The following is a 57,671-nucleotide window of genomic DNA, read 5'->3' on the forward strand; positions in this document are numbered from 1 at the left end:
GATCGTGTGTAATAATTTCAGCGGCACTTCGACGCGCTGCGCGATCCAGGCCGCGTAATCGCAAACCGCTTCGGTCAACGCCGATCCGTCGATACAAGCCAGCACTCTATTTTCGTTATTATTCATTAGTGTCCTCCCATGATTTTTTCGATTTCTTCCGGCTTGTCGTGTACGCCGAACCGGTCGACAATCGTCGTGGTCGCTTCGTTCATGCCGATAATTTCGACTTCAGCACCTTCGCGCCGAAACTTGATCACGACCTTGTCCAATGCCGTGACCGAGGTTATATCCCAGAAATGCGCGCGATGTAAATCGATGACGACTTTTTCGGCTGCTTCTTTGAAATCGAACGATTGGATGAATTTTTCGGCTGAATTGAAAAACACCTGCCCGACCACACGATAGATTCTGACGCTTTGATCTTCGTCGATTTCAGATTCGACATATAGAAAATGACTGATCTTGTTCGCAAAAAACAGCGCCGCCAACAACACGCCGACAAACACGCCGATGGCGAGATTGTGCGTAAATACCACTACGATCACGGTCATGATCATAACGACACTGCTCGATAAGGGGTGTTTCTTCAAATCGAGTACCGAACGCCAACTGAAGGTACCGATCGACACCATGATCATTACGGCTACGAGCGCGGCCATCGGGATTTTCGAAATCCATTCGTCGAGAAAGACAACCATGATCAGCAGCAGTGTACCGGCCACCAACGTCGACAGACGTCCGCGACCGCCCGATTTGATGTTGATCACCGATTGTCCTATCATCGCGCAGCCTGCCATGCCGCCGAGCAGACCCGAACCGATATTGGCCAAACCTTGGCCTTTACATTCGCGGTTCTTGTCGCTCCCGGAATCGGTCAAATCGTCGACGATCGTCGCTGTCATCAACGATTCGAGCAATCCCACCACCGCCAAAGATGCAGAATAAGGAAAAATAATTTTCAGGGTTTCAAGCGTCAATGGAACTTCCGGCCACAAAAATATCGGCAAATCGTCGGGCAGCTCACCCATGTCGCCGACCGTGCGGATGTCCAATCCCAAATAGATCGATAAAGCGGTCAATGCGGCGATGCAGAGCAACGGCGACGGCACCGATTTGCCGATCGCCGGAATCAACGGAAACAGATAAATAATCCCTAATCCGCCCACAGTCATGGCGTAGACATGCCAGGTCACGTTGGTCAATTCCGGCAATTGCGCCATGAAGATCAAAATCGCCAAGGCGTTGACGAAACCGGTTACGACCGAGCGCGACACGAAACTCATCAGACTGCCGAACTTGATGTAGCCGGCGACGATCTGCAGCATGCCGGTCAATAGCGTTGCCGCTAACAAATATTGCAGTCCGTGATCCTTGACCAAGGTCACCATCAACAGCGCCATCGCCCCGGTTGCGGCCGATATCATGCCGGGACGGCCGCCTACGAACGCGGTCACGACCGCAATACAAAACGAGGCATAGAGTCCGACTTTCGGATCGACGCCGGCGATGATCGAGAATGCGATCGCCTCGGGAATCAGTGCGAGTGCAACAACGATGCCGGCCAATAAATCCCCCCGGATATTGCCGAGCCAATCTTGTTTTTTCGATAAAAAGAGCATGGTATTCCTGTCAATACAAAACCGTCGACGGCCGGTCCGACCGCCGAATGAAAATTAGGAGAACAAATATGCTCACTCCAATCCCGTATCCTGCCCTGTTTACGAGACGAAAAGAGCCTTCGAAGGCTGTGAGCAAATGTGGAGTGGTTAAGAAAATCAGGGAAAACGCTAAGGTGGCGTATGTGTATGAGTCATCGAGAATAAATTTAATAGTGTAGGAATCCGGTTTAACTTCATAGCGTCAACCAAAACAGCAGTATCGCCAGGCCGACCAGGTAAGCAGCCGTCAGTTTAATTTTCTGTTCCGGCAATAACGCCTGCCAATAAGCTAATTTATTTCTTTTGTATTTGAGCCAGGCTGCGTAACAGCTTCTTTTCAAGCGCCGGACAATACGCGGAAATGCGCGGACGAAACGATAAAATCCATACATTCCGATCAACAAAACCGCATTGACGATAATTGTCTCGCTCTGATGGTGATCGGTATGCAACAGATGTTCGAGTATTTCTTCGATATAGCCTTCGATAAACTCGATTAGCAGATGAAGAATTTCAAAAACCGAATGCACGATTTCGACTGCAAAATCCAGCAGGTCTTCGAAAAAAAACAAAATGATAAACAACCAAAAAAACTGCCGAGCGACTCTTGCGAGCATTTGCCGATCGCTTTCGTCGGGCGATGCCGGAGCGGGCTTTTTAAATAAACCGACTATCCATCCGTTAGTTTGCGATTTCTTCAGTTTTTTAATGAAATCAAACACAATTTGCCTTTGATGTTATTGCCGCGCGTTACGGCACCGAAGAGAATTTTAGGACATATCGGGTTCTTTGCCGCAAATAGCCCCTTTAACCCGGCACAATAGCCGAATGACCAATGCTTGCTCATCCGGAGTCAATGCGCCTAACACCTCGGCTTCAACCCGGTCGGCAATGTCCCACAATTTTTGCATGACCGGCAATGCATTTGCGGTCAACTCGAGCCGATAGACGCGCCGATCATCGCTGTCTTTGATGCGACGCACCAAATTCCGCGCTTCGAGTTGATCGAGCTGCTTGACCAGTGTGATCGGTTTGATATCGAGAATATCGGCCAAATCGACTTGTCGGCAGTTAGGGTTTTCGGACAAATGCACCAAGACCCGCCATTGCGAATGAGTAATACCGATAATTTCGGCATTTTTATTAAACCGCTGACGAATGACGTGACTGATTTCGTAGCTGAGAAAGCCGAAACGAAAATGCATATAGATTGGCTTTAATATAGTAAGCGAGGGGTATTATATTTGATTGGCTCAAACGCAACAAGTGCAAATTCGGTTAAAAACAATCCCGGCGGTGAAGCAGAACACTCAATATCCTTAAATGATCAAGCAATATCAATCGCTGAGGAGCACTAAAATCCTGACAACAACCATGCTTATAGATTATCAAAAAACATGCCGTCACATTTTTACCCATACTTGTATCATTTAGCCTAAATACAACAATATTTTGCATAATGCCAACAGCGTTACTATAATCAATGCCTAACTTTGGTTTCATGGGCCATTAAGTTAAGTCGTCATGTAACAAAAGATTGCCGAAATTCAGACCATAAAGGTGCACTTAATACAGCCATCCGTGGCAACTGGTTCCGGCAATCCATGACGGAATGACGGGTTTCCGATACTTCTGCGGGACGGGTTATTTAACCCGTCCCCAATGTTTCGGTTTACCCTAAACATTTCGGCTTACCTCGGCCAAAGTCTAAACGTTTAGGACGGGGTTGCAAACCCCGTCCCGCTAGATCAAATGCCTAACTTTGGTTTCATGCCGATAAGCGCGTCCTGTTACTCGAATGAATGACGCAAGGGGGCTTGACGGTCGAGTTCCAGATACCACATGAATAATGCCTTTTCCGCACCTTTATGGCTCCATTTTCGACACGAAGCAAGATACGGTATTGACTTAATAAAGCCGCCTGACACGAAAGCATTACAAAACACATTGTAAACCTGCACTCTTAAACCGACATTCAACAAACTATCCACCTTTAAAACCATGGCAAAACATACCGCAACGATACAAACCCGCTTGCTCGAATCCATAGCAAAACTTCCTTTGCGTTTTCCTTGGACTCTGTTGTCGTTGTTTGTTTTGTTATGCGCTCTGAGCCTGAATTACACGATCAAAAATCTCGGCATCAACAACAACACCGCCGAGTTATTGTCACAAGAACTGCCATTTCAAAAAGTCAGACTCAAACTAGAGCAAGCATTTCCGCTCGATGCCGCCGCGATTATTGCCATTGTCGAATCGGACACGCCCGAAGAAACTTCTCTCGCCGCCACATACCTAGAACAGGATTTGCAAACGAGGCAAAACCTATTCGAATCGGTTTATATTCCTGACGACAATCCGTTTTTCCGGCAACAAGGTTTTTTATTTTTGGAATTGGACGAACTCGAAGCCTTATCGGAAAAACTGGTCGATGCACAGCCGTTTATCGGCCATCTATCCAAGAATTATCATTTCGCGGGCTTTCTGGACATTCTTTCGCGGGCACTAACAGAAAGCGATCGCGATGTAACGATGCCGATCGACCCGTTATTGAACGCTTTCAATCAAACGATATCCGCAACCCAAGAAAACCGCCATCATTATTTATCTTGGCAAAAAATGCTGACCGAAGACAGCTTCGGAAAAGACCAAACCCGTCGTCTCGTCATTGCAAAACCGCATCTCGATTTCAGCGATTTGATGCCGGCAGAAAAACCGATGGACTACCTCAGAGCGCTTTCCGAACAAATGCAATCGCGATTTCCGGGCGTGCGCCTGAGCTTCACCGGCGAAGTGGCGTTAGAGCACGAAGAAATGGAAAGCGTGAACGAAAGCATGGTCATATCCGGAATTATTTCGTTAATATTAGTTTGCTCCGCGCTTTGGCTAGGGCTTCGCTCGGTAAGATTGGTTTTCTCGACCTTCATCGCATTGATCGCCGGACTCGTCCTAACCGCAGGTTTTGCTGCTGTCGCCATTGGCCACTTGAATCTGATTTCGGTCGCATTCGCGGTTTTGTATATTGGATTGGGCGTCGATTTCGCGACCCACCTATGCTTGCGTTATCAAGAGTGCCGTCTGCATGCCATGCCCACCGATGCAGCCATTTCGGATAGCATTCATACAGTAGGCCCGTCATTGTTTTTATGCGCCTTGACGACCGCGATCGGCTTTTTCGCATTCGTACCCACCGACTTCAAGGGCGTTTCGGAACTCGGTATCATTTCCGGCGCCGGCATGTTTATCGGCTTGGCGATTTCACTGCTTCTGCTGCCCGCCTTGTTGAAATTAATGCGTTTCAAACCGATAAGCGCGAAGCCGACCGCAACACTGCCCGATTGGCTCTATCGGTTTCCGTTCCGCCATTCCAGGTCTATCCGCAAGATCGCATTGTTATTGGCGGTCGCTAGCGGCTTTATTTTGACGCAATTGACTTTCGATTCGAACCCGATTCATTTACGCGATCCGAAAACGCCGTCGGTTGTGGCTTTTAAGAAACTGCTGCAAAGCAAAACCGACTCGCCATTCATCATTTCCGCACTCACCGACAGCCTAGAAGACGCCGACAACCTAGCCGCAAAATTCAGCACCTTATCGAGCGTTCATCAAGCAATCACACTGAGCAACCTAGTCCCCGAACAGCAAGACGAAAAACTCGACATCCTCGATACGCTCAATTTGATCATGCCCGCGCAACTCGATCGATTCGACCGCGCTTACGAAAAATCGGATATCAGAAGCGCTTTGATCCATTTCGACCAATCGCTGCAACAAGCCTTGTCGCAAAAAGCCACTCCGGTTTCGGCCGAATTGCTTGAACGACTTCGCCGCAACATTCAAGCTTTCATCGACCATGCCGACAAGGCCGAACGCCCCGATTCGGTCTATTCGCAACTGGAAACCAATGTGATGATTTTATTGCCGGAAACGATGCGTATGTTGCGGGATGGCCTGACCGCTACCGAATTCGCAATCGACGACATTCCCGAAACTGTCAAAAGCCATTGGATCAGCCCCGACGGCATCGTCCGACTACTGGTTTTACCCGAACAAGACCTTAACGACCCGAATCATCTAAAAGTATTCGTCAATCAAGTACTCGATACCTATCCGCAAGTATTCGGCTTGCCGATTGGCGACGTCACTTCCGGACAAGCCGTCGTCGACGCGTTCATCCAAGCCTTTTCGAGCGCACTGATATTCATTGTAGCGCTGCTACTGATTATCACGCGCAGCATAAAATCGACGTTATTGGTAATCGTGCCGCTACTGCTTGCCGCGCTACTCACCGGCGCATTCAACGTCCTACTGAACAATCCCTTTAATTTCGCAAACATCATCGTCTTGCCTTTGCTGTTGGGGATGGGCGTCGACAGCGCGATTCATATCGTGCATCGACTACAACACAAACACAGCAATCAAACCGACTTGCTGCAATCGAGCTCGGCGCGCGGCGTGTTTTTCAGCGCATTGACCACGCTGTGCAGCTTTACAAGCCTGGCGTTTACGTCGCACTTGGGAATCGCCAGCATGGGGTTATTGTTGTCGATCGGCATTACGATGACCTTAGCCAGTAGCTTGATTGTTCTACCGGCGTTAATTGACACAAACAAACAGAAACGATCCTAATCATTTTTTATTTCTAAAAACTTTTTAAAGCTAATGTTTAAACACTTTTTTCAACTCGTTTTCTTATTGTTTACCCTAAGCTTAGGCGATGCTTTCGCCCATGCCGTGGTCACCGAAACTTCTTTAAAAATAGATCCGGTTCAGACCGGCAAGAGCAGCAAAGTGTCTCTGATCTTTAACTCCAGAGTCGAACTGGCTTTATCACATTTCGACCTGGTCAAAAAAGGCGATATCCACGAAAGGCTAAAGGTTGATCGAGGTCAAAAACGGGGAGAAGTCATCGTCGAGCTTCCTGCACTGGATCCCGGAGAGCATGCGATTCGGCTCAAAGTATTCGCCGCCGACGGTCATTTGACCGAAGACATCATTCATTTCTTTGTTGTCGAATAAGGATTTTGCAATGGGTGGATTAGCTGATTTTTTGGACTCTCTGGTCGGCGGTGTCGACCGCGTCTTCTTTAGCGCGGTGATCGGCGGATTGGTATGGGGCTTGTTTATATTGAAACCCTGGAATACCAACGAGCGTTATTCCGACCCACAACTCAATTCGACCGTTTCACTGATCTATTACGGCGCGCTCGGTCTTGCCTTATCTCAAGCCCTATCGCTGATATTGAAGGTATGGTTGATAAGCGCCACCTTAGGCGTATGGCCCTTTCCGGCATTCGCCGAAACCATTCAGTTTAAAGCCGGCATGGCCCGTTTGCTGTTGGCTGGAGGCTTGGCATTCTATATCGGCCATAAACTAACCACTCAACCTGCCTCGAAAGACAGGTGGTTAATTGCCGGCGCAATCGCCACCTTGGTATTGATTGCCGGTGCCTGGCTAGCGCACGGCGCGGGCCGCTACGAGGCGCGTATTCAATTGATGACGCTAACCGTGATGCATCAAATCGGCGCCGCCATTTGGGTCGGGGGCATATTTCAGCTGCTTAACATCTGGCGATTAACTCGGCGCAAGGCCATAGCCATCGATATTTGGCCGGCGTTTCTAAAAAAATTCACCTCCCTCGGAATCGCCGCGCTTGCCATATTATTGCTGACCGGGCTGCCGATGACCTTCGAATACATCGATAGTTGGAACGGTTTTTTCGGCACAGGCTATGGCAATTTATTACTGGTCAAGTTATTCATGCTAGGCATTGCCTTGTTTTTAGCCTATTTGAATAACCGTGGGACCCGGGAATATTTTGCGCAACATCGGGAGAGCAATCTCTACCGAGAAATACCCTATTACATCCAGGCTGAAACCTTTATCTTGATCAGTATATTGTTTACCGCCGTCAGCCTGGCCACCCAACCGCCATCGGTTGATATTCCGGAAACCACCGCGACCTGGCAGGAAACTCTCGCCACTTTCAAACCGCGAATGCCAATGCTGACTTCGCCGTCTCATGAGGAACTGATGGCGGGCGAAGAGGGAAGAACCGCGATTGTCGGTCAAGTCCCGTCGCGCGCGATGGCCGATTGGTCCGATCATAATCACAATGTCGCCGGCGTCTTCGTCGCAACCATTGCGTTACTGTCGATCTATGCCAATCTACGTCCGCCACCGCCGCATCGCGGTCCCTTATGGCCGCTCGGCTTCGCGGTTCTCGGCATGTTCCTGTTCATTCGTAGCGATCCTGAAGTCTGGCCGCTCGGACCGGTCGGCTTTTGGGAAAGCACATTGAATAGCGGCGAGATTCTGCAACACCGTATCGCGACTTTCTTGGCCTTCATCATGGGCGTACTGGAATATAAAGCGCGGCATCCTAATAACGTGCATAAACAGCTAGTGTATATGTTTCCGATATTGGGAGCTTTTGGCGGATTGATGTTGCTGACGCATTCGCATGTCGGCTTTCAAGCCAAAACAGCCTTCTTGATTCAAGCCGGACACACCCTAATGGGAGTTTTTTCAATCATCGTCGCCAGTGCACGCTGGCTCGAAATACAACTGCACGATCCGAAACAAAAACAAATCGCAGGCCTAATCTCGGCGTTCGCGATGTTACAAGTCGGCATGATCTTGATGTTCTATCAAGAGCCGCTTTATTAAGCCTTTTGGCCCGCTTCGTTTGATGGTTAATGAAGCATCCATTGAGAAAATACTATGAACCTAGCTAACGAGTATCCATTACTGAGCCTGATCGATAAACCGGCGGATTTACGAAAACTGACCAAAGCCAATCTGATTCCGCTTGCCAAAGAACTTCGCGAGTTTCTGACCCACACGGTCAGTATTTCCGGCGGGCATTTTTCGGCAGGACTCGGTACCGTGGAGTTGACCGTGGCACTGCATTACGTATTCGATACGCCGCGCGATCAATTGGTTTGGGATGTCGGCCATCAGGCTTATCCGCATAAGATCCTGACCGGACGCAAGGAGCGCATGACGACGATTCGCACGCGCGACGGCATTTGCGCGTTTCCGAATCGTTCCGAGAGCGAATACGATGCCTTCGGCGTCGGCCATTCGAGCACGTCGATCAGCGCGGCCTTAGGCATGGCGATCGCATCCGGTTTGCGCGGCGAGGACAAGCATTGCGTCGCGATTATCGGCGATGGCAGCATCACCGGCGGCATGGCCTTCGAAGCGATGAATCATGCCGGTGCGATCGACGCGAATTTGTTGGTGATCTTGAACGATAACGATATGTCGATTTCGCCGAATGTCGGCGCGTTGAATAATTATCTGACTAAGATTCTGTCGAGTAAGATTTATTCTTCGGTACGCGAAGAAAGCAAGAAGGCTCTCAGCAGCATGCCGAGCGTCTGGGAGCTGGCGCGCAAGACCGAGGAGCACATGAAAGGCATGATCGTGCCGGGCACCTTGTTCGAGGAAATGGGTTTCAATTATATCGGTCCGATCGACGGCCACGATCTGGACATGCTGGTGTCGACGCTGGAGAATCTGAAACACATTTCCGGCCCGCGTTTCTTGCATATCGTCACCAAGAAAGGCAAGGGCTATGCGCCGGCCGAGAAAGACCCGCTCGCCTATCACGGCGTACCGGCCTTCGACCCGAGCCGCGATTGCCTGCCGAAATCGGCCCCTTCTCCGCACCCGACGTATACGCAGGTATTCGGAGAATGGCTCTGCGACATGGCCGAGCAGGACGAGCGCTTATTGGGCATTACCCCGGCGATGCGCGAAGGCTCGGGCCTGGTCGCGTTTTCCGAACGCTTTCCGAAGCGCTATTTCGATGTCGCTATCGCCGAGCAGCATGCCGTAACCTTAGCGGCGGGCCTGGCCTGCGAGGGCGGCAAACCGGTCGTCGCGATCTATTCAACCTTCTTACAACGCGGCTACGATCAATTGATACACGATGTGGTCTTGCAGGACCTGGACGTATTGTTTGCGCTCGACCGCGCAGGNTTAGTCGGCCCGGACGGCCCGACCCATGCAGGCAGTTTCGATTACACCTACATGCGCTGCCTGCCGAACATGCTGATCATGGCGCCTGCCGATGAAAACGAATGCCGGCAGATGCTCTATACCGGTTACATGCATAAGGGNCCAGCCTCGGTACGCTATCCGCGCGGCAAAGGCCCGGGCGTGCCGGTCGATTGCACCATGACCGCGCTACCGATCGGCAAGGCCGAATTGCGCCATCAAGGCGGTCGCATCGCGATTCTGGCGTTCGGCAGCCTGGTGGCTCCGTCGGTCGAGGCCGGCAAGCAACTCGGCGCGACCGTAGTCAACATGCGTTTCGTCAAGCCGATCGATGAAGCATTGATTCTGGAACTGGCCAAGAGTCACGAAGTCATCGTCACGGTCGAGGAAAACGTCGTCGCCGGCGGCGCCGGCAGCGCAGTCAACGAATTTCTGCAGGCGCAAAGAATCGTGATGCCGGTGCTCAACATCGGCCTGCCCGACGCCTTCATCGAACAAGGCACGCGCGAGGAATTGCTGAGTCTGTGCGGCTTGGACTCACAAGGGATTCTGCAAGGCATCGAGCAGTTTTGCGGATAATGCCGCAGTATCATGCCGGGGTTCGTGCCCATACGCATCAAGCTAAGGATGTCGCTAAAACTAACTTCCTGGCTTGCTCATGTTTCTTATAGGAACAAGTTCTCATTCGCCTAGGGCGATTAAAATCGCCCTTGTATTGAATTTAGGTCGCTTCGAGGACTTCGATATAAGCCGTGGGTGTCGAGCGTCAGTGACTTCGAAAGTCGCGACGAAGGCGTCGCTCCCACAGAGGGTGACTAATGCACTGTGGGAGCGATCCCCAGATCGCGATTTCGAGGCCGAGAATGTCAAGTTACAATAAATGGCTTCGAGGTCACATTGTCTAAGATTGCAAAAGGGTAATACATGACTTATGTATAGCGATGAGTACGGAAATTGGGAAAGCGTACGGGTTGACCGTTTTAGCTTGATGCGCATGGGTTAGTGCCTCACCCCAGCCTATACTCCACTGTTTTGACAGTGTAGGTCGGGATGAAGCAACGCGGAATCCCAGAATAGAAAGCTCACGTTTTGGGTGAATCCATATCCTATGATTCGCAGAATAGTCTATTGAATTGACTTCCTATTTTTCATGATCTTCATGGTGAAATGCTATTTCTAGGTTATACCCATCGCACTTCAAATTTCGGCATTGACGGATGGAGGCACCGAGGTGTTCGGCAAAGGCTTTGACAGCAGGGATGCTGTCACAGAGCCTACATGGACCTATTCACGGCGTCCTTTAACGGACACCCCGGCGCCGAAATTTGACCAGCAAAGGGTATAAAGAAAACGATACGCCCGATCACCCCATCAGTTTTATATCATTATCCTCGCACCACTCGCGAATAGCCGCTTCGGCAGACTCATTCTCGAATCGGTACCAATCGTCCAGGAGATTTTTGCTTTCCGCCCAATTCTTGAATCGCGAATAGGCTCCGCGCTTTCTGAACATATCCCGGACTTTTTCGCTTTCGGCTGGACAAAACTCAGCAACAAACGAACGAACCAATGAGTTGCCGAGATCAAGATCGTGCTTATGCGGCAAGCCGATATAGCGATCGGGGTCGTCCAGATCCTCGGGTAAATCCTCCGCATCATCAAAATCAAAATCACCTGGGCGGATATGAATTTTACCGGTTTCGCGCGACAAAAATGCTTCGCTATCCAGGCTGGGATCTGCGCTGATAAATTCAATCGCCTCGATGATTTCAACAATTTTGACAGTCATTGCTTGCTCCGTTTCAGTATTGTGGTCGCATATCAAATTTCGGTTTTCCGGGCGCTCACCCGACGCCCTGTCAGACACTCATCATTATCCATGACGAGCCGGGCGCCCCAACCTGCACAAACTCAAAGCGCGCCCTGCCGCGATTCTTCGACGAGCGACTTCAGTCCTTGTAAAGCATCTTCGTCGCTGACCGCCGCAGACATTCGATGGTGCAGTTTTTCGGCATAACGCGCCGATGCCAGACCCGATTTAACCAAGCCGTATTCATGAACGAAAGCGTCGATTTCATACCAGTCCGCGTCGCTCATGACCGACTTTTCATTGCTTACGGCCGTGCGCGCCCAGCCATCGATATCGCCGCCGTATTTTTTATATAATTCGACCATTTCCAGAGTAATCATATTTTGCCTTTATCGGATAGAATAGCCCTATTCGACTTTATTTTAACGAAATCATGTCCAATTCTCGAAGAACATTTTTGATACAATCGGTGATCGCCTGTAGCGGTGTAATCGCACCTCGGCTTGCGTTCGCGGATTGGGCCGAGGACCACTTCGCTCCCGGCAAGCTCGATCGAACGCTGGATCGATTGTACGCCGACGCGACCATCGTCGAATCGGATGCGATCGCGCTCAAATTGCCGCTAATCGCAGAAGACGGCGCTGTCGTACCCATCACGGTATCGAGCACGCTGGGCAATGTCGAAAGCATCGCGATTCTGGTCGAAAAGAACCCGGTGCCTCTGGCCGCTATTTTCAATATCGCGCCGGAAACCGAGCCGTTCGTCTCGGCTCATCTAAAAATGGCCGAAACCTGCGATGTGATCGCGGTCGTCAAATCGGGCGAAACGCTTTACAGCGCGCGCCAACAAGTCAAAGTTACGATCGGCGGATGCGGTGGCTAAGATGGCAAACACGAAAATTCGCATCAAGCGCAAAGACGACACGACCGAACTCAAAATCCTGATCGCACACCCGATGGAACACGGCCGCAACCGGGACCCCGAAACGCAGGAATTGATTCCAGCGCATTTCATCAAAACGTTGACCGTTCGCCATAACGACAAAACGGTAATCACCGCCCGGATGGCCGGCAGCATCTCAAAGAATCCATATTTCGCTTTTGTGTTGAACGACATCGAAATAGGCGACCTGATTCGAGTCGATTGGACCGATAACCGGGGACTCACCGGCAGCGCCGAGCAAATCTTGACCGATCCGTCATGACCAAAACCGTACTGTTTGCCGGCGCCCTGCTCATCTGCGGTTTTGCCGATTCGACACATGCAAGTCCTGAACAGGACCGAAGCGCCTTCGTCGAACATTATCGAAAGCTTTTTCCGACGTTGTCGCTTCAAGATTACGCCGACGGCGTTTACGCGATCGATCCGAATGCGCGCGAATCCTGGCGAGCGATCGAGGAGTTTCCGCCTTACGAATGGGCGATCGAAGAAGGCAAAACCCTATTCAACACCCCTTTCGGCAACGGCGCACATTATGCCGATTGCCTGCCGGAACGAGGAGTCGGAATCGCGCAGCTTTATCCGGTTTGGAACGGTGAAAGCGGCGAAGTCGTCACGCTTGCGAAAGCCCTGAACGACTGCCGGCAACGAAACGATGAAGCCCCTCTTCCTTATCAGAAAGGCGAAATCGCCTCACTGCTCGCCTATCTGGCCTACACCAGCCGAGGAAAAACCATCGCGATCGAAATCCCCGCTTCCGACCCGCGCGCATTGGCCGCTTATGAAGCCGGCAAGGACTATTATTACCGGCGGCAAGGTCAATTGAATTTCGCCTGCGCGACCTGTCATGTGCAAAACGCCGGCAAACTGCTGCGTTCCGAATTGTTGAGCCCGTCGTTGGGCCATACCAGCCATTGGCCGGTGTATCGTCTCAAATGGGGCGAAACCGGCACATTGCACCGGCGTTTTTCAGAATGCCTCAAACAAATTAGAGCAGAATCTCCCGGCGCGCAGAGCGAAGAATTTCGTAATCTCGAATACTTTTTAAGCACAATGAGCAACGGCATTCCGATTAACGGCCCGAGTATCCGCAAATGATTCACACCCAACCGAGTTGCACCGACATTTTCGAATCGGGGCTGATGCCTTGCGAAGAGGCGCTGTCCCGTATTTTAAACAATCTACCTGCAATCGAAGGCTACCAAAGGTTACCGATCGAAAAAGCGCGCGGTCGAGTCTTGCATGAAACCGTCGTATCGGCGTCGAATGTTCCGCCGCACACCAATTCGGCGGTCGACGGTTACGCGCTGCACAGTTCCGATCTTCCTGATCAAGGCATCGCTCGTCTAGCCGTTAAAGGCATTGCCTTGGCCGGAGAACCCTTTCGCGGCAGCATCGAAAAAGGAACTTGTCTGCGCATCATGACCGGCGCCGCGATGCCGGAAGCGCTCGATACCGTGATCATGCAAGAGCATGCCGAAATTAAGGACGGTTTCATCACAATAGACTCCCGGCATAAGGCCGGCCAAAACGTTCGCCGCGCCGGGGAGGACATCAAACAAGGCGAAACCGTATTGGCTTCCGGTAAACTGCTGACTCCGCCCGATATCGGCTTGCTTGCTTCCCTGGGCATTTGCGAAATCAACGTCAAACGCAAATTGACCGTCGCGATCGCATCGACCGGCAACGAAATCGTCGCGCCGCATCAAATTCCGACCGAAGCAGGCATTTTCGACAGTAACCGCTACAGCTTGTTCGCGGCATTGGACAGATCCGACATCGAGATCATCGATCTCGGCATCATCGAAGACGATGCCGAAGTGCTTTTGCAGCGCTTTAATGAGGCGGGCCGCCATGCCGACGTGATTATTTCGACCGGCGGCGTCTCGGTCGGCGAAGCCGATTTTACGAAGACGGCTTTGAAAAATTCCGGACAAGTCGATTTTTGGAAAGTCGCGATCAAACCGGGCCGGCCGCTTGCATTCGGGCGCATAGACAATGCCGCCTTCTTCGGGCTGCCGGGGAATCCGGTTGCCGTGCTGGTGACTTTTTATTTTTTTGTGCTGCCGGCTTTGGAAAAAATGCTCGGCATCGTCGACAAGCCGATAGCCCCGACCTTAACGGCAAGAACGACCGAAAATTTACGCAAAAAACCGGGCCGAACCGAAATCCAACGCGGTATTGTCAGCCGCGACGAAAACGGCGACTGGATCGTCAAGACGACCGGCAAACAAGGCTCGGGCATTTTGATGTCGATGAGCAAAGCCAATGCGTTTATTATTTTGAATCATCAAGATACATCAAAATCCGCCGGCGATTGGGTTACCGTAATGCCCTTTTGCGGCATGTTTTAACCCCTCTCAATAAATTATTAGATATTTAATGTCAATTCTGTTAGATTTGCATTTGACTTTCATCTGAACGCATGCTATGTCACAGGATCTCATGACAACTCAGCTTTTCTGTTGTCACGGCAAATGGACACAACCAAAAATTATTACAATAAAGGGGGTAGCTATGATTACCGACGAAATCATGATCACCATGGCCGCTACACTGTCGACCACATTGGTTATTATGCTTCTGGCTATAAGAAACACCGTACATAAAAAACGACTCAGAAGAAGCCTTGATTGGCTCGAAACCGCCAAACATTCGAAATACGATACCGCTCATTTTCAAGCACTAAAAAACGATATCGACCCTACTTACATCTATAGCGGCAATTCAAGTACATCAACTTTTAAGTTATCGCTGAAAATTTCCTTCGGCATTGCCGTGTTATTGGGATTTTCTTGGTGGACTTTTCAGTTATTCACGAAAGGCGTATTAATCTGGGCTGCGGTTTCAGGTTTATTTGCCGTCATCGGCTTGATATTGCCTTTTCTGATATGGCGAGAGGTTAAACAACGGGAAGAAATCAAAAGCCGGGCAGGACGGACACTCAAGCAAATTGAAAAAAACCTCAAGCAATCTCACTCTGAAATATCGGAACAAAGCCGAAAACCCGCCGCATCCACGGTATCAATAATTGAAAGTGCTCCGGTTACAGACACTACAATACGGGTTGAACAAAAGATTCCGATTCCCGAAGATTCGGTCTTGAGACGTCATGTGTTGACGCAACTACGCACCGAAGTCGAAGAGTCGTTATTTCCGCGCCCGGCCGATTGCGTATTGCTGCGACACTATGAACAATTGGGCGAATCCGAAGTGAAAAATCGCTTACTTAATCCGGAAGCCTTACAACATTTCAAATTTATCGATGGCATCGAAATACCCGACGCTGCCGCGTCTACTTCGATTATCGACGTAAAGGAAAAATCAAGTCCAATCGAACTCGCAATCGTCGGCACGCCAAGCAAATCCGACTCTAAGCACGAAGTCCCCGAGGATAGCGTATTGAGAAGAGACTGGTTGACACAACTACGTAGCGAAATCGAAGCGTCGCTGTTTCCGCGTCCGACCGATTGCGTATTGCTGCGACACTATGAACAATTGGTCGAATCCGAATTGGAAAACCGCCTAGTCAACCCGGAAGATTTATCTCTGTTTAAATTCATCGAAGGCCGGGAATCGGCGCTTGATTCTTCCGCGCCCTCGAAACCCAAACGCATTGATACGCTAATTAATAAGCCTGCTTCCAAAGCAAAAAACGAACCTGAACAAATCACAATCCCTGAGGATTCCGTTTTACAACGTCATTTTATAAGCCAATTACGAAGCGAAATCGAAACCGAAGTCTATCCGCGTCCGACAGAGGCAACTCTGCAACGCCATTACGATCAACTCATCGAAGCGGAATTAGCTTCGCATTTGAAATGGAACACAAATTGGATCCGGTAGCTCCATTATTATTCCTTTCAAAACATTAGGCCGGTAGAGACAGTCGACTCGTCTCTACCGGTATATACCATCGCAGATCAAAATGCGGCACCAGGGTGCCCGTCAAAGGACGCCGTAAATACGTCCATGGCTCTATGCCAGCTCCATGCTGGCAAAGCCTTTGCCGAACACCCCGGCGCCTCCTTGAGTGCAGTCGAAATTTGATGTGCGCAAGGTATATCTGTCAAACCGATAAAGCAAACAATTTCCATATTATGAAACGAGTCTCGTTAAGACTCGCTCAAGGCGCCCCGGCTTTCATCGACGAATTTTTCGGTATCGTCATCCAACTGCCGACTCGTCCGCCCTAACGGCTCGTGAACATACAGCGACTTAGATAACGCCTTGGCGCTGGAAAATTTAGCGTCTTTAACCGGCGGCTTCATTTGATATTTAACCGGCATTTGATGGTCGGCCAATTGCAATGCCGGATTGAATACTTTATCGAATTTAAACAGATTCTTCGCAAAGTTCGTTTGACCGCGCATTAAATTGCCGACCAAAACCTTCGTCACATCGCGCATAGCCGCCCACCCCATGTGCTTAGTAAACATCACACGCTGAGTTTCGACCAATTCCGCGTAAAACTCCTCTATCGGTAAACGCGTCGGCAACACCGCATGTTGAATATCGAACAATCGATAATCGCGGGTCGTCAAATTACGCGACTCGGTCAGCCAACTTTCGGTTCCCGGATAAGGCGTATTGACGCTGATATTAACGATTTCAGGAACTTCTTTACACCATTCCCTGACCACACGGAAACGCTCGTGGTCCCAGTCGGTATCGGCAATGATGTTGATCGCGACATTGATACCCAGAGTCCGCGCAAACTCTAAAGCCTCGAAATTACGACTCAAATCAATACGTTTACGATATTTTTCGAGCCCGTCCTGATCGATCGACTCGATACCCAAGAACATGTAGCTCATCCCAAGCTCCTTCCAGAACTTGAAGACGTCTTTGTTACGCAGCAAAACATCACCGCGCGTTTCCAGATAATATTCTTTCTTAATGCCTTTCCGAGCCAAGGCCTCGCCGATTTCGAAGCCCATTTTTTCTTGAATAAATGCGACATCGTCGACAATGAAAATACCGGGCTCGCGAATTTTTTCCATTTCTTCGACAACTTTATCGGGACTCATCACGCGATAACTTCGTCCATAGAATGTCCAAGCACTGCAGAACGAACAGTCCCACGGGCAACCTCGGGAAAATTCGATCGACGCACAAGGATCGAGCGTACCGAGAAAATATTTATTACGATGTCGGACTAAGTCGCGAGCCGGCGCAAGATTGTCAAGATCAGGGATAAACGTCGGCTGTCCGCCCTCGCCTTTCATCGTCACCACACCGGGCACGTCATGAACGTTTTCTCTATCTTCTTTAATAGCTTGTAATAACAAAGGAAGACCCGACTCGCCCTCCCCTTTGAGAATAGCATCAAGACTGCCTTCGCCGTGTTCCAATAATTCTTCGGCGGTAAACGACGCACTATGCCCGCCGATAAAGACAAAACTCTTCGGCAAACGAGCTTTCACGGCTTTGACGAGATCGATGACCTCGGGAACATTGGCCAAATAATTCAACGAGAAACCAACGATATCGGGTTGCCAATCGTCCATTAACCGAAATAAATCTTGATGAGACTCTACTTGCAAGTCGATCAACCGTGTATCGTAACCTTGCCGCCGGGCCGTTTCGGCAACTTGTTCCAACCCAAGCGGTTCAAGGCGTAAAAACACCTTGGTATACATCAGCGGGCTAGGATGAACAGCAAGAAATTTCATGTTTTCGACTCCTTATCAGACCATTGTATTCGTAATAATTTGTACAAAACTTCCAAAAATAGTATCGACTCACTATAAAAAAACTTACTATAACGGTCAAATTTATTTAGGATTTCGTGAGAAATAACTTTTTTGGAGCCATGAGTTTTGTAGCGCATCAAGCTAAAAACGACCAACCCGCATCACGCTCTTTCCCAAGCTCCAGCTCTCATCGCTATATACCTTTCGCACTTCAAATTTAGGGATGGGCCTTTGACGGACGCCCCTGCGCCGATTTTTGATAAACGAAGGGTATAATAATTTGCCCCGCGCCTAACTTCTTGACACTTAATAATGGCGTTGACAGCCCCGACGCCGAAATACGGCTAGCAAAGGGTATCTTTTAAATTGGCGAATTCAAAACTTTTTAATGAAATTAATTATAAAACTATTGTTCTCATCGCTTTTGGTTTTTCTGGTCCTGACTATCACCTTACTGGTGCTAGTCGTGGAAGACAAACCCAAGCTAAGAGCAAGACCTGATATCACCCCCGAGCAAATAGCTAGAGGAAAACAAATTTTTGTAGAAAACGACCCGCGACGCCTAGCAACCGGCACGATAGCAAGAGCCAGCATTGAACAGAGAGACCTGGACCTAGCCGTCAATTATTTCGTCAATCAATATTTCGGCGGCGTTGCCGGTTTAACAATCAAACAAGATCGAGCCATCATTGAAAGCACTCTAAAACTACCTTCAAACCCACTGGGCAATTATTTAAACTTAACAATCGAACTCAAGCAAACACATAGTCTTCCTGAAATCGACCATCTATCGTTGGGCAAATTAAGAATACCCGGACTTATAGCAAATAATTTAAGCAAAAGTATCTACAGCCTTATGCTGCCGGATGCCGATTGGAAGGCGCTTCAAGCCATGATCAGAAAGGTCAGATTCATCAACAAACGAATGATCGTGACTTATAAATGGCATGAAAATTTACCGACCAAACTCAGCGGCGCTCTTTTACCCGAACAAGAACAGCATCGAATTGAAGTTTATCAGCAACGTTTGGTAATGCTAACACGCCCCTCCAAAAAGCACTTGAGTTTAACCGAGCTCACGCAACCCTTATTTCAATTGGCAAACGAACGCAGTCGCCGAAGCGACCCGATTGGTGAAAACCGTGCCGTCATTCTGGTGCTAACGTTATACGCCAACCGTTTAACGCTTAATAAAATCATTCCTTCACTAAAAAGCCAATATCGTCCGATTTGGCGAACCGTGACTCTCAATCAACGCAACGATTTAAGCAAACATTATTTAGTATCGGCTACGCTTGCAGCCTATGCCGGCACGCCATTGGCCGACGCCATAGGATTATATAAAGAACTGGAAGATTCGAGAGGCGGCAGCGGCTTTTCATTCATCGATATGACCGCCAATCGGGCCGGCACGCTCATGGGCGAGCTCGCCGTGCAAAATCAATCGCAAGCCAGAAAAATTCAAGATTTTATGAGCACGGCCCAAGAGCGCGACATCATCCCGAAAACAGCCGACTTACCCGAATATCTTGCAGAACAGGAATTTAATCGACTCTACGGCGGTTTAGAAGGCCCCGCCTATCAGAAAATGATGCAAAAAATAGAGCATCGAATCGCCCAATTACCGATTAACAAACAATAAACAGAGCTCCGATTTCTATTCGCCGTCCCAATAGCATTAAATTAAGCCGTTCGTGGTGAGTCTGTCGAACCATGGATGGCTTAATTTATCGACTCGGACGCCTCCATTCCCCTTCGACAAGACTCTCCTGAGCGCAGCCGAAGGGCCCAAGACGAACGGAAAAGTCCTTTTTACTTAATGGCATTGCGTTCTCCGTCACCCGCGCACCGAATTTTGATCTACGATGGGTATGTATCGCGAAATCCTTAGTAAATTTTTGGCACGATACGCCAAGGCACCTTTTTCCGGTATTGCAACCAATCTTCGCCGTACTTCGCCAAGCACATCGCATCATCGCGCTTTTCTCTATGCAGAAGCAAAATGGTGAAATATACGATATGGAAATAAGGTATGGGGCTACCGAAAGCAGCGGGCAAACACCACGAGAGTGCAATCATTAAATCGCCGAAGTAATTCATGTGACGAGCAATGCCCCACCAACCGGAAGTCAGTAATAATGAACCTTGCTTGGTTTTGATATATTTTGCCGGCTTCCCCCACACGATCCGGTTTGGATCGCGCCGAAAATGATGCTTTTGGATATTGGCGCCCCGAAAAATTGTATAACCGGCCAAATTCAAAGCCACAATAGCAATAATGCCCCATACGGGCAGGTCATGGGTATGATGGACCAAATACTGAGCCTGTAAGGTATAGGTAAAAGGCAGCCACACCAAGTCGCCCCAACAAAGCATCCAGCCAAACTTCTCATGCTTGATATCCCAAGTCGTCAGGACGGCTTCTTCATGAATAAAGTAATCGATCAAATAAAAACTTTGAAACCCCACCACCAGTAACATCGGGACAGTCACCGTGCCGTGCAATTCATACTGTTTGGCCGCCATCGAAAGATTCATCAGTAACCAAAAAATCATGCCGGGGCGGGCTTCGCAAAACAGCTTGAGATCAAGAGATCCAATCCGTGGGTTAAGCGCCGTTCCCATGAAATAATCATAAAAAGGACGTCCGGTCGGCCGCTCCCATTGCTTCCCGTTTAAGCCCCAAAAATAGAGAAAACCCGCAAAAACAAAGGTAAAAATATTCACTACAGTAAGCAATGGGCCGAGTTGGTCATACAAAATGGTAGCGTCCAACCACCCCATCGTTACCAAACCGAACACCACGGCCAGGGTAAAAAGGAAAGAAAATATTCCATTCATCCGATAATCGAGCCGACTGCCGTCAGGCAATTTCATGCCTTGAACGGTCGGACCAGGCGCCCAAACCTGCAACGCGGCCTGACCTAAAAACCAAGCCGCGTAAAGGCCTGCGGCTTGCCAGGTCGGCGGCGAAACATGAGACCAAAACCGCCGCCAAGCCTCCGCGTCGCTAGTGAAGATCAGCTCGCCTTGGTAATAAGTGACGCAAATCCACAAATAATAGACCAGTGGCGGCAACGCTATCATGAGCACAAGCCAGGAAAAGCCGAAACCGTATTTCTGACGAACCGCATCCGCGGCCGCATTGTCTCTCGATTCTTGTTCACTCATTATCCGCTCCTTTTCAGCATTAGAACTTCTGATTGACTATCAGCTCCCGTAGCGCCATTTTGCCGTATAACCAAACTGTCTCGGCCAAGGTCGTCCCATCGACGGCACTGAATACCACATCGCCTAAAATAAGCGGAAAAGCGGATGGTATGAATCCTCGACCATATTCCAACATCCAAGCCGATTCAGGGATTTTAAACCCATTGACGCTACCACGTTCCAGAACGGTATGATCGCCCGGCCCTGCCACTTCGCGTACTCCACAACGGTCTTTCCGATAAGTCCAAACCTCACCGGCCATAAAAAAATCATGAATCTCCATACGGTAGCGACCGGAAAAGCCTTCCGTACCCACCGGCGTTCCGAAGATGATCAGATATTCAGTGAAAGATGCATGGAGTATCGTCATCACACCGGTCGCGCCCGCCGTCAAGCTGAATAGCCATCGGCGATTTGGATTGGAATCGACGTGATTGGGATAGGCCCGGGAGGTTTCTTCCACTATCACGCTCACCATTTCGTCGTGGGGCTTTCCGATTCCTTGCAGAGCAATCTCATGAAGACGATCGATATCGAATATATAACTCACTGACTTCCTCCTTTGTCGAGCACGGCGGATGTTAAGGAATATACACGAACTATACCCTTTGCTAGTCAAATTTCGGCGTCGGGGTGCCCGTCAAAGGACGCCGTGAATACGTCCATGTAGGCTCTATGCCAGCTCCATGCTGGCAAAGCCTTTGTCGGACACCCAGGCGCCTCCTCAGGCACTGCCGAAATTTGAAGTGCGAAAGGTATATAACGGGAATAACTTTCCGAAACAGTAACGTTGATGGGGCCTGGTAATCACCACGGCAAATGAAAGTACGAGTCGATAAGTTAAGCCGTCCATGGTTCGACAGACTCACCACGAACGACTTAACTTAATGGCAGCGAACGCTAGGTGTAGGACCGAGAACCCTAAGCGCCCGCACTGCCGGAATTTGAAGTGCGAAAGGTATAGCTTATTTCCAAACACTCATAATGCTAGTGAAATCGTCCGTCCATGAACGAGCATCGGCATAATGAGGCACTCTTTGCCAATTATTCTGCAAGTCGGCATTGACCAAAGGCGTGAGGTCCGCCTCATTTCTAGCCAAAATAGCCCAATCCGATCGATAGACAAAAGGAATGTTTTGCTCAGGCCTGAATTCTTGCAACAACAGCGTCAATCCCAATTTTTCCGCATGATCCGCCAACACCTTCTTCAGCTCCAGATAACGATTGGAAATGTGAAAAACCAACAAACCGTGATTTTCCAACCTGGAAAAATACAACTCCAAAGCTTCCTTGGTAAGCAAATGGGTCGGTATCGAATCCGAAGTAAACGCGTCGATAACCAATAAATCAAAAGGATTCGGTTGATTTTCCAATGTGATTCTGGCGTCCCCGACTTGAATATCGTAACCGCTGATACAATCCGTTAAATAAGTAAAATACTCGGGGTTCGTTGCGATCTGCACAACGGCCGGATCGAGTTCGAAAAATGTCCAGTGTTGAGATGCTTTGGCGTAACCGGCCATCTCTCCGGCTCCAAGACCGACAACGCCGATCCGCCAAGCGTTATTTCGGTTGTTGTAATTACCAAAAATGGAGCCTAAAGGCCCTTGCGGACTGTAATATCCGTTCGGCGTACATTGTCGATTGACATCGTTCAGTAACTGCAAGCCATGCCGAGTTGTACCGCTATAAATTTCATGCAATGTGTGCGTAGTATTGTCGACATTGAGATCCGAAATTTTCTTGACCGACAATACGCCATAAAAATTTCGGCTTTGATGCAAGAGCTGGTCTCCGCCTTGATGCTTTTCCGGCGCTGCGCAGGACAATACCAACAGCCCAACCAGGGGAAAATACAACGAATTTTTTTTAAATAGAAAGTAAGCGGCGCCCATTAGAGCAATGATCGCAAAACTGATGAGAAATGCATCGTCCAGTTGTTTGACGCTGATCGATAAAATAACCGCGAAGGTAATCAAATAAGCGCTAAAGATAATTTTCGCCAAATGTTCCTTAACATACTGACCAAAGCCATTGATTGGGTTCAAAAGCAATGCGCAAACGATCATAAGCGGGTATTCGTAAATCGAGCTGAATATAAATGGCGCGACAAAGCTATTAAAAATACCGCCGAGCATGCCGCCGAAGGACATGACTAAATAATACTGAGTCAGATAGTCTGTCGAGGGGCGTTTCTTGGCTAACTCGCCATGACAGACCATGATGCATAAAAAGAAAATGAATAAATGAATAAATAATTCGATTGAAAAAGAAGCCAGTTTTTGATTCGAAAAATAGTAAATCAAAAATGGTGCAACCAGCCAGGGCTGTATCAATAATATTTTTCTATGAATCGCCGCACCGTAGCCGGAAAAGACCAGAATGAATGAGAATAAATACAAGGCTAAAGGAATAACCCATAACAGCGGCACCGTGGCGATATCGATGCTGATGAAATTAGTCGTGCCCAATAATAAACTGGAAGGCACAAACGCCAATAATAACCATTGAATTTGTAATTTCAGCTCGGGCTTTTCGACTAGATTAACCTGCGATGCCTTATTGACTGCAGGCTGAAAATGCTGCTGTTTTAGAATTAGCATACACAATGAAATCAAGCCTATCAGTACAAGAAAACCCGCACTCCAATATTGCTGTTGCTGACTAATACCGATGGCGGGCTCCAGTAAAAAAGGATAGCTCAATAACGCAATCAAACTACCGGCATTACTGGCGATCGAAAGATAGTAAGGATCGTTACTGGTTTGATGGCCGATTTTTGAGAACCACTTTTGCAATAGGGGCGAGTTAGTGGACAACACGAAAAACGGCAAGCCTATCGACACGAATAAAGTCGACAACAACCAAATACTGGGATTTTCCGAACTGGGCGGCCGGCTACCCTCAGGGATACTTACCGGAAGGAAATAAAGGCTGATAAGCAGTATCGAAAGATGGATGGCAAGATGTTTTCGATAACCAAAGCGAGTGGAAAGAAAATGGGCATAGAGATAACCCAGAAAGAGGATGCTCTGATAAAACACCATACAGGTATTCCATACGGATGCAGAGCCGCCTAATAAAGGCAAAAGCGCTTTCCCAAACATCGGTTGTAAAACAAACATTAAAGAAGCACTGCTGAATAACGTCAACGCGAACAAGAATATAGGAAAATTATCGCGTCTGATTTCACTATGATGTGTAATGTCCATACGCCCCCCTAAATAACTAAATTTACGATGAAAAATTAAGTTTTGACCGGATTAACCTCTAATTTGGCAATAATGATCGACAAGCTTATGGGCGTGTCGGACGAGTATATCTTGACTGCGTTAGTGGGATATTATGATCGATTTCACATTTTTTCAAGCCCTTGATTAAAAAAACTTACCTTCCCGCACAAAAACAAAATAACTCATTGTTTTTATTGTCTCTAGCTAAGCCGAAACCGAAGCGCTCTTATCCGCTCCATGGCAATAACCTTAAGACTCTTACGGATAGGGCTTGCATAAAAAAAGCTAAAGCGTTATTTATTTAAGCCTAAAAAGAGCAGTTGGCATGTGTAGTAGACCGTTCCGTGCTGAGCCAAGTCGAAGTATGAAGGGTCTACTACACTTTCACAGGCTTGGCGAAGCCTCAAACTACCCTTCACCCTTCGACAGAGCCCTACCGAGCGTAGCCGAAGGGCTCAGGGCGAACGCTAGTTTAAGGCTCTCAACTGCTCTTTCTAGACTAAAACTCAACCGGCAACACCTCTTTTCTATAACAAACCTAACAAATTAAGAGGTAGTAGACTATGAAAACAACACTAATCCTGACAGTTACACTGATTCTCGGTGTCATTGCGTACTTGGCTTACCGTCCCGGTACTCATGATGCCTCATCGGACTATACCGTTTTCCAGCATGTCGAGGCATGCAAAGCTGAACTTGGAATCACCCGAAAATTGCCGGTACTCTCATGCTTGGATGGAACACAAGTGCCAATTTATGTCGATAAACAAGAAATTCAAGAAGACAACTGGGAAAAACTACTCTCAAACTCGAAAAGATGCGACAACCCTCACTGGCTCGGCGGCGATATGGGCTGCTGGACCTACTCGCATTTACAAATTAAGCAACTCGACGACGACAACATCATGGTGCTCAACTGCCGGCAAAAAGGGAATCAATTCGAAAAAGATTGGTTTCGAAAATCCAAAGCCAATCTCGGCATGAACCAGCAGCAAAGAAAAGAACGCTTTGAGAAAGCGTCTAGCGCCGAGAAAACCGAACTCTATTATCTTTACAATACTTTTAACGATATCGGCATTATCCTTCGGAATACAAAAACAGGAAAAAGTTGTTATCTCACTCAATATGGCGAAGCAGTGGTCGGTTTTTTACCGCCCCTCGATGCCCCCCTGCCTAGCAAGGACGATTATTTAGATCAATACAATAAGGAGCAAACAAGACCACCGAAAGACTTTCCGCAGGATCTTTGGTACCGTGATGCCAACCAGGCTTTTAAATCTCCGGCGTTTACCGCGGAAGCCGGTTGCGTTGCCTGCCATAATGCGCACGGTGTCAAATACAGTCCGTACATTAATTCAAAACACGGCCTACCGGATATTTATACGATGGCGCCTTTACCCTTTTTAGCGGTTGGCAAGCCTTTTCAAAATTTCTTCAATAATCATAATATTCTCCAGATTACAACCGACCCTATCGATGGCAAACAGCAACTCTGTACTCAGTGCCATAAAATGACGACCTCGGGAACCTGTGGCTACAGTTTTGAATTTGCCACGGGACATCCCGATAAAACACTGAGTACTTGGCTCACCTCAGGGCCGAATGAAAGAAACTGGATGCCGCCGATTACCGTGGCCCCGGACGTGATAAAAAAACATGTCGCCGTAATGAAATGCTGTTGCGACAACCCTCAGTCCCAAGGATGCAAAACCCGCAAATTCGGTCCGACACTTGCCGACCTTCCTAAAGGTTTCCATGAAGGCAAAGGTTGGGTTAGCGGCCAAGAGCCTGGCCTTTGCAAAGACATTATGGAGTCCTACCAATGGAATGCCGACAAGTTTTGATTCCATTCCAAGATATACCTTTCGTACTTCAAAATTCGGCAGGTGACTAAGGAGGCACCGGGATGCTCGACAAAGGCTTTGCCAGCATGGAGCTGGCATAGAGCATGGACGTATTCACTGCGTCCTTTGACGGGCACCCCGGCGCCGAATTTTGATCAACGATGAGTATATTAATATTGCATCGATTTTTAGAGGAAATTAGATGGATTGTTGCTCTTCGTCTAATGCCGGATGTCGCTAAAATTAACTTACTGAATTGCCAAACTTCTTTCATTTAGGGCGCGTCGAGGGCTTCGACATATAAGCAGTGGGTGTCGAGCATCAGTGGTTTTCCCTCGCATAGCGTTAGATGAGGGAAAGCCGAGAATACCACGTTAAAATAAATGGCATCGAGATCAAAAAGACTAAAATATGCTGTTACCCAAGCTCCAGCTCTCGTCTTTATACATAAGTATAAATATATCTAATTGTGCAAAAAGTAGCGACCGAGCGCTAAATTGTTGTGTTGTCCGGAAAGGCTATTGGTGTTTGAGCTTTACTGGCTTCGATAGTCGCGACGAAGGCGTCGCTCCCACAGAGAGCGGCGGACGCTCTGTGGGAGCGATCCCCCTGATCGCGATCTCGAGGTCGAAAGTGTTAAGTCACAATAAATGGTATCGAGGTCTCATTGGTTAAGGTTGCAAAAGGGTAATTTTTGACTGTGTACCGATGAGAGCTCCAGCTTGGGTAACCTGTTCAGGAAGCTCTAGCTTCCCGCAATCAAGAAAGATTAAACGAGCGAGCGAGATGTGGGTTGGTCGTTTTTATACCTTTCGCACTTCAAATTTCGGCAGTGTCCGAGGAGGCGCAGGGGTGTCCGACAAAGGCTTTGCCGGCATGGAGCTGGCATAGAGCCTACATGGACGTATTCACGGCGTCCTTTGACGGGCACCCCGGCGCCGAATTTTGATCTACGATGGGTATAACTTGATGCGTATGGATGAATGTAAAGCCGGCCCAAATATAAAAAAACCCGCTCGAAAGCGGGTTTTTGTGTTCAAAACCGATGAAATGTATTACTTAATTTTCCATCCAGATCAATTCTACACGGCGATTTTGAACTCGACCTGCCTCGGTTCTATTATCGGCAACAGGGCGATTGGGGCCGTAACCTTTAGCGTGCATACTATCGGTTACCCCCTTGGCTTTCAGGTAATCTACGACCGACTGCGAACGGCGCTCGGACAATCTCATGTTGTAGTTGTAGCCACCTTCGCTACTGGTATGACCTTGAACTTCGATTTCTTTTTCTTGCGGATAGGCGATCAGTTTTTCAGCGACTCCATCTAAAATTGCCTTTGCTTCCTCGGTCAGTTCGGCAGAATCGAATTTGAAGTTCACACCTCTGAGCTCGATACTAATAGGACAGCCTTGCGCATCAACCTTACTCCCGGAAATAGTACCCGGGCATTTATCCAAACAATCGTTGACGCCGTCTCCATCAGAATCCAGGGTCGAACAATCCTGGGCAGCTGCTGGGGCTGGTTCGAATTTCACAGGCGTAACTGCCGCTCTCGGTTTTTCTCCAAATGGAATCACAAAACCGACATTGACAGTCATGTCATGATATTCCTCGGTACCGGGACGCAGATTGGCGTTGAAGTTATTGTTGTAACGGTAACGCACATCGCTCCGCAGTAGGAAGTTATCATGCAATTCGTAAGTAAAACCAACACCGCCTTCGCCGGTAATCGAAGCTGCGCTATCACCTGGCACGCTGGTATTCATGCCGCCGATGCCGGCAACGATATATGGCGAAAAGGTATCGCGAAAAAAGTAATATTGCAGATCCGCTGAACCGCCGGTTAAATCCCAACGCCCATTGGTTTGACCTGTTTCGGCATTATTGTAGCCACTGAAACCTTGGTAAAAACCTCTCAACTCGACGTTGAAATGGTCGTTGAGCATTTTTCCAAAACCCATACCGCCGCCCCAACCGTCTTTAGCGCCCCGGTCACCACCTGATTTGATAAAGGTGCCGAATGGCGCGACATACCATCGGTCGTCTTGCGGCGCCTCGGCCCAAACGGAAGGAATGGCGCCAAATCCAGCCAATAAAGCACTAGCCATTATTTTTTTTAAACACATAACTACCTCTAATTTGAATAAAAAACCTTCAACAAACCGGGGTTCTTGATAGGAATGACCGATATGAAAAAATGTTTACTTTTTAAGAAAAACTCAAACTGCATGTAATGCCAACTAAGCCCGTTGTTTTTTACAACCAAGGCTGTTGTATTTATACCACTCCAAGTGACGTATAGTTTACATCATTATTTTGCCATCAACACAAATTTTCACTTGAAAAACATTATTTATCAATATAAATAGACTCTAACTTTAATACTTTATCTAGCTTATTAAATGTCTTGTTATCGCCCGCCGAAATCGTATCTTTTAAGCAACAATAGACAAAACAATAGGCTTTTGTATACCGTGAATGTTTCAGCTTATTCCCAAAAATTTTGAGAGCCACTACTCCCTTTAAAAACAGCAATTTCCAATTTGGAGATCAAAAAGGGTGTGGGGGTACGCTTGGCGAGGATGTCGGCTGCATTCACGCCATCCTTGGCGTTCGAGCTGCCATCAAGCCCCATGAATGGGTTTACGGCGTTCCTCGACAGACACATCCCATACCTTTATTCTCAGACGGTTTTTCAATCAAAAGGGAGAAAATCCGGAATCGTACCTTTCAACGGAAAAAGCTAGGTTATAGCAACCGAAAAAACCTTATATGGTGTCCAACTGACAAACTATGCTGAAATTGCCAACATTAGAAAACACTGTGTTCACACTATGTAATGGTATTTTTTTTTATATTGGCATATAGTTGAACTCAAGCTCCTCCGTCATAACCCAGTGCAGCAGAGAGACACCATGGAATCGTTCATTCAAAATCTCGTCGAAACCCACTCAAGGCGCCCAACTCGACTTTTAGCAATATTACGTGCCGTTCAGGCGCGATACTTCCACATTCCGAACCAAGCCATTCGATTGTTATCCAAGGAATTAAACATTCCAACAACACGCATTATCGGCGTTATCGAATTTTATAGCTTTCTTCATTTAACGCCTCGCGGACGTTACGATATATTGATCAGCGATTCGATTACCGATCACATGCTCGGTAAACACAACTTGATGGACTATCTATCTAACAAACTTTCCGTGTCGCCCGGCAGCGTTCGTGAAGACGGCTTGGTTAGCCTAGATAATACTTCATGCACCGGCATGTGCGATCAAGGCCCTGCCGGGCTCATCAATGGCCACGCGATCACCCGACTTGACCGGCCTAGAATCGACGCGATCGCACAATTAATCGACGAACAAATGGCAGTTGAGGATTGGCCCAAGGAATTCTTTGAGGTCGGCGATAACATCTATCAATCCGATTTATTATTGAGCAGTCGCCTTACCGCCGGACAAGGTCTACAATCGACTTTCGCACGCGGTCTAAAAGAAACGCTATCGGAAATCGATCATTCCGGACTCAGGGGGCGAGGCGGCGCAGGCTTTAAAACGGCGATGAAGTGGCGATTTTGCGCCGAAGAATCGGAACAAGAACGCTATGTGGTCTGCAATGCCGATGAAGGCGAACCCGGAACATTCAAAGACCGAGTATTACTAAATAGCTATGCCGATCAAGTTTTCGAAGGCATGACTATTTGCGCGGCACTTATCGGCGCCAAGCAAGGTTTTCTGTATTTACGCGGCGAATATCTACACCTTTATCACAAATTAGAAAACGTTCTCGAACAACGCCGTCAGTCCGGCTTGCTCGGTAACAATATTCTCGGCAAAGATATGAATTTCGATATCGAGATCTGTCTCGGCGCCGGCGCCTATATCTGTGGCGAGGAATCGGCATTAATCGAATCGCTCGAAGGCAAATGCGGTATTCCGCGAAATCGCCCGCCCTACCCTGTTTCCCAAGGCTATTTAAACAAGCCGACCGTCGTCAACAATGTTGAAACTTTCGTAGCCACCGCTAACATTGCCTTACACGGAGGTGCTTGGTTCGCGGCTAAAGGCACGGAAAAATCCCAAGGCACCAAGATTCTTAGCATTAGCGGAGATTGCTTACGCCCCGGCATTTACGAATATCCGTTTGGCGTTACGATTCGGCAAATTCTCGCGGATTGCGGTGCCCATGATGTGCTCGGCGTTCAAATCGGCGGGCCTTCCGGCACCTTTATTTCCAACCAGGAACTCGATCGCATACTAGGATTCGAGGATTTAGCCACGGGCGGCTCATTCATCGTTTTTAATTCGACACGCAACATTCTCGATATCGTGCGTAATTTCACTGATTTCTTCGCGCATGAAAGCTGCGGGTTCTGCACGCCTTGCCGAGTCGGTACGTCGTTATTGAAAAAACAGCTCGACAAAATCGTCGACGGCCACGGTTCGGCCGGCGATGTGGTTGCACTTGAAGAACTAACTCGCCTAGTCAAAAACCATAGCCATTGCGGCTTAGGCCAAACGGCGGCCAACCCGATCATTCATACCTTAGAGAGGTATCCCGACTTATACCAAAGCCAATTGAAAAAAATCAGTTACGAGCCCGGATTCGATTTGAACGCTTCCCTTGAAACAGCCAGACGTATGGCAAACCGTAATGATGCAGGGGCTCATCTAGCCCAGGTGGAGGAATAGCATGAGCAAAACATTTACCTTGGACGGAAAGCCCATTCCATTCGAAGATGGCCAGACCATCATGCAAGCAGCAACAGCCGCCGGCGTATATATACCGCATCTATGCCATCACCCGGAATTTACGCCGCACGGTAGTTGTAAGTTGTGCAACGTTAATGTCAATGGCCGCAATTGTTCGGCTTGCACATTCCCGGCAACCGAAGGCCAAGATGTATTGAGCGAAACGACCGAAATCAATCAGGACCGCCAAAAAATCACGCAAATGCTTTTCGTCGAAGGCAATCATTTTTGCCCGTCCTGCGAAAAATCCGGGAACTGCCAATTACAAGGCGTCGCTTATCATTTGAATATGCTGGACAATCATTTTCCGCATTTTTACGCGGAACGTAAAATGGATGCAAGCCACCCGGACGTCATGATCGACCATAATCGCTGCATTTTTTGCACCTTATGCGTCAGGGCCAGCCAACAAGCCGACAGCAAAGACGTCTTTGCGATTTCAGGCCGCGGCATTAACAAGCACTTGATCGTCAATTCAGAGTCCGGGCAATTGAAAGACAGTGATATCGATGCCGGCGACCGGGCCGCGCACATCTGCCCGACCGGCGCGATTCTGATCAAACGAACCGGCTATACTGTCCCGATCGGACAACGCATTTACGATCATAAACAAATCGATCAAGTCAGCTTGGAAACGGAGCACGAAAGTCATGGCTAATAAAATCAGAGTCGCAACCACGTCGCTAGCCGGCTGTTTCGGTTGCCACATGTCGTTTCTTGACATCGACGAGCGCATGCTGCAGCTCGCCGAGGCGGTCGAATTCGACCGTTCGCCGATTACCGACATCGAACATTGCACTAATTGCGACATCGGCTTGATCGAAGGCGGCGTGTGCAATTCGGAAAACGTGCATGTGTTACGCGAATTTCGTAAAAACTGCAAAACACTGGTCGCGGTCGGCGCCTGTGCCATTAACGGCGGCTTGCCGGCGATGCGCAACTTCATTCCTTTGGAGGAATGCCTGACCGAAGCTTATTTGGACGGTATCGGCGTCGAAAACCCGCAGATTCCAAGCGACCCGGAGTTACCTTTATTGCTGGACAAGGTTCGCCCGATTCATGAAATCGTCAAGATCGACTATTTCCTACCGGGCTGCCCGCCGTCAGCCGATGTTTTTTGGAAATTTTTGACCGACCTGCTCGAAGGCCGCGAACCCTCGCTGCCATACGAGTTGGTGCATTATGATTAATTTGGATTCTCGCGCTGAGTTATACCCATCGTAGATCAAAATTCGGCACCGGGGTGCCCGTCAAAGGACGCCGTGAATACGCCCTATAGGCTCTATGCCAGCTCCATGCTAGCGAAGCCTTTGTCGGACACCCCGGCACCACCTCGGGTACTGCCGAAATTTGAAGTGCGAAAGGTATAATTCGAAAGGATGAATTATTTCCCGCAGAGGCTCAAAGGCGCTGAGAACAGCATTATTAAAATTTTGGCAGTTCTACGGGTTTGCGCGATGAACCCTACCATTGAACGAACCATGAAATAAACTCTGCGCCTCTGCGCGAGTACTTTAGAATTCGACTTATTATCGGGAACACATATGTACGAACATTTAGAAACAGCTGCAGCCAGCTCGGAAAACCTTAAACGTGTCGTGGTCGATCCGGTATCGCGGGTCGAAGGCCATGGCAAAGTCACGTTATTGCTCGATGAAAACAATAAGGTCCAACAAGCCCGCTTGCATATCGTCGAATTTCGAGGCTTCGAACGCTTCATTCAGGGTCGTCCTTATTGGGAATTGCCGGTATTAGTGCAACGGCTATGCGGCATCTGCCCGGTCAGCCATCATTTAGCCGCCGCCAAGGCAATCGATCAACTCGTCGGCATCGACCCGGAAAATCTGCCTCCGGCCGCGACCAAATTAAGGCGCTTGCTGCATTTCGGTCAAGTCTTGCAGTCTCATGCCCTGCACTTCTTCCATTTGTCTAGCCCGGATTTGTTGTTCGGCTTCGAAAGCGATATCGGTAAACGCAGCATCATCGCGGTACTGGCCGAATATCCTGAAATCGGCGTGCAAGGCGTCAAGCTACGCAAATATGGCCAAGAAGTCATTCGCATGATTTCGGGCAAACGGGTACATGGCACCGGCGCAATCGCCGGCGGCATGAACAAACCGCTGTCGCGTGAAGAGCGCGATTACCTACTGACCGATATCGATCAAATGATCGAATGGGCGGCGGCAACCGTACAACTGGTCAAAAGAGTCCATTGTTCGAATCTGCCCTATTACGACGATTTCGCTACGATACGCAGCAACTATCTCGGTTTGACGCGTCCCGACGGCGCACTGGAACTATACCACGGCGGCATCCGCGCGAAAAAAGACACCGGAGAAACGATCATCGACCATGTCGATTATTGTCTCTATAACGACTATATCCATGAAGAAGTCCGCTCCTGGACCTACATGAAATTCCCTTATTTGTTGTCGGAAGGCAAGGAAAACGGCTGGTATCGCGTCGGCCCTCTGGCCCGCGTCAATAATTGCGACTATATCGATACCCCGTTGGCCGAGGCGGCTCGCATCGAATTCAAACAACACGGCGGCGAAGCGATGGTCCACAGCACACTAGCCTTCCATTGGGCTAGAATGATCGAAACGCTGCATTGCGCGGAAAGCATCAAAGTCTTGCTGAACGACCCGGAAATCATGAGCGACGACCTCGTCGCGCAAGGTGAAAAGCGATTCGAAGGAATCGGCGTGATCGAAGCACCACGCGGTACGCTGTTTCATCATTACCAGGTCGATGAAAACGATATTGTTACCCGCGCCAACCTGATCGTTTCAACAACCAGCAACAACATGGGCATGAACGAATCGGTCCGTCAGGTCGCCGCCGAATATTTGAGCGGACGCGAATTGACAGAACCGCTGTTAAATAATCTGGAAGTCGCGATCCGCGCCTATGATCCGTGTTTATCATGCGCAACTCATGCAGTCGGCAAAATGCCTTTGCAATTGGAGCTGATCGATGCGGAGGGTAAATTGATCGATAAATTGGTCAAACATAGCGATGGCGTTATTAGCAGCGAACCCACTAACGAATAATGAAACCGACAATATATATACCTTTCGCACCTCAAATTTAGGCAGTGCACGAGAAGGAGTCGGGGTGTACGGGAGGGTGTCGAAATTTACCAATTTTCATGTCAGAAAAAATAACTGGCGCTTTATAACCTATGATCATCAACAATTGCCAAGATATCATGATCGCCGTAGGGTGCGCATCGCGCACCCTAAACCTGGCGGTCAATAGCTTACAACACCAACGATTTCAAAAATATTTTGCGTTTAAAAAGCGGAAACACAGCAATTAGCTAAAAATGGATTTTTTCGATAGCCTAGGTGTACGCCCCCTCCCTTAGCGTAAGCTCAGGTAGAAGGCTCCGCTACCTCCTGCGCACCATTCCTTTAGACAAACCCTCAGCAAAGAGCTACACTCAATATGACAATGGAATGTCAGCCATAATTGCAAGGATGCGATAAACCGTTCCGACATATTGGTTAAGGAGTACAGCTTATGTATAGTAAATGGGTCGTGGTAGCAGACAGTAGCAAAGCACGTTTTTTTTTCTATGAGGGGAAAAAAGAACCACTGCGGGAACTTGAGGACTTAGTCCATGCCGAAGGAAAGCTAAAGGCTCAAGATGTCGTTTCCGACCAACAAGGCGGACGCGGCAACGGAGCGCATTCTTTTGAACCGGTTACCGATGTCAAGCAACAAGAAGCCATCCGTTTCGCTCATCAAATAGGCAATAAATTGGAACAGGGCCGAGTTAATAACGAATTCAACGATCTCGTATTAATTGCCCCTCCGGCTTTCCTCGGTACACTGCGCCAAACCCTGAACGACCAAATCATGAAACTAGTCGGCAAATCGATCGACAAAAACCTTGTCGCCCAAGACGAGTCCAATATCCGAAGCTATCTCTGATCGGGTAATAATTTAAGTCAATCATACCTGGCCCCGATTTAAATCTAAAACCGGGGCCTACAGCGACTCAAAAAACGATTATTTGAATCGAATGCTTTGAAATTTCGCCCCTGGCGTCCGCGTTTCCATTTCGACTATTTCAGATAATTCGACTTTTTGCCTTTCACCATTATCAATAACCAAAAATTCACGCTTATCCTGCTCAGTCAAGATGTCGATCGCTTTTCCCTCGACTATTCGATGTTCCGTCAGCATCAATTTGACGCGATAGCCGTACATGCAGGCTATTTCGATATAGTCGTGAAGCTCGCAGGCGATTGCTTGATTCTTCATCACGTGCCCCTTTTTTAACCCATAAAAAAGCCCCGGACGAAGTGACTCGACCGGGGCTTTGCGTCAAGCGATGAGCTCGAACGGCGATTACATCATGCCGCCCATTCCGCCCATACCACCCATTCCGCCCATGCCACCCATATCCGGCATGCCAGCGCCTTTATCGTCGCTCGGTGCGTCGGCAATCATCACTTCCGTGGTGATCATCAGACTCGCGACAGATGCAGCGTTTTGTAATGCGAAACGAGTGACTTTTGCAGGATCCAAAATACCCATTTCAATCATGTCGCCGTATTCGCCGGTTGCTGCATTGTAACCGAAGTTACCAGTGCCTTTTGCAACTTCGTTCAACACGACTGAAGACTCTTCGCCCGCGTTTTTAACGATTTGACGCAGAGGCTCTTCCATCGCGCGGCGCAGAATGTTAACACCGACGTCTTGATCATGATTTGCGCCTTTCAAACCTTCCAGCGCTTTCAATGCGCGAACCAGAGCGGTTCCGCCGCCGGCAACGACACCTTCTTCAACCGCAGCACGAGTAGAGTGCAGCGCATCTTCGACGCGGGCTTTTTTCTCTTTCATTTCGACTTCAGTCGCCGCGCCGACTTTGATGACCGCAACACCGCCAGCTAATTTAGCCAAACGCTCTTGCAATTTTTCTTTATCATAGTCGGAAGTTGCATCGTCGGCTTGTTTACGGATTTGTGAAACACGCGCTTTGATGCTTTCTTCTGTGCCTGCACCGTCGATAATTGTAGTATTATCTTTGTTGACTTGAATTTTTTTCGCTGTACCCAAAAGATCCAATTCAGCTTTTTCCAAAGATAGACCGACTTCTTCCGCAATCACTGTGCCGCCTGTCAGAATCGCGATATCTTCAAGCATCGCTTTACGACGATCGCCGAAGCCAGGCGCTTTAACCGCAGCGACTTTAACGATGCCGCGCAGATTGTTCACAACCAGAGTCGCCAGAGCTTCGCCCTCGACGTCTTCGGCAATAATCAACAACGGACGACCTGATTTGGCAACGCCTTCCAGTACTGGTAACAAATCACGGATGTTGGAGATTTTTTTGTCGTACAGCAGGATGAACGGATTTTCCAGTTCGGCGCTCATGCTGTCTTGATTGTTGATGAAGTAAGGAGACAGGTAACCGCGATCGAACTGCATACCTTCGACGACATCCAATTGGTTGTCCAAACCTGAACCTTCTTCGACGGTAATAACGCCTTCTTTACCGACTTTTTCCATCGCTTCGGCGATGATTTGACCGACCGACTCGTCTGAGTTGGCCGAGATCGTGCCGACTTGCGCAATCGCTTTGCTGTCTGTGCAAGGCGTCGCGGCTGCTTCGATGGCTTTAACCGCTGTAGTCACCGCCAAGTCGATACCGCGTTTCAAGTCCATCGGGTTCATGCCCGCTGCAACTGCTTTCAAACCTTCGTTAACGATGGATTGAGCCAGAACGGTCGCAGTCGTGGTACCGTCGCCGGCAACATCGGACGTGTGAGACGCGACTTCTTTAACCATTTGCGCGCCCATGTTTTCGAATTTATCCTTCAATTCGATTTCCTTTGCAACCGAGACACCGTCTTTGGTGATGGTCGGGGCACCGAAGCTTTTATCCAAAACTGCATTACGGCCTTTAGGACCCAAAGTAACCTTTACCGCATTCGCTAAAATATTGACACCTGCAACCATCAAGGTGCGTGCGTCACTACCGAATTTAACTTCTTTTGCTGCCATGTTTATTCCTAGATTCTGTGGTTAATGTTAAATACTAATCAGTTAAAAAGGGACCGTTAGCTCAGAACAGCCATGATGTCTTCTTCGCGCATCACAACGACTTCTTCACCGTCGATTTTGACTTCGCTACCTGAATATTTACCAAATAACACTTTATCGCCGACTTTAACTTCTAACGCGCGAACTTGACCGTTATCGAGCGCTTTACCGCTTCCAACCGCTAAAACTTCACCTTGACTCGGTTTTTCGGCGGCAGAACCAGGCAGTACGATACCGCCGGCGGTTTTGGTTTCTTCTTCAACACGTTTGATAATCACTCTGTCGTGTAAAGGGCGTATTTTCATCAATATCTCCTAATCGATATAAATAATAAAGTGGATTATTAGCACTCGCTAGTAATGAGTGCTAATAATAATCAGCTTTTGCAGTCTGTCAAGTTCTTTGGCATCATTCGCACCTAAATTGATATTCATTCTCAAAATATGAACGACGACCAACTATTACGCTACAGCCGGCAAATCATGCTGCCGCAAATCGATATCGAAGGCCAGCAACAATTGCTTGGCGCACACGTCCTGATCGTCGGTGCGGGCGGCCTTGGTTCACCGGCTTCGATCTATCTTGCGGCAGCCGGTGTCGGCCAAATCACTATTTACGATGACGACACGGTCGACCTTTCGAACCTACAGCGACAAATCGCTCACTACACCGACGATATTGGGACGGACAAAGTAATTTCAACCCAAAAGACCTTAAAAAAATTAAATCCGGATACTCAAGTACATATTTTCAAGCAACGCTTGATCGGAACCACACTCGATGAAACGGTTCAAAAAGCCGATATCGTCCTCGATTGCAGCGACAACTTTTCGACGCGATTCGCGATTAACAGCGCCTGTGTCAAACACCAAACACCATTGGTATCCGGCGCGGCGATACGGTTTGAAGGCCAAGTGTCGGTTTTTACACCGGGATTACATGACAGCCCTTGCTATAACTGTTTGTACTCGGACATGGGGGAAGAGATGCAGAATTGCGCAACCAACGGTGTTATTGCGCCAATTACCGGCATTATTGGCTGTATTCAAGCGCTTGAAACAATCAAGTTGATTACCGGCGCCGGAGAAACACTGACCGGACGTCTGTTATTGCTGGATGGTTTGACGATGGAATGGAACAGCATGAAATTAAGAAAAAATCCGAACTGTCCTACCTGCGGAAAATAGATGGATAAAATTACCCGAATTGCACTTTTTTTTCCGGATGTTGAAATTTTTCCAACATCAACGAGATAATTCGGCGGGATACCCAAGTCTCTCCTTGCCGAATCACCTTGATTGCTTTATTAAAAAACCTAGCCAAATCTGCAAACTGTAAATAGCCTTGGGCACCCGAAACCAAGCAATCGATAACTTCGCGATCGGTCAATTCAGGTGCGACTAAAATTATTTTGCTATCGGGGCTCGCCGCATTCAATAACGCAATATATTCTGCGGTTTGCTGTTCGCGAAGTTCATAGCGAAGCACAACGATAAGCGGCTTGTCTCTTTCAACCGCGATCAAGGCCTTTATTTCGTCATGATCGACTCGAATGTTTAGGCTCGAATCGTCGATAAACCTCAGAATGCCTTCGTCATTATCAATTATTTGCAAATCAATCATAAAGTTACCGATCGTTTAAGTTATCCTGCTTTCAAAATGCCAATCCCTCCCCTCTGTGTTTATTTGAGTTAAAACCATCCACGTTTTCAACTTATACCTTTCGCATTTCAAATTTCGGCAGAGCCTCTAGGAGGCGACGGGGTGCTCGGCAAAGGCTTTGCCAGCATGGAGCTGGCATAGAGCCTACATGGACGTATTCACGGCGTCCTTTGACGGGCACCCCGGCGCCGAATTTTGACCTCCAATGAGTATAGAACAGAGTCTAGTCTGCTTTAGGCAATTGTTAACTGTACCAAAGTACTAAATCGTTCAACCTAGATCACTCTTCGACAATCTGCACTCGCTGAGTAATGCCGCAAACCAATGTATAGGGGATAGTTTCCGACCAGAACGCCACCTCTTCGATCGGTAATCCGCCCCCCCATAGCGTCACCGGATCACCCGGTTTGGCATCGTCTTGCCCGCTCAAGTCGACCGTGATCATATCCATCGATACCCTGCCGATCATCGGGACGCGCTTGCCGTTAACAAGAACCGGCGTACCAGATTTAGCTTGACGAGGATAACCGTCCCCATAGCCAATTGCGACAACACCCATCGTAATCGGCCGGTCGCACACCCAAGAGCCGCCGTAACCAACCGTCTCGCCTTGTCGTACGGATTTAACGGCAATCAACCGGGAATGCAACCCCATGACAGGCTTTAAATCGAAATCACCTCCTGTCGATTCGGGAAACGGGGAAATCCCATACAACATAATTCCGGGTCTCACCCAGTCGGTCAACGCTTCCCGCCAACCCAGAATCCCGGCTGAATTCGCGATACTACGCGGCCCTGAAAAACCCGATAATGTCTTGTTAAACAAATCGATTTGTTTCAATGTCATTGAGTCGGATCGAACGTCGGCATTTGCCAAATGCGTTATAAAACCAACCGGTTTCTTGATCAACGAGCTCGATATCAAACGCTGATGAACTTTATCGACCTCGTCAACCGAAAAACCCAAACGGTTCATGCCCGTATCGATTTTTAACCAGGCGTCGATTCCGGCAGAGCCGGATTTTCGATCAATGATATCCAACTGCCCGAATGAGTGAATTAACGGATCCAAACCGAAATTGATTAAATCATTCAATTCCTCAGAACACGTAAAACCTTCCATAACCGCGATGCGTTGCGAAATGCCGGCTTGCCGCAAGCGGATACCCTCATCGACACGCGCAACGGCAAAGCCGTCCGCATCGGTTAATCGTTCAGCGACACGCAACAAGCCGTGCCCATAAGCATTGGCTTTAATGACCGCCATGACTTTCGAGTCGGGTGCGTGGCGTCTAGCCACATTCAAATTATGGCGTAACGCATCCAGGTTCAATTTGACATAAGCGGCCGGCGTCATTCGTAATCGTCTCCGCCGTAAGGATTTCCGGCAAAGTTTTCAAACCGAGTGTATTGTCCTAGGAAAGTCAACCTAACCGTGCCTATCGGACCGTTACGTTGCTTACCGATGATAATTTCAGCAACGCCTTTCTCCGGACTATCCGGGTTGTAAACCTCATCCCGATAAACAAATACGATCACGTCGGCATCCTGTTCGATACCTCCCGACTCACGCAAATCGGACATCACCGGCCGTTTGTTGGGCCGCTGCTCAAGGTTACGGTTCAGCTGCGAGAGCGCGATAACCGGCACGTTCAGCTCCTTGGCCAAGGCTTTCAGGCCCCTAGATATATCGGAGATCTGTTGAACCCGGTTATCGCCGCTGGCCGGCGACTGCATCAATTGCAAATAATCCAATACAATCAGACCCAGCTGACCATGCTCGCGCATCAATCGTCGCGCTCTCGAGCGAACTTCGGTCGGCGTCAAGGCCGGCGTATCGTCGATAAACAACTTGGTTTCGGCCAATAAATTAATCGCCGAAGTCAAACGCGGCCATTCGTCGTCGTCAAGTTTGCCGGTCCTAATTTTATGTTGATCGATACGTCCCAATGAGGACATCATACGCATTGCCAAGGAGTCTCCAGGCATCTCCATACTGAACACCGCAACCGGTTTATCGCCTTTAATCGCGACATTCTCCGCCATGTTCATCGCGATCGTAGTTTTACCCATCGACGGCCTACCCGCGACGATGATCAAATCGGACGGCTGCAGGCCCGAGGTCATTTCGTCGAAATCATTGAATCCGGTACTGGCGCCGGTGATATTACCTTCTTGCTCATAAAGCATTTCAATCTTATCGACCGCCTGCGCCAGCAACGACTTGATCGACGTGAAACCGCCCTGTCCGCGTTGGCGCTGTTCGGCGATTTGAAATACCTGGCGCTCGGCATTTTCGAGCAACTCCGATGTATCGCGCCCTTCCGGATTAAAAGCCGAGTCGGATATATCGGTTCCGACATGGATCAACTGCCTTAAAACGGACTTATCGCGAACAATGGTCGCATAAGCGACGATATTCGCGGCACTCGGCGTATCCTTTGCCAAGGTACCTAAATAGGCCAGACCGCCGACCTCATTCAATTGTCCGGCGGAAGCCAGTGCCTCGGATAAGGTAATGACGTCGAAAGGATCTTGTTTTTCTGCCAATTTTTCGATGGCCCGAAAAATCATTCGATGATCCTTGCGGTAAAAATCGCCTTCGACAACTTTATCGGCTATCGAATCCCAGGTTTGGTTATCCAGCATCAAACCACCGAGTACGGATTGCTCGGCTTGTATTGAATGCGGCGATACTTTTAAAGCTTCGGTTGCGTAATCGCGGTCGAATACATATTCTTCAGACATAATTTCGGTCAAGGGAAATACTGCAAAATAGAAGTTAATTGAAAATCGGTACGGGTTCCGACGCAACGAATCCCTAAACAAGAAAGTCACTGCGATTCAGTTTTGAGAAAACTCGTTTACTCCGTTCGTACCGAAAAATCGCTGAGCTTCGTTAAATATGCGGGGTGTGTTAGTGGATCGCCGTGAACCCAGCACCTAAATCCATAGGTCATTGGCAATGATTCAAAACCATGGCTTATTTAGGTGCTGGATTTTGGCATTGGGCTTGTCAAGCGAGTAAACCGAACTGCCAAAAACATAATTCTCGTACAAGATATACCTTTCGCACTTCAAATTTCGATAGTGCCGGAGGAGACCTCGGGGTGTCCGGTCGATTTTCGCTCCTGCAAAATCGACATTCACGCCATCCATAGCGTTCATAAAGGCTTTGCCAGCATGGAGCTGGCTAGAGCCTACATGGACGTATTTACGGCGTCCTTTAACGAGCACCCCGAGGCCGAATTCTCATCTACGATGAGTATATATTGTGAATATTCCTAAGCACCGATACGAGAAATCCCAACTGCCTCTCTCAATTGTTTCATAAAAGGCACGCTAATCTCGCGGGCCTTTTTAGCGCCTTCCTGTAATTCGTTTTCAATATGCTCAGGCGCCTGTAATAAGGCTTCATAACGCTCTCGGGCCGGAGCAATATGGTCGTTGATATATTCGAACAACAACTTTTTCATTTCACCCCAAGCAATACCGTCCGCATAGAGTTTTCGAACTTCATCGACTTCCGAAGGACGGGCAAAAGCCTGATAAATTCCAAACAAGGTGCAGCTATCGGGATCTTTAGGTTCTCCCGGCTCCAGAGAATTGGTCTTAATCTTGTTAATCAATTTCCTGAGTTTCTTCTCGGGTTCGAATAACGGAATCGTATTGTTATAACTCTTACTCATTTTCCGCCCGTCCAAACCGGCCAGAGTCGCGGCATTTTCGGTCACAACCGCATCCGGGATGACAAAATGTTCGCCATAAATATGATTGAAACGCCCAGCAATATCACGCGCCATCTCGATATGCTGAATCTGATCCTTGCCCACAGGAACCTTGTGCGCATTGAATATCAAAATGTCGGCCGCCATCAAAATCGGATAACTGAACAAACCCATCGTGACACCTTTATCGGGATCGTTTTCGCCGCCTTGTTCGTTTTCGGCAACCGCTGCCTTATAAGCATGCGCCCTATTCATGAGCCCTTTTGCCGTTACACACGTCAACATCCAGGCCAACTCGCTAATCTCCGGAACATCGGATTGCCGGTAAAATACCGCATTCGACGTATCCAAACCGAGAGCCAACCATGTCGCGGCGATTTCGAGACTCGATTGCCTGACTTTTTCCGGATCCTGGCATTTGATCAAGGCATGATAATCGGCCAAAAAATAAAATGGACTGACGTTTGCATCTTTACTGGCGGCAATAGCCGGCCTAATCGCGCCTACATAATTTCCCAAATGAGGAGTACCGGTGGTCGTAATACCGGTTAAAACAGTCGCTTTTGTCATTATAAATAAATCCCCAAAACCCTGACGGGGTTCACACCATTAAAACCTGCAAAATATTACATAATTTACAACCAATTGCCATAGTCTATTCGAAAACTTTTGCTCACCAATGCGCGACGGCACCTAAATCTCACTCAACATGAACTGGCTTAAGCATCCGCATACAACAATGTGAGCCACAAAAAATTAATGTTTTCCAACACTACCCTGGAAAAAACCGGGAAACAATCTCAAAAGAGAATCCTATAATATGAAGTTACGCAACTTTCAAGGTTATTTTCATGAACAAGCCTTTTATTTATAGTAAACTTCGCGCAAACAGTCTGAAAGCAAACACGGGCATTGCCATTCACAGAAAAATCAATTTACCAAATTTTAAAGAGAGTTGACATGCTGGAATACGATGAAAAACGTAATTACATCCGAATGAGCGTCGATTGCGAACTCACTTACAAGTTAGCCGATGCAAGCGAAAGTCATTCCGGAATTTGTACATCCATTAGCGGTTCTGGTGTCTCCTTCATTGCGGATCAATCCTTCGATCCCGGAAGCGCAATGGAGGTTAATATTACGCCTAAAAACGCGATCACACCCCCCATGACCGCATATATCGAAGTCGTCAGAACGACAAAACAAGACAGCGGCCGCTACGAAATTGCCGCCGCAATCAAGAGTATTAAAGGTCATTAACTTAAATTGTTTCAACTCGGCCGAGATTGCTAACCCATGTACACGATTACTAAGGAAGTCTATTTTTGCTATGGGCATAGACTGATGAACCACCCCGGCAAGTGCCGTCATCTTCACGGGCACAGCGTTAAGGCCGCAATCACGATTAAACAACAACATCTTAACGAGCAAGGCATGGTTTGTGACTTTTCGGACATAAAAGCGTGTGTCGAACGCTATATTGATGAACACTTGGATCATAATTTTTTATTGCATAAAAACGACCCGATCATTCCGTACTTAACCGAAACCCAAGAGCGATTCATGGCTCTTGAAGAGCACCCGACAGCTGAAGTACTGAGTCAAATGATTTATCAGCATATTAAAGAACAAGGGTTCGATGTCGATCAAGTGACCTTATGGGAAACCGCAAGCGCTCATGCCTGTTACCGGGAAGACTGATCTATCATGAGCAGAATTCATCCGCAAAACAAAGCGGCGTGCTTGGAAACCATCTGCGCCTCTAATTACCGAAAGTTGTTAAACTTAATTCCGAACATCAGAAATCTTGCCCAATCGACTATCGGAAAAGCGTCTCAAAAACCCGATCTACAGTTAGAGGTTCTCGAACGCTCGGCGCACACACTCACTGTTAAACTCAGCCATCGATTTAATCAATTACCCAACGACCTATGGATGCCGGATGTCACAGTACGCGTTTATCTGGATGCTGAATTAGCGGAAGTTTTGCGCGATCATGCCAGATCCGATGTTTCGCGCGTCTATAAAGACCCCGGCAAGACCTCTGAAATCTTGAATTATAAATGGCAATTAAATTATTTTTTGCTGAAATGGCTGGATCACTGCCTGAGCATTAATTATCAATTCACCGATCGAAAAGCCACTGAAGTTATAGCCTGATTCATCCCTTAGCCTATCAACCTATATATCCTTTGCTACTCAAATTTCGGCTCAGGGACGTCCTGTCCAGCGAGTTACCTAACCCTCAACAAAGCTCATATACCCATCGCACTTCAAATTTCGGCATTGACGCATGGAGGTGCCGGGGTGTTCGGTCGATTTTTGCTCCTGCAAAATCGACATTCACGCCATCCATGGCGCTCGCAAAGGCTTTGACAGCAGGGATGCTGTCACAGAGCCTACATGGACGTATTCACGACGTCCTTTGACGGACACTCCGGCGCCGAAATTTGACCAGCAAAGGGGATAGTTCCAGGACGATATTTATCACGGAATCCTTACTGTTTCGGGAAATTATTTTGTGCATATTCCTAAAGAACGTGCATTTCATAAGTTATGCCCATTCCTAAAAATCACAAAAGGCATTTGTCTAATGAATAATTTAAATGTATATTTGAAATTCGCTTTTGAATATCTGATCCGCGATGCCCGAACCAACATCCAAACCGTTAAAAACCCGAACCCGCTTGATTATCGCGGCCAGCCGAATTTTTGCCGAAAAAGGCTTTCAAGAAGCAACGATTGCCGAAATCTGCGAACAAGCCCAAACTAACATCGCTTCGGTCAATTATCATTTTCGCGATAAGGAAAGTCTTTATCTCGAAGCCTGGCGCCATGCGTTTCTCAAGGACCTTGAAATTTATCCCTCGGATGGCGGTGTCGATCCCAGCGCATCCGCCGAACAACGCCTAGCGGGCCGCATTCGCTCTTTGATTGCCCGCATCGCCGACGACGATTCGCATTTTTTCGCGATCATCAACAAGGAAATGGCGCAACCGACCTCGTTGCTTCCGGAAATTCTCGAAAAAGAAATCAATCCGCAGCGCCAAGCCATGCTTGAACTCATTGCCGAATGCGCGGGACCGAATGCGGATGAACGAACGATTCACTTTTGTCATGCCAGCATCATCGGCCAATGTTTTCATCTCCTAAAAGTCAAACACATGCAAAGCCACTTTCCGGCACGAAGATGCAATTCGGAATTGGAGAACCCGACAGCCTACGCCGATCATGTCGTGCATTTTTCATTGGCCGGAATTAAGGCACTGCGCGACCGTCTCGAATCAAGCCGGGGAGACGAGACATGCGAGTCATAAACCCTTCGGTTTTACTCATCTTCTTTTTTCTCAGCGCATGCAGTATTGACATCAAAGAATTCAATCCGCCGATTCCAGTCCCGGAAACCTTCTCGATTACCGGCGGAGAATCCCTTCAAGACCGCTGGTGGCTAAATTTTAACGATCCGGCCTTGAATACCCTGATCGATACGGCGCTTCGGCAAAACCTCGATCTAACCGCGGCATTCGAAAGGCTCAAACAAGCCGAAGCCGAAGCCCGCAAGGCCGGATCCGAATTGATCCCCGCCGTTAATGCCACAACGCATACAAACCGTTTCATCGAAGACAACGCCAATACCGGTTCGCTGACTTTCGACAACTTTTCGCTGGGCTTGATCGCCAGTTATGAAGTCGACCTTTGGGGCCGAATCCGCGCCGGCACTTACGCGGCCGAACAGGAAATCAAAGCCGCCGAACAAGACATCCATACCGCCGCGATTGCCTTGTCGGCCGAGATAGCGCGCATTTGGTATCTATTGACCGAACAAAAACTACAGCTCGAATTATTGAACGAACAAATCGAAGTCAATAAGCAATATGCGGACTTAGTCGAAGTCCGGTTCAGAGGCGGTCAAGCAACCGCCGCCGACGTATTCCAACAGCGACAGTTGCTTGAAGGCGTTGTCGGCGACCGCTATACGGTGCTCGCGAATATCGAGGTATTAAAAAATCAACTAGCAGTCTTGACCGGACAAGCCCCCGGCACGTTGGACATTGTCGCCGGCGATCGTTTTCCCGAACTCGCAGGTCTCCCCGAAACCGGTTTGACCTCGGATTTGATTCAACGCCGCCCCGATGTCATGAAGGCCTATTATCGCCTGCAAGCGGCCGATCTTCGTATTGCCGCGGCCGTGGCCGACCGCTTTCCGAAACTCGGTTTATCGGCCAGCCTCGATACCTCGGCGCCGGACTTACAAGCCTTCTTCAATAATTGGATGGCAACGCTAGCGGGCAATCTGGTGCTGCCCTTGATCGACGGCGGACGCCGAGTGGCGGAAGTCCGGCGCACCGAGGCTGCAACAGAAGAAGCACTGAATCTCTTCGGTCAGAGCGTCTTGCAATCGTTGCAGGAAGTCGAAAACGCCTTGGCACAGGAAACGCGCCAGCACGAGCGACTCGACAGCCTCAAAGATCAACTGCGCTATCTGAACGAAGCCAATGAGAACATCCGCATCCGGTCCGCCTATGGGATTTTCGATTTCTTGCGGGTGCTGTCGACATTGAACAGCTTACAAGCGATGCAGCGCACACTCATTCGCGCCGAACGCGAATTGATCGATTACAGAATTCAACTCTACCGGTCGCTTGCGGGCGGTTGGCCGCTTACCGAACCGGTTTCGAACAGGAACGATATTCATGACTAATCCCTTCAAGAAATTTGCCACACTGCTGATTTCGCTGGCAATCATCACATTTGCCGGGGCACTGTCTTATTATTGGCTAAGCAATAAGCCCCGCGCTGTACGCGCCCCCGTTACGGCCGTGGCACCATTAGTCGAAATCATCACGCCGCAAGCCATCGATCATCAAACCACCGTTTTCGCGCTCGGCAATGTAATCCCGGCACAAAGCGTCAATCTTAATTCGCGTGTCGACGGCATGGTCGTTTCGGTCAGCGACCAGTTCATCGAAGGCGGCTTGTTGAAAAAGGACGAAGAAATCGTCCGGCTCGACCCGACCGATTACGAATTACGCGTACGCAGAGCACAAAGCGACCTCACCCAAGCCCGCTTCAACCTAAAAATGGAATTGGGCCAACAAGCCATCGCGCAACGCGAATATCAATTGCTCGGCCAGGAATTGGACGAACTGGCTCAAGAACTGGTCCAAAGAAAACCCCATCTGGAAGCCGCCAAGGCATCGTTAAATGCCGCTGAAGCATCGCTGGAACAAGCCAAATTGGATCTCGACCGCACCCGCACGATCGCGCCGTTCAACGCGGTCGTCACGGCCCGCAACGCCAATATCGGTTCCTGGGTATCGACCTTCTCGACCGGCACGCCGCTCGTACAGTTGGTTGCAACCGATTATTTTTGGATCGACGTTTCGCTGCCGCTCGACAAATTACGATGGATCACGATTCCCGGTTTCAACAGCGATCAAGGCTCGCCGGTCACGATCAGTTACGAAAGAGCTTGGGGACCCGATGCATTCAGAATCGGTGCCGTCAAACGTCTGAAAGCCGAAGTCGAACCCGAAGGCCGCATGGCCAAATTATTGGTCGAAGTCGAAGATCCGCTCGCCCTGACGCCGGCCAAGAAAGACGCGCCGCGTATGATGTTAGGTACATTGGTTCGCGCGGCAATTACCGGAAAAACCCTCGTCGACGTACTTCCTGTCCCGGAAACCGCCTTGCACGACGGCAACCGGCTCTGGCTAATGAACGAACAAGACACACTGGACATCGTCAAAATCACCCCCGTCTGGACCGAACAAGGCGTCGTTTATTTGCATGCCTCGGAACTACCCGATCATCCGCGCATCATCGTCAGCGATCTTTCCACACCGGTTCAAGGCATGCGTATTCGCACCACCGAAACCGACCGCTCCTCATTCGCTAGGTAAGCATCATGCAGTCACATCAAGACCTAAGTCACACCGGTCCCATTGCATGGATGGCAGGTCATTCGGTCGCGGCCAATCTCGCGATGGTCGTTTGCATCATAGGCGGACTGCTGTTTTTAAACAATATCCGCCAAGAAGTTTTCCCCGACTTTGAAATCGACAGCGTCAGTATCACTGTCGCTTATCCGGGCGCCAGCCCGGAAGAGGTCGAACGCGGCATTGTCCTGGCAATCGAAGACGCGGTGGGCGGCTTGGACGGCATCAAACAAATTAACTCATCGGCAATGGAAAATGCCGGCACGGTCACCGCCGAAGCGCTCCGCGGCACCGACATGCAAAGGTTTACCCAAGACATTCAAAAAGAAGTCGACCGCATTACGACTTTCCCGATCGATGCCGAAAAACCGCAAATAACTTTAATCGCCAGTAAACGCCGGGTAATCTCGGTCGCATTATATGGGGACGCAGAGGAAGCCGTTTTACACGAATTGGCCGAACAACTTCGCGATCAATTACTGCAGGACCCGGGCATCACGCAAATCGATCTCGAAGGGGTCAAACCGCTCGAAATCGCGGTAGAAATTCCGCAGGACATGCTGAGGCGCTACCGCTTGTCTTTAGGCGACATCGCTCAACGAATCGCGGCGGCCAGCATCGACCTTCCGGCCGGGAGCGTCAAAACCGGCAGCGGCGAGATTTTGATCCGTATCAAAGAACGCCGCGATTACGGGCGTCAATTCAGTCAATTGCCTATCATTACTACCGCCGACGGTAGCCAGATCAAACTCGGCGACATCGCTCGAATAACAGATGGCTTCGATGAAAGCGATTATTATGCGACTTTCAACGACAAGCCGGCCGTGATGCTGCAAGTCTATAGCGTCGGAGAACAAACGCCGATACAAGTGTCTGAAACGGTTCGTAACCATCTCGATAAAATTGCTCCGGAACTACCCGAAGGCATCTACACCGATGTCCGGCGCGATGCCTCGGAAGACTACGCGCAAAGGATTGACCTCTTGTTGCGAAACAGCGCCATGGGCTTATCGCTGGTATTTATCTTGCTGGCGTTGTTTCTTGAGCTACGCCTGGCATTTTGGGTCATGATGGGGATTCCTATTGCGTTTCTCGGGTCGTTTTTGTTCCTACCCAGTATCGGCGTCACGCTGAACATGATCTCATTATTCGCGTTTATCATCGCGATCGGCATCGTCGTCGACGATGCAATCATCATCGGAGAAAACATCTATCATCATCGACAAGAAGGCCTGTCTCCGCTACAAGCGGCAATTCAGGGCACCCGCGAAATGGCGATGCCGGTTACATTCAGCATCCTGACGAATATCGCAACCTTCATGCCGCTGCTGTTCATTCCGGGGTTCACCGGCAAAATCTTTTTTATGATTCCGTTGGTCGTGATCACGGTTTTCCTGCTGTCTCTCGTCGAGAGCCTATTCATTCTGCCGAATCACCTCGGACACCTAAAGCCATTGAAAAGCCATGGTGTTCAAGCCAAAATTCATCATTATCAACAACGCTTCAGCGATGGCTTCCGGCACTGGACAGTGCACCGCTATGGCCCATTTCTCGAAAGCGTACTCGATCATCGCTATCTGACCGTCACCTTCGCATTCTCATTGTTGATTGCAGCATTGGCCTATGCCGCTAGCGGACGCATGGGCATGACCTTGTTTCCGAAGGTCGAATCCGATTATGCACAAGTCACATTAACGATGCCGTTCGGAACGCCGGTAGAAAAAACCGAAACAATCGCCCGACACTTGTCGGAAGCGGCGCGACGTGTCGCATCTAACGTTCCGAACGGCGACCGATTATTGAAAGGGCAATTTATCGAAATCGGCACCGTCGACAGGCAACAGACACTCGGCAGCCACTTGGCTACCGTGCGCACCTATTTGGCGCCGCCCGAAGTTCGCGACGATATTCTTAGTACCGAGCAATTTACCCGGCGTTGGCGCGAAGAGGCTGGCGAAATTGCCGGCATTGAAGCGATTTTATTCGAATCGGACGCCGGCGGCCCCAGTCGGGGTCCGGCGATCACCGTCGAACTCAATCACCGCGACATACAAGTCTTGGAACAAGCAAGCAGACGCCTTGCTCAAATGCTTAGCGCCTACCCTATCGTCAATGACGTCGACAGTGGCTTGACCAGCGGCAAGGAACAACTGGACTTTACGTTGCTGCCCGAAGGAAGAAGCTTGGGATTGACGGCACAAGATGTTGCGCGACAAGTCAGAAATGCGTTTTTCGGTGCCGAAGTGCTCCGTCAGCAACGCGGCCGTAATGAAGTCAAAATCATGGTCAGGCTACCCGAAAACGAGCGAATGTCGCTAAAAAACATCGAAAGCCTAATGTTACGCACACCGGCAGGAGTCGAGATTCCGCTCACTGAAGCCGTGCATATCGAACGCGGCCGCGCCTACACCGAAATCAACCGCCGTAACGGCCGACGCAATATCCAAGTCAAATCGGGCGTCACGCCGCGCAGCCGGGCAGGTGAAATCATTAACGACCTCAAAGCAACCGAACTGCCGCGCCTGCAAGAAGAATTTCCAGGTTTGCAATATAGCTTTCAGGGTAGTCAAGCCGAAATGGCCGATAATCTTAGCAGTCTCAAAATCAGTTTTGTCTTTGCACTGCTGGCGATCTATGCAATGTTGGCGATTCCTTTTCGCAGCTACATTCTGCCGCTAATCGTCATTGTCAGCATTCCGTTCGGCATCATCGGCGCAATATTAGGGCATTTGTTGATGGGTTACGATCTGAGTATCCTTAGCATGCTGGGTATCGTCGCCCTATCCGGCATCGTCGTCAACGATTCGCTGGTATTGATCAATTATGCGAACGAACATCGCATCGGCAGTGCCAAAACACCTTTACAAGTCATCAAAGCCGCCGGAATCCAGCGCTTCAGACCAATACTGCTAACCACGCTAACCACTTTTTTCGGCTTAATGCCGATGATTTTGGAAACATCCCGGCAAGCGCGAATGCTGATCCCGATGGCGATTTCAATCGGTTTCGGCATTTTGTTTGCGACCTTGATTACACTCGTACTGATTCCGTCGTTATATCTGGTTGCCGAAGACGTCAGAGTCTTGTTTCACAAGTTGAAAATAGCTTTTTCCGCCAAAGATTAGCGGGCTACGAAATGCGCAGAAACCATGCGCATCGAAGGCAGTGTTTATGGCAGCAATTCCCAATTTGGGGATCAAAAAGGGTGTGGGGTGTGCTTGGCGAGGATGTCGGCAGCAGGGCAGATTTTTGCTCCATGCAAAATCTGCATTCACGCCATCCTTGGCGTTCGAGCTGCCGTCAAGCCCCATGGATGGGTTTACGGCGTTCCTCGACAGGCATACCCCACACCCTAAGATCGGCGAAAATGCTCAAACTGGGAATTGCTGGTGTTTATGGAAGCAGCAATGCTGTCAAGCCCGGCTTATGCTACTAGCAACACCGGACAACCGAGCCGATCGGCAAACAACGACGCAGCACTTTGTGAAGTTTCAGGGTCGGTTCTGTCGGCGCGCAGCACGACGATACTGCAACCACGCTCTAAGACATATTGCATGATCGAATCGTAACTTCGACTAGATTGAATAAAAAAATGAGAAGCGAGATTGCTCCCCGCGAGCAAAGCTTTAACTTGTTGCTCCATTTCGGCAATGCCGTTATCGGATTGCCTCTGTAAAATAATGTTGAGCCCCGATTTTTGCGATTCAGCAATATCGATAGCCAATTTAAATGCTCGTTCCGATCCTTCCGTACCATCATAAATTGCCCAAACCGGAGGACTAAACTTTTTAACGGAAATTTTTTTAATCGTCAACGACCGGCTAACGCGCGGTCTATCCAGCAGCAATAAATCCATCGTAGCGGAAGCGGCCATCGCCTCGGCCAAATAATGACCGCGAACGACTGTCAACGATACCGTCAATTCGGATTTTTTCGCCAACTCATCGAGCTGTTGGCGAATTCTCTTAACACGGCGGGCCGATGCCGAACCGATACGGTCGACATCGAACTTAAGTTCTGCACTGGTCACTTTATCCACTTCGGTTGCAAAAGGAAGACCCGCCAAATGAAACAAATTAATATCTTCGATAAACAAAGCTGTCAGCTGTGCCCCTTGCGACCTGGCCAAGCTTGCCGCCAACTCCAACAAGGCCGAATCTTGCAGAGCATCGACAGCGATCAACATTTTTTTTGGGGTAACGTTAAGGTCAATCATGGCCGTTATTTTTCGACAAAAATGCCTGACTGATTTCGGTAAACCTGGCTAATTGCGCATCGACCTTTCCGTTCACAGTCTCCTGCGGAAACACGCCGTTTTCATCAGGATCGCCCGCTACCATTCCGGTCAACAACTCCAAGGCTTCATCGACATTTTTCACCGCATAAATATGAAACTGCCCGGATTGGGCGGCATGCACGACATCCCATCGCAACATCAAATGCTTGATATTCGCCGAAGGTATAATCACGCCTTGAGTACCGGTCAGTCCTTGTTTTTTACAGATATCGAAAAAGCCTTCGATTTTTTCATTGACGCCGCCGATCGCCTGCACACGTCCTAACTGATTAACTGAACCGGTCATCGCCAAATCCTGACGCAACGGGATTTGGGTCAGCGATGAAAGAATTACGCACAATTCGGCGAGCGAGGCGCTATCGCCGTCGACACCGCCATAGGACTGCTCGAACACCAGCGTCGCCGACATAGAAAACGGCTTGCTTCGGGCGTATCGGGAGGCGATGAAACCGGCCAAAATCAACACCCCTTTCGAATGAATCGCGCCGCCCAATTCGGTTTCCCGTTCGATATCGACCAGTTTGCCGTTACCGAGGCGCGTCGTCGCGGTAATCCGGGAGGGCTGGCCGAAACTGAATTCGCCGATCTGCAACACCGACAAACCATTGATCTGTCCTGCCACGCTGCCTTGCGTATCGATCAACACCGTACCGCGCTGAATATGCTCGTAGAGCCTTTCCCTAATCCGATCCAAGCGGTAGACCTTCTGATCGATCGCCTGCTGTACATCACTGGCATTAATGCAATCGTGTCCGTTTTGTCCGGCCCAATAATCAGCCTCTATCAGTAAATCTTTAATGCTGCGCAAATGTGTCGAGAGTTTTTCGGCATCGCCGGTCATCCTGGCGCTATGTTCGATCACTCGCGCGACGGCATCCCGGCTCAAGGACTGCAATTTTTCCTGCCTTGCAATCGTTGCCAAAACTTTTGCGTATTCGATCGCCGAGTCTTCTCGGCCCACCGTATCGTCGAAATCGGCCGCGACTTTAAATAAATCCTGAAACTCGGGATCGTAATAATTCAACAAATAATAAATCAGCCGATCACCCAACAAGATCAATTTCAATTCGAGCGGAATCGGTTCCGGTTCAAGCGCCGAGGTACTGATTAGACTGAGGCTTCGCTCCAGCGATTCGATGCGGATCTCGCCGGATTGCAACGTCCGTTTCAAGCTTTCCCAGGCATAGGGCTGCATCAATAGCTTACGCGCATCGAGTATCAAATAGCCGCCGTTCGCTTTATGCAATGCTCCCGGCTTGATCATCGTGAAATCGGTAACCAGCGACCCCATGAAAGCTTCATGATCGCAGCGTCCCATCAAATTGGCGTAATTCGGATGATCTTCATAGACGACCGGCGCGGTTTTGTTATCGCTCAAGTCGACCATTAAATTCACTTGATAACGCTTGAAAGGATCGGATTGTTGAGGCATTTCCATGAACGGCAGCGCCGATTCGCGGTGAGGAATGAAATCGCGTACATGACCGATAATATCGCGCTCGATCTCATCCAAATAATCGAGCACGGTCTGCTGGTCACCGTAGGTTTCCTTGAGTTCATGGATCGAATGGCCGACTGCAAATTCGGCCACTTCACGGTTCAGGTCCTTGATCTTACGCTTAGTTTCCTTACGCCACGCCGGAAATTTCTTTAATAATTTTTGCAGGCGCTGTTGCAGCTCGATGATCGCATGCTGAATGCGTTGCTGCTCTTCCTTGGAGAGTTGATTGAAGTGCTCGGCATCGATCACCACATCCTTGTCATCGACCGGCGCGAAAGCATAGCCGGTCGGCGTTTCGGTTAGAATAATACGGGCATTCGCGGCCTCTTCACGCAATCGGTTGATTTCCCGAAACTCGCGATGCCGCGACTCCTCCTCGATTTCCTCGACGCGGGAGCGGTATTCATCGCCTTCGAACGACGCCGGTAAGGCAATTCGAAGTTCATCGATCAATTGCTCCATATCGTTTTGGAACAATTTGCCTTTTCCGGCGGGTAAAGACAAAAGCCGAGGCTTGGCCGGTTGTTCGAAGTTAAACACATAACACCAGTCCGAAGGAATTTTTTTATGTGCGGCTTCCTGCTCGACCAACTGCATAACGGTCGTCATCTTACCGGTTCCCGAAGGTGCCAATGCGAAAATGTTATAGCCGGCTTTATCGACTCGTATCCCAAACCGGATCGATGCAATTGCCCGCTCCTGTCCAACGATGATTTCGACATCCTTGAGTTCGTCGGTCGTTTGAAAGTTTAAATCGCCGACTCTACAAGGTTTATAAAGTAATGCCGTCTCCAGAGGTGCAATTTTCATTTTATCCCTGCCTGTTTATATAACCGATTGCATTAGAACATAGACTTCTCGCAGCTACAATTGAGAAGTAAATGACTATCAGATATCATCCCGGTTTAACGGCTTACTAAAATAATACCCCTGAAAACCATCGCAACCGCATCTGTACAAATGCTCTAGCTGCTCCCATGTTTCGACGCCTTCGGCAATCAAATCAAGCTTCAAGTGCTTCGACATGCCGATAATGGTCTCGACGATCACCGCATCGTTATCGTTTATTCCCAAATTGACTACAAAAGTCTTATCGATTTTCAATTGATCGATCGGCAATCGGGTCAGGTAAGATAACGAAGAATAACCGGTGCCGAAATCGTCTATTGAAAAGCGCAAGCCTAATTGTTTTAGCGCATGCATTTTTTCGATAATGCCCTTTACATTCTGAACGATCAGCCCTTCGGTAATTTCCAGAATGATATGCCTAGGATCGACTTTAGTCGATTCAACAATACCACTAACTAAATCGACAAAGCCTGGGGAGCTAAACTGTTTAGGACTGATATTGACTGAAATATGTGGCACATTCTTGCCTGCTCGGTGCCAAGCCACCCATTGCTGGCATGCCTTCGTCAGCACTTGACTACCGATTTGGGCAATTAAACCGGTCTCTTCGGCTAGCGGAATAAAATCCTGCGGCGAAATGACGCCTTGCTCGGGATGATGCCATCTAACCAATGCCTCATAACCGAGCAATTGTTGATTGAAATTAAATTGAGGCTGATAAACCAATCCCAGGTGATCATGAACCAATGCATTTCTAAGCTCTTTCTCCAGTTGCAGTCTTTGATTGACTTTATCTTGCATATCGGGATGAAAGAAACAATAGGTATTCTTTCCGCTGTTTTTAGCGGCATACATCGCCGTATCGGCTTGTCTCAGCAAATGATCGAACGTATCTCCGTTATTCGGAAATAAGGTAATGCCGATACTCACAGAAACGCGCAGTTCGTGACCTTCCAGTAAATAAGGCATTAATAATAGATCGAGGATTTTCTCGGCGACAACTTTAAGCTGGTTCGATGCAATTGCCTTATCATAAGAAAGATTGGACAGCACGATAACAAACTCATCGCCACCCAAACGTGCAATCATATCTTCTTCTCTAAGCTCCCTTCTAAGGCGATCGGCGACTTGCCTGAGTAACAAATCCCCGACTTTATGCCCCAAAGAATCATTGATGGTTTTGAAGTTATCCAAATCCAAAAAAAACAATGCACCGTAAATCTTGAAACGGATCGTGGTAGCCAACTCTTGCTTTATCCTCTCCTCGAGCAAACTACGGTTGGCGAGTCCGGTTAGCGAGTCATAGTGCGCCAAGGTCCAAAGATCGGCCTGTGATTTTTTGATTTGAGAAATATCGCTGAATACTGAAATATAGTGCGCCGGCTTGCCTTCTTCGCCGATCACGTTGATAGTTTGCCAGGCCGGAAAGATATCTCCGGATTTCTTCTTGTTCCAAATTTCGCCCTGCCAACGCTTATTGGTCGTGATGCTTTGCCACATTCGTCGGTAAAAATGGATGTCTTGTTTACCTGAAGAAAGAATCCTGGGGGTTTTACCCAGAACATCCTGTTCGGTATAACCGGTAATATTTGTGAATGCGGGGTTAACATAAAGAATGCGCGTCGATTCGTCTGCAATCATCATCGCGTCTGAAGTCGCTTCGAACAAGGTTTTATAGATTTCCAGCTTGATTTCCATTGACTCGGCATCCGCGCTTGATAGGCTTTTTTTGTCTGCTGAGCGCCTATTCGCCGGAAATCGATGTTCTCGTTCTTGCATGAAGCCCTCTTAAATTACCAGTGATTCGCAAGCGCTAAAATCCAACAAAAAACGGATCGAAACCCTGAAAACATCGACACACCCTTAGCGAGTACATCAAAACTTTCAGAACAAACAACCATTAAAAAGGAAATCTAAACAATGCTGTAATCCGACTGTCTAACGCCTTTGAAAAGCGTTACTTGGCGGCACGGGGGCTAGGGGCCGCATTTGGGTGTCAATAGTAAATGAATTTGCCCGTTAGTAAAACAGATTTGTTCCTTATCTCACATGAATCTTTATTTCAAAAGCATTAATTAATTCAAATAACTGACTGACACACTTGGTTATAATTCGAACATTGTTTTGCTTAAAGGTCGGTTCGCAGCCTTATTGAATACCTGGAAAACCTATGACCGATTTTAATTATTTTGCCGCGTCAGGATTCTATTTTCCGGCTATCCCGCTGAGCATTTTTTTCGAAGCCGGATACTTAACGATGTTAATCGCAGCCATACCACCTATTTGGGGCTTTGTGCGTTATCACCGAAAATACCGCAATCTTCTCGTTGAGTATCATGACCAACAGCAAAAACTCAAACATCTAAAGCAAGTCACTAATAGTATGTTTTACGAATGGCATATCGAAACCGGAAAGATCGAAGGCTGCGAGGATTTCGCCAAACTATTCGGCTTTTCCGAACACGAAAATGCTATAAACCATGA

Annotated in this window: 46 protein-coding genes (2 of these 46 cut by a window edge); 25 read left to right on the plus strand and 21 right to left on the minus strand. The window is 48.7% G+C overall.

Features of this window, described 5'->3' with window-relative positions:
• The 4 genes from METBU_RS0106470 to METBU_RS0106490 form a co-directional block, all read right to left on the minus strand.
• Window positions 1-126, minus strand: the beginning of a protein-coding gene (locus tag METBU_RS0106470; protein ID WP_014147815.1) for a universal stress protein. It extends 741 nt beyond the left edge of the window; the window shows 126 of its 867 coding nt (coding positions 1-126); the start codon lies at window positions 124-126; its stop codon lies off the left edge, out of view.
• Window positions 126-1,619 carry a SulP family inorganic anion transporter gene (locus METBU_RS0106475; protein WP_017839839.1) on the minus strand — a complete coding sequence of 498 codons (1,494 nt, stop codon included), beginning with the start codon at window positions 1,617-1,619 and terminating at the stop codon, window positions 126-128. The genes METBU_RS0106470 and METBU_RS0106475 overlap by 1 nt, the downstream gene beginning before the upstream one ends.
• Window positions 1,620-1,852: 233 nt before the next feature.
• Window positions 1,853-2,380: a hypothetical protein gene (locus METBU_RS0106485; protein ID WP_017839841.1), complete on the minus strand. Its 528-nt coding sequence runs from the start codon at window positions 2,378-2,380 to the stop codon at window positions 1,853-1,855.
• A 48-nt stretch (window positions 2,381-2,428) separates the two neighbouring features.
• On the minus strand, window positions 2,429-2,863 hold the full coding sequence (locus METBU_RS0106490) for a MarR family winged helix-turn-helix transcriptional regulator (RefSeq protein WP_014147812.1): 435 nt from the start codon (window positions 2,861-2,863) through the stop codon (window positions 2,429-2,431).
• Between the two features lie 796 nt (window positions 2,864-3,659).
• On the opposite strand from METBU_RS0106490, the gene METBU_RS0106500 reads away from it, so the two are divergent.
• Genes METBU_RS0106500 through dxs form a run of 4 tightly spaced genes read left to right on the plus strand, consistent with a single transcriptional unit; the run spans window position 3,660 to window position 10,245 of the window.
• Window positions 3,660-6,287, plus strand: a complete 2,628-nt coding sequence (locus tag METBU_RS0106500; protein ID WP_017839843.1) for an MMPL family transporter — start codon at window positions 3,660-3,662, stop codon at window positions 6,285-6,287.
• A gap of 33 nt (window positions 6,288-6,320) precedes the next feature.
• A complete protein-coding gene (locus tag METBU_RS0106505) occupies window positions 6,321-6,677 on the plus strand; it encodes a copper resistance CopC family protein (RefSeq protein ID WP_017839844.1) in 357 nt (118 codons plus the stop codon).
• A gap of 10 nt (window positions 6,678-6,687) precedes the next feature.
• Entirely contained in the window at window positions 6,688-8,328 is a 1,641-nt protein-coding gene (locus METBU_RS0106510) for a copper resistance D family protein (RefSeq protein ID WP_017839845.1), read from the plus strand.
• Window positions 8,329-8,382: 54 nt separating this feature from the next.
• The gene (gene dxs, locus METBU_RS0106515; protein WP_017839846.1) at window positions 8,383-10,245 is read left to right on the plus strand and encodes a 1-deoxy-D-xylulose-5-phosphate synthase; all 1,863 of its coding nucleotides are present in this window, start codon (window positions 8,383-8,385) and stop codon (window positions 10,243-10,245) included.
• A gap of 784 nt (window positions 10,246-11,029) precedes the next feature.
• Here dxs and METBU_RS0106520 read toward each other — a convergent pair.
• Window positions 11,030-11,455 carry a UPF0158 family protein gene (locus METBU_RS0106520; protein ID WP_017839847.1) on the minus strand — a complete coding sequence of 142 codons (426 nt, stop codon included), beginning with the start codon at window positions 11,453-11,455 and terminating at the stop codon, window positions 11,030-11,032.
• 122 nt (window positions 11,456-11,577) lie between these two features.
• Window positions 11,578-11,856, minus strand: coding sequence for a hypothetical protein (locus METBU_RS0106525; RefSeq protein ID WP_017839848.1), 279 nt, complete (start codon window positions 11,854-11,856; stop codon window positions 11,578-11,580).
• Between the two features lie 53 nt (window positions 11,857-11,909).
• Between METBU_RS0106525 and soxY the strand changes: the two genes are divergently transcribed.
• The 5 genes from soxY to METBU_RS23475 all read left to right on the plus strand — a co-directional run bounded on the left by soxY (window position 11,910) and on the right by METBU_RS23475 (window position 16,262).
• A complete protein-coding gene (soxY, locus tag METBU_RS0106530; protein ID WP_017839849.1) occupies window positions 11,910-12,359 on the plus strand; it encodes a thiosulfate oxidation carrier protein SoxY in 450 nt (149 codons plus the stop codon).
• Window position 12,360: 1 nt separating this feature from the next.
• The gene (gene soxZ, locus METBU_RS0106535) at window positions 12,361-12,681 is read left to right on the plus strand and encodes a thiosulfate oxidation carrier complex protein SoxZ (protein ID WP_017839850.1); all 321 of its coding nucleotides are present in this window, start codon (window positions 12,361-12,363) and stop codon (window positions 12,679-12,681) included.
• Window positions 12,678-13,514 (plus strand): sulfur oxidation c-type cytochrome SoxA, encoded by an 837-nt coding sequence (gene soxA, locus METBU_RS0106540; RefSeq protein ID WP_017839851.1) that lies wholly within the window; start codon window positions 12,678-12,680, stop codon window positions 13,512-13,514. Before soxZ ends, soxA begins: the two co-directional genes overlap by 4 nt.
• Window positions 13,511-14,770: a molybdopterin molybdotransferase MoeA gene (moeA, locus tag METBU_RS0106545; RefSeq protein WP_017839852.1), complete on the plus strand. Its 1,260-nt coding sequence runs from the start codon at window positions 13,511-13,513 to the stop codon at window positions 14,768-14,770. The genes soxA and moeA overlap by 4 nt, the downstream gene beginning before the upstream one ends.
• A gap of 163 nt (window positions 14,771-14,933) precedes the next feature.
• Window positions 14,934-16,262, plus strand: a complete 1,329-nt coding sequence (locus METBU_RS23475; RefSeq protein WP_017839853.1) for a hypothetical protein — start codon at window positions 14,934-14,936, stop codon at window positions 16,260-16,262.
• 269 nt (window positions 16,263-16,531) lie between these two features.
• Here the strand turns inward: METBU_RS23475 and hpnR are convergent, their stop codons facing one another.
• Complete coding sequence (gene hpnR / locus METBU_RS0106555; RefSeq protein ID WP_017839854.1) at window positions 16,532-18,091, minus strand: hopanoid C-3 methylase HpnR; 1,560 nt, start codon at window positions 18,089-18,091, stop codon at window positions 16,532-16,534.
• Window positions 18,092-18,500: 409 nt separating this feature from the next.
• On the opposite strand from hpnR, the gene METBU_RS0106560 reads away from it, so the two are divergent.
• Window positions 18,501-19,754 carry a hypothetical protein gene (locus METBU_RS0106560; protein WP_017839855.1) on the plus strand — a complete coding sequence of 418 codons (1,254 nt, stop codon included), beginning with the start codon at window positions 18,501-18,503 and terminating at the stop codon, window positions 19,752-19,754.
• Window positions 19,755-19,999: 245 nt separating this feature from the next.
• Here METBU_RS0106560 and erg read toward each other — a convergent pair whose 3' ends face one another.
• The 3 genes from erg to METBU_RS0106575 all read right to left on the minus strand — a co-directional run bounded on the left by erg (window position 20,000) and on the right by METBU_RS0106575 (window position 24,534).
• Complete coding sequence (gene erg, locus METBU_RS0106565) at window positions 20,000-21,283, minus strand: delta(14)-sterol reductase (protein ID WP_017839856.1); 1,284 nt, start codon at window positions 21,281-21,283, stop codon at window positions 20,000-20,002.
• 19 nt (window positions 21,284-21,302) lie between these two features.
• Complete coding sequence (locus METBU_RS0106570; protein ID WP_083877653.1) at window positions 21,303-21,941, minus strand: ERG2 family protein; 639 nt, start codon at window positions 21,939-21,941, stop codon at window positions 21,303-21,305.
• 346 nt (window positions 21,942-22,287) lie between these two features.
• The gene (locus METBU_RS0106575) at window positions 22,288-24,534 is read right to left on the minus strand and encodes a fused MFS/spermidine synthase (RefSeq protein ID WP_017839858.1); all 2,247 of its coding nucleotides are present in this window, start codon (window positions 24,532-24,534) and stop codon (window positions 22,288-22,290) included.
• 584 nt (window positions 24,535-25,118) lie between these two features.
• Here METBU_RS0106575 and METBU_RS0106580 point away from each other — a divergent pair.
• Window positions 25,119-26,399 (plus strand): hypothetical protein, encoded by a 1,281-nt coding sequence (locus METBU_RS0106580; RefSeq protein WP_017839859.1) that lies wholly within the window; start codon window positions 25,119-25,121, stop codon window positions 26,397-26,399.
• 1,059 nt (window positions 26,400-27,458) lie between these two features.
• On the opposite strand, the gene METBU_RS0106585 is transcribed toward METBU_RS0106580, so the two are convergent.
• The gene (locus tag METBU_RS0106585) at window positions 27,459-28,526 is read right to left on the minus strand and encodes an OmpA family protein (protein WP_017839860.1); all 1,068 of its coding nucleotides are present in this window, start codon (window positions 28,524-28,526) and stop codon (window positions 27,459-27,461) included.
• A gap of 789 nt (window positions 28,527-29,315) precedes the next feature.
• Here METBU_RS0106585 and METBU_RS0106595 point away from each other — a divergent pair.
• From METBU_RS0106595 to METBU_RS0106620, 5 genes are all read left to right on the plus strand, one after another.
• The gene (locus tag METBU_RS0106595) at window positions 29,316-31,094 is read left to right on the plus strand and encodes an NAD(P)H-dependent oxidoreductase subunit E (RefSeq protein WP_017839862.1); all 1,779 of its coding nucleotides are present in this window, start codon (window positions 29,316-29,318) and stop codon (window positions 31,092-31,094) included.
• A gap of 1 nt (window position 31,095) precedes the next feature.
• Complete coding sequence (locus METBU_RS0106600; RefSeq protein ID WP_017839863.1) at window positions 31,096-31,812, plus strand: 2Fe-2S iron-sulfur cluster-binding protein; 717 nt, start codon at window positions 31,096-31,098, stop codon at window positions 31,810-31,812.
• A complete protein-coding gene (locus tag METBU_RS0106605; RefSeq protein WP_017839864.1) occupies window positions 31,805-32,344 on the plus strand; it encodes an NADH-quinone oxidoreductase subunit B family protein in 540 nt (179 codons plus the stop codon). Before METBU_RS0106600 ends, METBU_RS0106605 begins: the two co-directional genes overlap by 8 nt.
• A gap of 354 nt (window positions 32,345-32,698) precedes the next feature.
• Window positions 32,699-34,207 (plus strand): Ni/Fe hydrogenase subunit alpha, encoded by a 1,509-nt coding sequence (locus METBU_RS0106610; protein ID WP_017839865.1) that lies wholly within the window; start codon window positions 32,699-32,701, stop codon window positions 34,205-34,207.
• 472 nt (window positions 34,208-34,679) lie between these two features.
• Entirely contained in the window at window positions 34,680-35,093 is a 414-nt protein-coding gene (locus METBU_RS0106620; protein WP_017839867.1) for a host attachment protein, read from the plus strand.
• A 78-nt stretch (window positions 35,094-35,171) separates the two neighbouring features.
• On the opposite strand, the gene METBU_RS0106625 is transcribed toward METBU_RS0106620, so the two are convergent.
• The 3 genes from METBU_RS0106625 to groES form a co-directional block, all read right to left on the minus strand.
• A complete protein-coding gene (locus METBU_RS0106625) occupies window positions 35,172-35,426 on the minus strand; it encodes a Rho-binding antiterminator (protein ID WP_017839868.1) in 255 nt (84 codons plus the stop codon).
• A gap of 87 nt (window positions 35,427-35,513) precedes the next feature.
• A complete protein-coding gene (gene groL / locus METBU_RS0106630) occupies window positions 35,514-37,172 on the minus strand; it encodes a chaperonin GroEL (RefSeq protein ID WP_017839869.1) in 1,659 nt (552 codons plus the stop codon).
• A gap of 56 nt (window positions 37,173-37,228) precedes the next feature.
• Entirely contained in the window at window positions 37,229-37,516 is a 288-nt protein-coding gene (gene groES / locus METBU_RS0106635) for a co-chaperone GroES (RefSeq protein WP_017839870.1), read from the minus strand.
• Between the two features lie 138 nt (window positions 37,517-37,654).
• On the opposite strand from groES, the gene METBU_RS0106640 reads away from it, so the two are divergent.
• The gene (locus tag METBU_RS0106640; protein ID WP_017839871.1) at window positions 37,655-38,398 is read left to right on the plus strand and encodes a HesA/MoeB/ThiF family protein; all 744 of its coding nucleotides are present in this window, start codon (window positions 37,655-37,657) and stop codon (window positions 38,396-38,398) included.
• 10 nt (window positions 38,399-38,408) lie between these two features.
• Here METBU_RS0106640 and METBU_RS0106645 read toward each other — a convergent pair whose 3' ends face one another.
• The 4 genes from METBU_RS0106645 to METBU_RS0106665 all read right to left on the minus strand — a co-directional run bounded on the left by METBU_RS0106645 (window position 38,409) and on the right by METBU_RS0106665 (window position 43,171).
• Complete coding sequence (locus METBU_RS0106645) at window positions 38,409-38,834, minus strand: response regulator transcription factor (RefSeq protein ID WP_017839872.1); 426 nt, start codon at window positions 38,832-38,834, stop codon at window positions 38,409-38,411.
• Window positions 38,835-39,153: 319 nt separating this feature from the next.
• Window positions 39,154-40,230, minus strand: coding sequence for an alanine racemase (alr, locus tag METBU_RS0106650; protein WP_017839873.1), 1,077 nt, complete (start codon window positions 40,228-40,230; stop codon window positions 39,154-39,156).
• On the minus strand, window positions 40,227-41,621 hold the full coding sequence (gene dnaB, locus METBU_RS0106655) for a replicative DNA helicase (RefSeq protein ID WP_017839874.1): 1,395 nt from the start codon (window positions 41,619-41,621) through the stop codon (window positions 40,227-40,229). Before dnaB ends, alr begins: the two co-directional genes overlap by 4 nt.
• A gap of 536 nt (window positions 41,622-42,157) precedes the next feature.
• A complete protein-coding gene (locus METBU_RS0106665) occupies window positions 42,158-43,171 on the minus strand; it encodes a tryptophan--tRNA ligase (protein WP_017839876.1) in 1,014 nt (337 codons plus the stop codon).
• Between the two features lie 390 nt (window positions 43,172-43,561).
• Here METBU_RS0106665 and METBU_RS0106670 point away from each other — a divergent pair, with 390 nt between their 5' ends.
• From METBU_RS0106670 to METBU_RS0106700, 7 genes are all read left to right on the plus strand, one after another.
• Window positions 43,562-43,861, plus strand: coding sequence for a PilZ domain-containing protein (locus METBU_RS0106670; protein WP_017839877.1), 300 nt, complete (start codon window positions 43,562-43,564; stop codon window positions 43,859-43,861).
• A gap of 36 nt (window positions 43,862-43,897) precedes the next feature.
• Window positions 43,898-44,302, plus strand: a complete 405-nt coding sequence (locus METBU_RS0106675; protein ID WP_026130078.1) for a 6-pyruvoyl trahydropterin synthase family protein — start codon at window positions 43,898-43,900, stop codon at window positions 44,300-44,302.
• Window positions 44,303-44,308: 6 nt separating this feature from the next.
• Window positions 44,309-44,761: a DUF1249 domain-containing protein gene (locus METBU_RS0106680; protein WP_017839879.1), complete on the plus strand. Its 453-nt coding sequence runs from the start codon at window positions 44,309-44,311 to the stop codon at window positions 44,759-44,761.
• Window positions 44,762-45,246: 485 nt separating this feature from the next.
• On the plus strand, window positions 45,247-45,918 hold the full coding sequence (locus tag METBU_RS0106685) for a CerR family C-terminal domain-containing protein (protein ID WP_017839880.1): 672 nt from the start codon (window positions 45,247-45,249) through the stop codon (window positions 45,916-45,918).
• Entirely contained in the window at window positions 45,906-47,303 is a 1,398-nt protein-coding gene (locus METBU_RS0106690; RefSeq protein ID WP_017839881.1) for an efflux transporter outer membrane subunit, read from the plus strand. Before METBU_RS0106685 ends, METBU_RS0106690 begins: the two co-directional genes overlap by 13 nt.
• The gene (locus tag METBU_RS0106695) at window positions 47,296-48,504 is read left to right on the plus strand and encodes an efflux RND transporter periplasmic adaptor subunit (RefSeq protein WP_017839882.1); all 1,209 of its coding nucleotides are present in this window, start codon (window positions 47,296-47,298) and stop codon (window positions 48,502-48,504) included. The genes METBU_RS0106690 and METBU_RS0106695 overlap by 8 nt, the downstream gene beginning before the upstream one ends.
• A 5-nt stretch (window positions 48,505-48,509) precedes the next feature.
• The gene (locus tag METBU_RS0106700; protein WP_017839883.1) at window positions 48,510-51,665 is read left to right on the plus strand and encodes an efflux RND transporter permease subunit; all 3,156 of its coding nucleotides are present in this window, start codon (window positions 48,510-48,512) and stop codon (window positions 51,663-51,665) included.
• A 299-nt stretch (window positions 51,666-51,964) separates the two neighbouring features.
• On the opposite strand, the gene METBU_RS0106705 is transcribed toward METBU_RS0106700, so the two are convergent.
• The 3 genes from METBU_RS0106705 to METBU_RS23480 form a co-directional block, all read right to left on the minus strand.
• A complete protein-coding gene (locus METBU_RS0106705; RefSeq protein WP_017839884.1) occupies window positions 51,965-52,756 on the minus strand; it encodes an adenine nucleotide alpha hydrolase family protein in 792 nt (263 codons plus the stop codon).
• Entirely contained in the window at window positions 52,749-55,148 is a 2,400-nt protein-coding gene (locus METBU_RS0106710; RefSeq protein WP_017839885.1) for a Lon protease family protein, read from the minus strand. The genes METBU_RS0106705 and METBU_RS0106710 overlap by 8 nt, the downstream gene beginning before the upstream one ends.
• 78 nt (window positions 55,149-55,226) lie before the next feature.
• Window positions 55,227-56,966, minus strand: a complete 1,740-nt coding sequence (locus METBU_RS23480) for a putative bifunctional diguanylate cyclase/phosphodiesterase (RefSeq protein WP_017839886.1) — start codon at window positions 56,964-56,966, stop codon at window positions 55,227-55,229.
• Window positions 56,967-57,357: 391 nt separating this feature from the next.
• Between METBU_RS23480 and METBU_RS0106720 the strand changes: the two genes are divergently transcribed.
• Window positions 57,358-57,671: the 5' end (the start) of a histidine kinase dimerization/phosphoacceptor domain -containing protein gene (locus METBU_RS0106720; protein ID WP_017839887.1), read on the plus strand. It continues 1,264 nt past the right edge of the window; 314 of the gene's 1,578 nt are visible here — the first part of the coding sequence; it begins with the start codon at window positions 57,358-57,360; the stop codon falls past the right edge of the window.

The sequence above is a fragment of the Methylotuvimicrobium buryatense 5G genome (assembly GCF_000341735.1).
GTDB lineage: Bacteria > Pseudomonadota > Gammaproteobacteria > Methylococcales > Methylomonadaceae > Methylotuvimicrobium > Methylotuvimicrobium buryatense.

Excerpts from the sequence above, each read along its gene's own strand:
- METBU_RS0106680 (WP_017839879.1), top strand. The coding sequence starts at position 44,309 with ATGAGCAGAATTCATCCGCAAAACAAAGCGGCGTGCTTGGAAACCATC.
- METBU_RS0106605 (WP_017839864.1), top strand. The coding sequence starts at position 31,805 with ATGGCTAATAAAATCAGAGTCGCAACCACGTCGCTAGCCGGCTGTTTC.
- groL (WP_017839869.1), bottom strand. The coding sequence starts at position 37,172 with ATGGCAGCAAAAGAAGTTAAATTCGGTAGTGACGCACGCACCTTGATG.
- METBU_RS23475 (WP_017839853.1), top strand. The coding sequence starts at position 14,934 with ATGATTACCGACGAAATCATGATCACCATGGCCGCTACACTGTCGACC.
- METBU_RS0106600 (WP_017839863.1), top strand. The coding sequence starts at position 31,096 with ATGAGCAAAACATTTACCTTGGACGGAAAGCCCATTCCATTCGAAGAT.
- METBU_RS0106710 (WP_017839885.1), bottom strand. The coding sequence starts at position 55,148 with ATGAAAATTGCACCTCTGGAGACGGCATTACTTTATAAACCTTGTAGA.
- METBU_RS0106575 (WP_017839858.1), bottom strand. The coding sequence starts at position 24,534 with ATGGACATTACACATCATAGTGAAATCAGACGCGATAATTTTCCTATA.
- METBU_RS0106675 (WP_026130078.1), top strand. The coding sequence starts at position 43,898 with ATGTACACGATTACTAAGGAAGTCTATTTTTGCTATGGGCATAGACTG.
- alr (WP_017839873.1), bottom strand. The coding sequence starts at position 40,230 with ATGACGCCGGCCGCTTATGTCAAATTGAACCTGGATGCGTTACGCCAT.
- hpnR (WP_017839854.1), bottom strand. The coding sequence starts at position 18,091 with ATGAAATTTCTTGCTGTTCATCCTAGCCCGCTGATGTATACCAAGGTG.
- dnaB (WP_017839874.1), bottom strand. The coding sequence starts at position 41,621 with ATGTCTGAAGAATATGTATTCGACCGCGATTACGCAACCGAAGCTTTA.
- METBU_RS0106625 (WP_017839868.1), bottom strand. The coding sequence starts at position 35,426 with ATGAAGAATCAAGCAATCGCCTGCGAGCTTCACGACTATATCGAAATA.
- METBU_RS0106525 (WP_017839848.1), bottom strand. The coding sequence starts at position 11,856 with ATGATTACTCTGGAAATGGTCGAATTATATAAAAAATACGGCGGCGAT.
- METBU_RS0106620 (WP_017839867.1), top strand. The coding sequence starts at position 34,680 with ATGTATAGTAAATGGGTCGTGGTAGCAGACAGTAGCAAAGCACGTTTT.
- METBU_RS0106505 (WP_017839844.1), top strand. The coding sequence starts at position 6,321 with ATGTTTAAACACTTTTTTCAACTCGTTTTCTTATTGTTTACCCTAAGC.
- METBU_RS0106500 (WP_017839843.1), top strand. The coding sequence starts at position 3,660 with ATGGCAAAACATACCGCAACGATACAAACCCGCTTGCTCGAATCCATA.
- METBU_RS0106580 (WP_017839859.1), top strand. The coding sequence starts at position 25,119 with ATGAAAACAACACTAATCCTGACAGTTACACTGATTCTCGGTGTCATT.
- METBU_RS0106520 (WP_017839847.1), bottom strand. The coding sequence starts at position 11,455 with ATGACTGTCAAAATTGTTGAAATCATCGAGGCGATTGAATTTATCAGC.
- METBU_RS0106610 (WP_017839865.1), top strand. The coding sequence starts at position 32,699 with ATGTACGAACATTTAGAAACAGCTGCAGCCAGCTCGGAAAACCTTAAA.
- METBU_RS0106595 (WP_017839862.1), top strand. The coding sequence starts at position 29,316 with ATGGAATCGTTCATTCAAAATCTCGTCGAAACCCACTCAAGGCGCCCA.
- groES (WP_017839870.1), bottom strand. The coding sequence starts at position 37,516 with ATGAAAATACGCCCTTTACACGACAGAGTGATTATCAAACGTGTTGAA.
- METBU_RS0106585 (WP_017839860.1), bottom strand. The coding sequence starts at position 28,526 with ATGTGTTTAAAAAAAATAATGGCTAGTGCTTTATTGGCTGGATTTGGC.
- METBU_RS0106685 (WP_017839880.1), top strand. The coding sequence starts at position 45,247 with ATGCCCGAACCAACATCCAAACCGTTAAAAACCCGAACCCGCTTGATT.
- METBU_RS0106645 (WP_017839872.1), bottom strand. The coding sequence starts at position 38,834 with ATGATTGATTTGCAAATAATTGATAATGACGAAGGCATTCTGAGGTTT.
- soxA (WP_017839851.1), top strand. The coding sequence starts at position 12,678 with ATGACCAAAACCGTACTGTTTGCCGGCGCCCTGCTCATCTGCGGTTTT.
- METBU_RS0106670 (WP_017839877.1), top strand. The coding sequence starts at position 43,562 with ATGCTGGAATACGATGAAAAACGTAATTACATCCGAATGAGCGTCGAT.
- METBU_RS0106690 (WP_017839881.1), top strand. The coding sequence starts at position 45,906 with ATGCGAGTCATAAACCCTTCGGTTTTACTCATCTTCTTTTTTCTCAGC.
- METBU_RS0106490 (WP_014147812.1), bottom strand. The coding sequence starts at position 2,863 with ATGCATTTTCGTTTCGGCTTTCTCAGCTACGAAATCAGTCACGTCATT.
- soxY (WP_017839849.1), top strand. The coding sequence starts at position 11,910 with ATGTCCAATTCTCGAAGAACATTTTTGATACAATCGGTGATCGCCTGT.
- METBU_RS23480 (WP_017839886.1), bottom strand. The coding sequence starts at position 56,966 with ATGCAAGAACGAGAACATCGATTTCCGGCGAATAGGCGCTCAGCAGAC.
- METBU_RS0106475 (WP_017839839.1), bottom strand. The coding sequence starts at position 1,619 with ATGCTCTTTTTATCGAAAAAACAAGATTGGCTCGGCAATATCCGGGGG.
- METBU_RS0106640 (WP_017839871.1), top strand. The coding sequence starts at position 37,655 with ATGAACGACGACCAACTATTACGCTACAGCCGGCAAATCATGCTGCCG.
- moeA (WP_017839852.1), top strand. The coding sequence starts at position 13,511 with ATGATTCACACCCAACCGAGTTGCACCGACATTTTCGAATCGGGGCTG.
- METBU_RS0106665 (WP_017839876.1), bottom strand. The coding sequence starts at position 43,171 with ATGACAAAAGCGACTGTTTTAACCGGTATTACGACCACCGGTACTCCT.
- erg (WP_017839856.1), bottom strand. The coding sequence starts at position 21,283 with ATGAGTGAACAAGAATCGAGAGACAATGCGGCCGCGGATGCGGTTCGT.
- METBU_RS0106510 (WP_017839845.1), top strand. The coding sequence starts at position 6,688 with ATGGGTGGATTAGCTGATTTTTTGGACTCTCTGGTCGGCGGTGTCGAC.
- METBU_RS0106700 (WP_017839883.1), top strand. The coding sequence starts at position 48,510 with ATGCAGTCACATCAAGACCTAAGTCACACCGGTCCCATTGCATGGATG.
- METBU_RS0106705 (WP_017839884.1), bottom strand. The coding sequence starts at position 52,756 with ATGATTGACCTTAACGTTACCCCAAAAAAAATGTTGATCGCTGTCGAT.
- METBU_RS0106695 (WP_017839882.1), top strand. The coding sequence starts at position 47,296 with ATGACTAATCCCTTCAAGAAATTTGCCACACTGCTGATTTCGCTGGCA.
- soxZ (WP_017839850.1), top strand. The coding sequence starts at position 12,361 with ATGGCAAACACGAAAATTCGCATCAAGCGCAAAGACGACACGACCGAA.
- METBU_RS0106560 (WP_017839855.1), top strand. The coding sequence starts at position 18,501 with ATGAAATTAATTATAAAACTATTGTTCTCATCGCTTTTGGTTTTTCTG.